The 57671-nt window shown below is 68.3% G+C and carries 45 protein-coding genes and 1 pseudogene (1 of these 46 cut by a window edge); 18 read left to right on the top strand and 28 right to left on the bottom strand.

Going from position 1 to position 57671, the window contains the following annotated elements:
• From dcp to ASD55_RS17020, 4 genes are all read right to left on the bottom strand, one after another.
• On the bottom strand, positions 1-836 hold the 5' end (the start) of the coding sequence (dcp, locus tag ASD55_RS17035; protein ID WP_056768105.1) for a peptidyl-dipeptidase Dcp. Its footprint begins 1360 nt before the window's first position; the window shows 836 of its 2196 coding nt (coding positions 1-836); its start codon is at positions 834-836; its stop codon lies beyond the left edge, outside the window.
• Between the two features lie 282 nt (positions 837-1118).
• Positions 1119-1466: a hypothetical protein gene (locus ASD55_RS17030; RefSeq protein WP_056715433.1), complete on the bottom strand. Its 348-nt coding sequence runs from the start codon at positions 1464-1466 to the stop codon at positions 1119-1121.
• 52 nt (positions 1467-1518) lie between these two features.
• Positions 1519-2199, bottom strand: coding sequence for a dethiobiotin synthase (bioD, locus tag ASD55_RS17025; RefSeq protein WP_056768102.1), 681 nt, complete (start codon positions 2197-2199; stop codon positions 1519-1521).
• The gene (locus ASD55_RS17020; protein ID WP_056768099.1) at positions 2196-2879 is read right to left on the bottom strand and encodes a TMEM175 family protein; all 684 of its coding nucleotides are present in this window, start codon (positions 2877-2879) and stop codon (positions 2196-2198) included. Before ASD55_RS17020 ends, bioD begins: the two co-directional genes overlap by 4 nt.
• A 61-nt stretch (positions 2880-2940) precedes the next feature.
• On the opposite strand from ASD55_RS17020, the gene ASD55_RS17015 reads away from it, so the two are divergent.
• Entirely contained in the window at positions 2941-3432 is a 492-nt protein-coding gene (locus tag ASD55_RS17015; protein ID WP_056715369.1) for a GAF domain-containing protein, read from the top strand.
• Positions 3433-3654: 222 nt separating this feature from the next.
• Here ASD55_RS17015 and yihA read toward each other — a convergent pair whose 3' ends face one another.
• On the bottom strand, positions 3655-4314 hold the full coding sequence (yihA, locus tag ASD55_RS17010) for a ribosome biogenesis GTP-binding protein YihA/YsxC (RefSeq protein ID WP_056768097.1): 660 nt from the start codon (positions 4312-4314) through the stop codon (positions 3655-3657).
• A gap of 164 nt (positions 4315-4478) precedes the next feature.
• On the opposite strand from yihA, the gene ASD55_RS17005 reads away from it, so the two are divergent.
• The 5 genes from ASD55_RS17005 (at position 4479) to ASD55_RS16985 (ending at position 8185) form a co-directional block, all read left to right on the top strand.
• Complete coding sequence (locus ASD55_RS17005; protein WP_056768095.1) at positions 4479-5198, top strand: c-type cytochrome; 720 nt, start codon at positions 4479-4481, stop codon at positions 5196-5198.
• A 65-nt stretch (positions 5199-5263) separates the two neighbouring features.
• Entirely contained in the window at positions 5264-6142 is an 879-nt protein-coding gene (locus ASD55_RS17000) for a thiol:disulfide interchange protein DsbA/DsbL (RefSeq protein WP_056768092.1), read from the top strand.
• Positions 6143-6198: 56 nt separating this feature from the next.
• Positions 6199-6849, top strand: coding sequence for a thiol:disulfide interchange protein DsbA/DsbL (locus tag ASD55_RS16995; RefSeq protein WP_056768090.1), 651 nt, complete (start codon positions 6199-6201; stop codon positions 6847-6849).
• Positions 6850-6962: 113 nt separating this feature from the next.
• Positions 6963-7772, top strand: a complete 810-nt coding sequence (locus tag ASD55_RS16990; protein WP_056768087.1) for an endonuclease/exonuclease/phosphatase family protein — start codon at positions 6963-6965, stop codon at positions 7770-7772.
• Complete coding sequence (locus ASD55_RS16985; protein ID WP_056714384.1) at positions 7769-8185, top strand: hypothetical protein; 417 nt, start codon at positions 7769-7771, stop codon at positions 8183-8185. Before ASD55_RS16990 ends, ASD55_RS16985 begins: the two co-directional genes overlap by 4 nt.
• Here ASD55_RS16985 and ASD55_RS16980 read toward each other — a convergent pair.
• A complete protein-coding gene (locus ASD55_RS16980; protein WP_235577866.1) occupies positions 8099-9784 on the bottom strand; it encodes a glycoside hydrolase family 17 in 1686 nt (561 codons plus the stop codon). The two genes, ASD55_RS16985 and ASD55_RS16980, sit on opposite strands and share 87 nt — an antisense overlap.
• Before the next feature lie 36 nt (positions 9785-9820).
• Here ASD55_RS16980 and ASD55_RS16975 point away from each other — a divergent pair, with 36 nt between their 5' ends.
• Entirely contained in the window at positions 9821-11866 is a 2046-nt protein-coding gene (locus tag ASD55_RS16975) for a transglycosylase SLT domain-containing protein (protein WP_056768085.1), read from the top strand.
• Between the two features lie 37 nt (positions 11867-11903).
• Positions 11904-12842, top strand: coding sequence for a complex I NDUFA9 subunit family protein (locus ASD55_RS16970; protein WP_056768082.1), 939 nt, complete (start codon positions 11904-11906; stop codon positions 12840-12842).
• 93 nt (positions 12843-12935) lie between these two features.
• Here the strand turns inward: ASD55_RS16970 and ASD55_RS16965 are convergent, their stop codons facing one another.
• Positions 12936-14531: a sulfotransferase gene (locus tag ASD55_RS16965; RefSeq protein ID WP_056768081.1), complete on the bottom strand. Its 1596-nt coding sequence runs from the start codon at positions 14529-14531 to the stop codon at positions 12936-12938.
• A gap of 168 nt (positions 14532-14699) precedes the next feature.
• Between ASD55_RS16965 and ASD55_RS16960 the strand changes: the two genes are divergently transcribed.
• The gene (locus ASD55_RS16960) at positions 14700-15947 is read left to right on the top strand and encodes a multifunctional CCA addition/repair protein (protein ID WP_056768078.1); all 1248 of its coding nucleotides are present in this window, start codon (positions 14700-14702) and stop codon (positions 15945-15947) included.
• 64 nt (positions 15948-16011) lie between these two features.
• The gene (locus tag ASD55_RS16955; protein WP_056768363.1) at positions 16012-18246 is read left to right on the top strand and encodes an LTA synthase family protein; all 2235 of its coding nucleotides are present in this window, start codon (positions 16012-16014) and stop codon (positions 18244-18246) included.
• On the opposite strand, the gene ASD55_RS16950 is transcribed toward ASD55_RS16955, so the two are convergent.
• From ASD55_RS16950 to ASD55_RS16940, 3 genes are all read right to left on the bottom strand, one after another.
• Positions 18223-18567 carry a VanZ family protein gene (locus ASD55_RS16950; RefSeq protein ID WP_235577865.1) on the bottom strand — a complete coding sequence of 115 codons (345 nt, stop codon included), beginning with the start codon at positions 18565-18567 and terminating at the stop codon, positions 18223-18225. The genes ASD55_RS16955 and ASD55_RS16950 overlap by 24 nt on opposite strands.
• A gap of 74 nt (positions 18568-18641) precedes the next feature.
• On the bottom strand, positions 18642-19835 hold the full coding sequence (locus tag ASD55_RS16945; protein WP_056768073.1) for an SAM-dependent methyltransferase: 1194 nt from the start codon (positions 19833-19835) through the stop codon (positions 18642-18644).
• 89 nt (positions 19836-19924) lie between these two features.
• Positions 19925-22096 carry a TonB-dependent receptor gene (locus ASD55_RS16940; protein ID WP_056768070.1) on the bottom strand — a complete coding sequence of 724 codons (2172 nt, stop codon included), beginning with the start codon at positions 22094-22096 and terminating at the stop codon, positions 19925-19927.
• 189 nt (positions 22097-22285) lie between these two features.
• Here ASD55_RS16940 and ASD55_RS16935 point away from each other — a divergent pair, with 189 nt between their 5' ends.
• Both ASD55_RS16935 and ASD55_RS16930 read left to right on the top strand, forming a co-directional pair.
• Positions 22286-23095 (top strand): hypothetical protein, encoded by an 810-nt coding sequence (locus ASD55_RS16935; protein ID WP_056714409.1) that lies wholly within the window; start codon positions 22286-22288, stop codon positions 23093-23095.
• Between the two features lie 54 nt (positions 23096-23149).
• The gene (locus tag ASD55_RS16930; protein ID WP_056714413.1) at positions 23150-23926 is read left to right on the top strand and encodes a pteridine reductase; all 777 of its coding nucleotides are present in this window, start codon (positions 23150-23152) and stop codon (positions 23924-23926) included.
• Positions 23927-24078: 152 nt separating this feature from the next.
• Here ASD55_RS16930 and ASD55_RS16925 read toward each other — a convergent pair whose 3' ends face one another.
• The 3 genes from ASD55_RS16925 to folB all read right to left on the bottom strand — a co-directional run bounded on the left by ASD55_RS16925 (position 24079) and on the right by folB (position 25890).
• Positions 24079-24939: a DUF6159 family protein gene (locus ASD55_RS16925; protein ID WP_056768067.1), complete on the bottom strand. Its 861-nt coding sequence runs from the start codon at positions 24937-24939 to the stop codon at positions 24079-24081.
• A 103-nt stretch (positions 24940-25042) separates the two neighbouring features.
• Positions 25043-25531, bottom strand: a complete 489-nt coding sequence (folK, locus tag ASD55_RS16920) for a 2-amino-4-hydroxy-6-hydroxymethyldihydropteridine diphosphokinase (protein WP_056768064.1) — start codon at positions 25529-25531, stop codon at positions 25043-25045.
• On the bottom strand, positions 25531-25890 hold the full coding sequence (gene folB, locus ASD55_RS16915; protein WP_056715066.1) for a dihydroneopterin aldolase: 360 nt from the start codon (positions 25888-25890) through the stop codon (positions 25531-25533). The genes folK and folB overlap by 1 nt, the downstream gene beginning before the upstream one ends.
• Positions 25891-26022: 132 nt before the next feature.
• Between folB and ASD55_RS16910 the strand changes: the two genes are divergently transcribed.
• The 4 genes from ASD55_RS16910 to ASD55_RS16895 all read left to right on the top strand — a co-directional run bounded on the left by ASD55_RS16910 (position 26023) and on the right by ASD55_RS16895 (position 30048).
• Entirely contained in the window at positions 26023-26343 is a 321-nt protein-coding gene (locus ASD55_RS16910; RefSeq protein ID WP_056715063.1) for a metalloregulator ArsR/SmtB family transcription factor, read from the top strand.
• A 21-nt stretch (positions 26344-26364) separates the two neighbouring features.
• Entirely contained in the window at positions 26365-27798 is a 1434-nt protein-coding gene (locus ASD55_RS16905) for a DUF2867 domain-containing protein (protein WP_056715060.1), read from the top strand.
• 64 nt (positions 27799-27862) lie between these two features.
• Positions 27863-29242, top strand: coding sequence for an ATP-dependent RNA helicase DbpA (dbpA, locus tag ASD55_RS16900; protein ID WP_056768061.1), 1380 nt, complete (start codon positions 27863-27865; stop codon positions 29240-29242).
• 29 nt (positions 29243-29271) lie between these two features.
• Entirely contained in the window at positions 29272-30048 is a 777-nt protein-coding gene (locus tag ASD55_RS16895; RefSeq protein ID WP_056768058.1) for a glutaminyl-peptide cyclotransferase, read from the top strand.
• Between the two features lie 18 nt (positions 30049-30066).
• Here the strand turns inward: ASD55_RS16895 and ASD55_RS16890 are convergent, their stop codons facing one another.
• Complete coding sequence (locus tag ASD55_RS16890; protein ID WP_056768357.1) at positions 30067-31245, bottom strand: TIGR03862 family flavoprotein; 1179 nt, start codon at positions 31243-31245, stop codon at positions 30067-30069.
• 840 nt (positions 31246-32085) lie between these two features.
• On the opposite strand from ASD55_RS16890, the gene ASD55_RS16885 reads away from it, so the two are divergent.
• The gene (locus ASD55_RS16885; protein ID WP_056768055.1) at positions 32086-34599 is read left to right on the top strand and encodes a pre-peptidase C-terminal domain-containing protein; all 2514 of its coding nucleotides are present in this window, start codon (positions 32086-32088) and stop codon (positions 34597-34599) included.
• 125 nt (positions 34600-34724) lie between these two features.
• On the opposite strand, the gene ASD55_RS16880 is transcribed toward ASD55_RS16885, so the two are convergent.
• From ASD55_RS16880 to gspE, 13 genes are all read right to left on the bottom strand, one after another.
• On the bottom strand, positions 34725-37409 hold the full coding sequence (locus tag ASD55_RS16880; protein ID WP_056768052.1) for an EAL domain-containing protein: 2685 nt from the start codon (positions 37407-37409) through the stop codon (positions 34725-34727).
• An 88-nt stretch (positions 37410-37497) separates the two neighbouring features.
• The gene (gene hrpB / locus ASD55_RS16875; RefSeq protein WP_056768049.1) at positions 37498-40017 is read right to left on the bottom strand and encodes an ATP-dependent helicase HrpB; all 2520 of its coding nucleotides are present in this window, start codon (positions 40015-40017) and stop codon (positions 37498-37500) included.
• A 61-nt stretch (positions 40018-40078) separates the two neighbouring features.
• Complete coding sequence (gspD, locus tag ASD55_RS16870; protein ID WP_056768046.1) at positions 40079-42712, bottom strand: type II secretion system secretin GspD; 2634 nt, start codon at positions 42710-42712, stop codon at positions 40079-40081.
• 3 nt (positions 42713-42715) lie between these two features.
• A complete protein-coding gene (locus ASD55_RS16865) occupies positions 42716-43381 on the bottom strand; it encodes a general secretion pathway protein GspN (RefSeq protein WP_056768043.1) in 666 nt (221 codons plus the stop codon).
• Positions 43378-44025, bottom strand: a complete 648-nt coding sequence (gene gspM / locus ASD55_RS16860) for a type II secretion system protein GspM (RefSeq protein ID WP_056768040.1) — start codon at positions 44023-44025, stop codon at positions 43378-43380. Before gspM ends, ASD55_RS16865 begins: the two co-directional genes overlap by 4 nt.
• Complete coding sequence (locus ASD55_RS16855) at positions 44022-45188, bottom strand: PilN domain-containing protein (RefSeq protein ID WP_056768037.1); 1167 nt, start codon at positions 45186-45188, stop codon at positions 44022-44024. Before ASD55_RS16855 ends, gspM begins: the two co-directional genes overlap by 4 nt.
• The gene (locus tag ASD55_RS16850) at positions 45185-46054 is read right to left on the bottom strand and encodes a type II secretion system protein GspK (protein ID WP_056768034.1); all 870 of its coding nucleotides are present in this window, start codon (positions 46052-46054) and stop codon (positions 45185-45187) included. The genes ASD55_RS16855 and ASD55_RS16850 overlap by 4 nt, the downstream gene beginning before the upstream one ends.
• Entirely contained in the window at positions 46051-46707 is a 657-nt protein-coding gene (locus ASD55_RS16845) for a prepilin-type N-terminal cleavage/methylation domain-containing protein (RefSeq protein WP_056715024.1), read from the bottom strand. Before ASD55_RS16845 ends, ASD55_RS16850 begins: the two co-directional genes overlap by 4 nt.
• Positions 46704-47126, bottom strand: coding sequence for a prepilin-type N-terminal cleavage/methylation domain-containing protein (locus tag ASD55_RS16840; RefSeq protein WP_157599052.1), 423 nt, complete (start codon positions 47124-47126; stop codon positions 46704-46706). Before ASD55_RS16840 ends, ASD55_RS16845 begins: the two co-directional genes overlap by 4 nt.
• An 83-nt stretch (positions 47127-47209) precedes the next feature.
• Complete coding sequence (locus ASD55_RS16835; protein WP_082542839.1) at positions 47210-47665, bottom strand: GspH/FimT family pseudopilin; 456 nt, start codon at positions 47663-47665, stop codon at positions 47210-47212.
• A gap of 170 nt (positions 47666-47835) precedes the next feature.
• A complete protein-coding gene (gspG, locus tag ASD55_RS16830; RefSeq protein WP_157599045.1) occupies positions 47836-48240 on the bottom strand; it encodes a type II secretion system major pseudopilin GspG in 405 nt (134 codons plus the stop codon).
• 210 nt (positions 48241-48450) lie between these two features.
• Positions 48451-49668 (bottom strand): type II secretion system inner membrane protein GspF, encoded by a 1218-nt coding sequence (gspF, locus tag ASD55_RS16825; protein WP_056768029.1) that lies wholly within the window; start codon positions 49666-49668, stop codon positions 48451-48453.
• Position 49669: 1 nt separating this feature from the next.
• The gene (gene gspE / locus ASD55_RS16820; RefSeq protein ID WP_056768026.1) at positions 49670-51403 is read right to left on the bottom strand and encodes a type II secretion system ATPase GspE; all 1734 of its coding nucleotides are present in this window, start codon (positions 51401-51403) and stop codon (positions 49670-49672) included.
• Between the two features lie 364 nt (positions 51404-51767).
• Between gspE and ASD55_RS16815 the strand changes: the two genes are divergently transcribed.
• Positions 51768-54524 (top strand): Calx-beta domain-containing protein, encoded by a 2757-nt coding sequence (locus tag ASD55_RS16815; RefSeq protein WP_235577863.1) that lies wholly within the window; start codon positions 51768-51770, stop codon positions 54522-54524.
• A gap of 2176 nt (positions 54525-56700) precedes the next feature.
• Here ASD55_RS16815 and ASD55_RS16805 read toward each other — a convergent pair.
• Positions 56701-57671: pseudogene (locus ASD55_RS16805) on the bottom strand (cell surface protein); the annotation flags it as partial.

Below are 57671 nucleotides of genomic sequence, written 5' to 3'. Positions count from 1 at the left end.
AGGTCCTGCAGCTCCGGCTGCTGGGTGGTGTTCTGCAGCGACAGCACGTACTTGCCGTCCTGCTTGCGGTCTTTGCCGGCCTGGCTGGCGGCGGCCAGTTCGGCATCGGACAGGCCGGCCAGCTTCGCCTTGTCGGCGATCACCGGCGCGGCGTCCTTCGTTGCGGCCAGCAGCTTGTTGGTGAACGCGGTGCTCAGCGTGGACTCTTCCTTGTTGAGGTCCTTCAGCTTCGCCTTGTCGGCGTCGGACAGCTTGGCGCCGGCGTGCACGAAGTTCCGGTAGACCACCTCGACCAGGCGCGCCGATTCGGGGTCGAGCTTGAGCGTGTCGCGCTGGTCGTAGACCGTCTGCACGCGCTGGAACAGCTTGCTGTCGAGATAGATCGCATCCTCGTGCGCGGCCAGCTTCGGCGCTTCGTCTTCCTGCACTTTCTGCAGCGCGTCGTCGGTGTTGGCACCGGTGACCGCGTTGAAGGCGGTCATCACCCGGTTGAGCATGGCGCCGGATTTCTCCATCGCCACGTAGGTGTTCTCGAAGGTGGGCGCTTCGGGGTTGTTCGCGATCTTCTCGATCTCGGCCATGTGCTGCTTCATGCCCTCTTCGATCGCGGGCTGGTAGTCGGCGTCGTGGATTTTGTCGAATGGCGGCGCCTGGAACGGCAGCGTGCTGGCGCTGTAGAACGGGTTGCTGGTCATGTCGGTGGCCGCCCGCGCGGCGCTGCTGGTGCTGGCGGCGGAAGCGGCCGGCGCGGGCGGGTTGGCGGCGCCTTCCGGCTGCTGCGAGCAGGCGGCCAGGGCCATCGTGGTGGCGATCACAATCGTGCGCAGTCGAAGCATCGGGTTCCCCAGGAGTGGTGCGCCCGGCATCGGGCACGGAAGTCTGACCGCCGACTGTAGGAGCGTGGGCGGTAGAAACACAAGCGGCTGCGGCTGCGTGGTTTTGGCCAGCTTTTCCGCTCCTTTTCGTTGAATAGCTACGGCTATTCGCCTCAAACGATCGAAAAACCTGACTCAAAACCACGTTGCCTCGCTCACCTGGTTTCTACCGCCCACGCACCTGGCGAGACGGCGGCCAGTTTCCAAACGGTGACGCCGTGAAGCGGCGCAGAATCCTGCGACTCAGGCGGCGCGCAGGTCGCGCAACTGCCAGGCGCCGCCGATCATCAGGTACAGCCGATGGCGCACCACGCTCATCGGCAGGTCGGTGATCAGGTCCACCTCGGTGTGCAGGTCGACCACCCGCGCGTCCACCTGCGCGGTCGGGTCGGTGGCGCCGAGACTGTCGTCGACCGCGTCCGGATCGGGCTGCGCCGCACGCCAGCGCTGGAACAGCTCGTCGCTGCGCAAGGCCTGCTGCAGGGTGCTGGCGAAACCGTCCGGGCCGGCGCCATCCCACGAGAAGCGCGGGTCGTCGCCGCGTGCGTGGACGATGTCGGCGATCGAAAGGTAGTAGTGGTTGCGGGCCATGGTCACTCCGGCGTGGGAAACGTGCGCCATCCGAACACATCGAATGTGAAGCTCAGTCCAAGGCTGCCACGGCCGCGTCCAGGCAGCCGGCGGCCTGCGCCGGTGCCACGCCATGCGGCAACACGCCCAGGCACGGCGCGGGCAGCAACGCGCGCAGCGTGTCCAGGTTTTCTTCCGGCGCGTCCATCGATGGGTCCACCCGGTTGCCGATCCAGCCCAGCAGGTGGCAGCCGTCGGCCGCGATCGCCCGGGCGCTGAGCAGGGCATGGCTGAGGCAGCCCAGGCGCAGGCCCACCACCAGGATCACCGGCAGCTGCCATTGCCTGGCGATGTCCGAGGCCAACAGGCCGGGCGCCAGCGGCACCAGCCAGCCGCCCACGCCTTCCACCACCACCGTCGAGTGCCGCGCGGCCAGTTGCTCGAACGCCGCACGCAGCGGCGCCAGGGTGATCGCCACGCCGTCGTGGGCCGCGGCAAGATGCGGCGACAGCGGGTCGCGCAGCGCCACCGGATTGACCAACGCGTACGGAAGTTCCGGATCAACGCCTGCCGCCCGCAGCGCCAGCGCATCGTCGTTGCGCAGGCCTTGCGGGGTTTCCACGCAACCGCTGGCGACCGGCTTCATGCCGCAGGCGTCGTGGCCGGCCGCGCGCAGGGCGTGCAGCAGGGTGCAGGCAGTGTGGGTCTTGCCGATGCCGGTGTCGGTGCCGGCGATGAACACCGCCGTCGTCATGCCGGTGCGTAGCGCCGGTTGAACTGGTTCACCACCGGGCCGATCAGGAACAGCAGCGAGTACATCAGGCCGGGGATCGACCACATCCAGCCGGACACCGACAACGGCATCAGCAGGGCGACCAGCGCCGAGGCCAGGCCGATCGCCGCCGGCACGATCCAGATCCGCATCTCGCGGCGCGCGTCCAGGTTGTCCAGGCCGTGCCGGGCGGCGACCCTGGCCGCATCGGAGAACAGCAGGGCCAGGGTGCCCGCCATGCAGGCGTAGGCCAGCCCGTAGCAGACGAACAGCGTGCGCATGTCGGCCGGCCCGCTCACCGTGAAATCGCCGGGCAGATAGCCGCCGCTGATCGAGGAGAACACCCCGGAGAACACCATGTGCAGCGGGTAGACGAAGATCATCGCGAAGAACACCAGCAGCAGCGACAGCCAGCGCCCGCTGGCGCCCGCGCCATGGCAACGCTTGCGCCAACGCACGTGGCCATGCCAGAAAAACGCGATCTGGAAGAAGCACACGGCGAACGCGGGGATGCCGCCCAGCGCGTGCAGCAACTTGCCGGTGCTGTCGGGAATCGACTCGCCGCCGATCAGCAGCAAGGTGAGGATGAACGCGAACGCGCCATCCACGAACATGTCCAGTCGCCCCGCCTCGATCCCTTCGCGCTGCTCGGTCAGACTCATCTGGCATCCCCCGTGATGATGGCTCGGCGCATAATACGGACTTTGCCGCGGGACGCATCGCATGTTCGACCTGAAAGCCCAGACCTACGCCAGCAAGCGCGAGCACTACGCCGACCTGGTGCAGCAGGCGCGCGGCATCCTGGCCGGCGAGCGCGACCTGATCGCCAACGCGGCCAATTTCGGCGCACTGGTCTATCACAGCCTGGCGCAGGTGAACTGGGCCGGCTTCTACCTGTACGACGGCCATGAACTCGTGGTGGGTCCGTTCCAGGGCAAGCCCGCGTGCATCCGCATCGCACTGGGCCGGGGTGTCTGCGGCACCGCCGCGCAGACCCGCGAAACCCAACTGGTGCGCGACGTCAACGCGTTCGCCGGGCACATCGCCTGCGACGCCGCCTCGCAATCGGAGATCGTGGTGCCGCTGGTCAGGGCCGACGGTTCGCTGCTCGGCGTGTGGGATGTCGACAGCCCGGTCACCGACCGCTTCGACGAGGACGACCGCGCCGGCATGGAAGCGCTGTGCGCGGTGTTCATGGACGCCGTGCAGGGCTGAAACCGGAGCTCAGCCGTGAGAGGTTGTGATTTTTCAACCTCGAAGCCCGGCCATGGCGAGGGCATGGATGCCCGAATTGAGGCAACGCAAGAGCAGTTGCCCGATGGCCGGACGTGGATCGGTCACGCAAGTGACTGATTCACGTGAGCACGTCCGGGCATGTACCGGACGTGCGATAGAAGAAAGCGACAGGAAGTGGCTTTCTTCACAGGCTCTGAGAGCTCAGCGCTCGCGGTCCTGATGCGCGCCTTCGCGCGGCTGCGCCAGCAAGTCCATCACCGCCTGCCGCGCCTCCTCCACCCCGGTGCCGGCGGACGAAGAAAACACCTGGGCGGTGGCGGACAGGCTTTCGGCGGCGAACTGCTTGCGCAACGCGGCCAGTGCCTGCGCCGCCTGGCCCCGCGAGATCTTGTCCGCCTTGGTCAGCAGCACGTGGCACGGCAGCTGGGTGTCGAAACAGAACTGCAGCATCAGCCGGTCGAATTCCTTCAGCGGATGGCGGATGTCCACGATCAGCACCAGCCCGCGCAGGCTGCGGCGCTGGTGCAGGTAAGCGTCGATCTCCTGCTTCCAGTGCTCGCGCATGTCCAGCGGCACCTTGGCGTAGCCGTAGCCGGGCAGGTCGATCAGGCGCAGGTCGGGGGTCGGTCGCTCCTGCACATCCCGGTGCGGCGGCAGGCTGAAGGCCACCATCTGCTGGGTGCGCCCCGGCGTCTTCGAGGTGCGTGCCAGTCCCTTGTGGTTGGTCAGTGCGTTCAGCGCACTGGACTTGCCCGCGTTGGAACGGCCGGCGAAGGCGACTTCCGCGCCCTGGTCGACGGGAAGCTGGCTGATGCGATGGGCGGCGAGCACGAATTGCGCGCCCTGGAGGGGATTCGACATGGGGATGGTTTGACCAAGCTGGGGTGGCGCAGGGATAATTCTTCGGTTTCTGCCTGTTGCGGACCGCATGGCCGCAATCGCTGGCAGTGTTTGCAAGTCTCTCGGGAGTCAAGTGTATGAGTTTTCGGTCCGCTGGTTTTCGGCCCGCTGTTCTCGGGTCCGCCATGGCCCTCGTGTTCGCGCTGTCCGCCAGCGCCGCGATGGCCCAAGATGCCAAGCCGGAGACCGCGGCCCCCGCTGCCGCCAGCACCGCCGCTGCAGCGCCTGCCGCACCGGCCGTCGCCGCTGCTGAAGCCCCGGCCAAGCCGGGCGACGCCACCGCGGGCCAGGCCAAGGCCGCCGTCTGCGGCGCCTGCCACGGCATGGACGGCAATTCCGCCGACGCGCAGTACCCGAAGCTGGCCGGCCAGAGCGAGCAGTACATCGTGCGCCAGCTGACCGACTTCAAGGCCGGCAAGCGCCAGAACCCGATCATGATGGGCATGGCCGCGCCGCTGTCGACCCAGGACATGCACGACGTGGGCGCCTACTTCGCCAGCAAGACGGCGCTGCCGGGCGTGGCCGACCAGGCCCTGGTCGAGCACGGCCAGACGCTGTTCCGCCAGGGCGATTCGACCCGTGGCATCCCGGCCTGCATGGCCTGCCACAGCATCGACGGCCGCGGCAATCCGGGTGCGATGTATCCGCAGCTGACCAGCCAGCACGCGCAGTACATCGAGGCGACGCTGAAGTCCTGGCACGACGGCGCCACCTGGGGTGACGACGCGCACGCGCAGATCATGCCGGCGATCGCCAAGCAGCTGACCCCCGACGACATCGCTGCCCTGGCCAGCTACATCGAAGGCCTGCACAGCGCCGACAGCCAGCCGGCCGCCACTCCCTGATCGAACCCGCGCCGACCTTCAAACGTCGGCGCGCTGGTTTTCGCGCCCCACTTTCGAGGTCTGCCATGTTGAAGCGTCTGCCGTTCCTGTGTGCCGCCCTGCTCGCGCTTGCCGCCTGCAGCCATGACAGCAACAACGGCAGTCCCGCCGCCGAGGCCAGCGCTCCGGCCGTCACCAGCACGGCGCCGGCCAGCGCCGTGAGCAGCCCCGCCACGGCCGCTGCCGCCAGCACCGCCGCGGCGCCCGCCAGCAGTGCGACCGTCGCGCCGGCCCAGGCTCCTGCCGAGGCAGCAACACCGGCGGTGGCCGCCGCGCCGTTCGTGGACACCGGCAAGTGGGTCGAGGGCAAGAACTACTTCCGCATCGATCCGGCGCAGCCGACCAGCCACCCCGGCAAGATCGAAGTGACCGAGGTGTTCTCCTACGGCTGCCCCGCCTGCAACGCCTTCCATTCCACCGTCGACCGCATCGCCAAGAGCCTGCCGTCGGACGCGGTGATGAACTACCTGGCCGCCTCGTTCCGTCCTGACGAAAACTGGCCGATGTACCAGCGCGCGTTCTACACCGCGCAGGCGCTGGGCGTGGTCGACAAGAGCCACGACGCGATGTACGACGCGGTGTGGAAGAGCAAGGAACTGTCGACCTACAACGCCACCTCCAGCGGACTGAAGCCGCACGAGGCGTGGCCCACGATCGAGGACGCGGCGAAGTTCTACGCCAAGTACGGCGTCGACCCGAAGGAATTCGTCGCCGTCGCCAACTCGTTCAGCGTCAACACCCAGATGAAGCGCGCCGACGACCTGATGAAGGCCTACGGCGTGGAAAGCACGCCGACCATGATCGTCAACGGCAAGTACCGCTTCACCGCCGGTGACGCGGGCGGCTATGCGCAGTCGATCGAGCTGACCCTGTGGCTGGTGTCGAAGGAAGCGGCCGGCAAGTAGGCGCTTCGGTTAAGCTGGTCAGCCGGCATCCCCACCGCATTCGAGCGAAGAAACCCATGTTCCAGCGATTCGCCTGTTCCCGCGTCCTGATCCTGCTTGCCGGCCTGCTGCTGGCCACCGCCTGCACCGCGAAATCCGGTGCGGTGGACCCGTACACCGACGGCGCCGAGTACGTCACCCTGCCCGCCCCGCACCAGCGCTACAGCAGCGAGGGCAAGGTGGAAGTGGTCGAGGTGTTCTCGTATGGCTGCATCCATTGCGCCCACTTCGCGCCGGTGGCCGATGCGCTGGCCAAGCAGTTCCCCAAGGGCGTGGAGTTCAAGCTGTTGCCGGCGGCGTTCAGTGCCGAATGGGTGCCGTTTGCCCGGGCGTTCTACGCGGCCAGGCAGCTGGGCGTGCTGGACCGCACGCACCTGGCCCTGTTCCAGGCGAAGTTCGAACAGCACTATCCGATCAACTCGATGAACGAACTGGCCGACTTCTACGCGCGCGCGGGTGTCGATCGCGCCGCGTTCATGCAGGCGGCCACGTCGACCCAGACCACCGACCAGATGAAGAGCGACCTCGCCCTGATCCAGAAGTGGCAGGTCGATGGCACGCCGACCATCGTGATCAACGGCAAGTACCGCGTCGCCGCGGTGCACTCCTATGACGAGATGGTCGCCGTCACGCAGTGGCTGGTGAAGCGCGAGCTGGCCGGCAAGTAATCGCCGGGTTCCCCGGCGGCTGGCGTGGCATTCACAACGGATGGATCATGCTTGCCGTCATCTCGGCGCATGAACCCATGCGCCGGCTTCCCCTTTTCGCGTAGTGGCCCGCCATGACTCGCGCCTCCGTTTCCACCGCCCCTGCCGAACGCCATCTGCGCCTGCTGAGCTGCAACATCCTGGCCGGCGCCAGCGTGCAGCGCTATCGCCAGTACGTGACCCGCAGCCTCAGTGCAGTACTGCCCGGGCGCAGCAAGATGGACAACCTCGACCGGCTCGCCGAAGTGCTGGCGCAGTTCGACGTGGTCGGCCTGCAGGAAGCCGACGCGGGCAGCCTGCGTTCGGGTTTCCTCAACCAGACCCGCTACCTCGCCGAAACCTCCGGCCTGCCGTTCTGGAGCCACCAGCCCAACCGGGCGATGGCGAGGCTGGCGCATTCGGCGAACGGGCTGATCAGCCGGCTCGAACCGCATTCGGTGACGGACTACCCGCTGCCCAGCCGCATCCCGGGCCGCGGCGCCCTGCTGGCCCAGTTCGGTGAAGGCGACAACGCGCTGGCGGTGATGATCGCGCACCTGTCGCTGAGTGCGCAGGCGCGCGCGCGCCAGCTGGGCTTCATCGCCGAGCTGCTGCAGGATTTCCCCCATGCGGTGCTGATGGGCGATCTCAACGCCGAGCCCGGCAGCGCCGAGATGAAGCATCTTTTCGCCAGGTCCACGCTGCAGCCACCAGCCCAGCCCACGCCCACCTTCCCCAGCTGGAAGCCGCGGCGGGCGCTGGATCACATCCTCACCTCGCCGGCGATCACGCTGGAGAAAACCTGGGCCTTGCCGCAGGCGTTCTCCGATCACCTGCCGCTGGCGGCGGAGATCCGCCTGCCGGCGCGCGTCGGCGGCAAGGCCTCGGAGAAGCGCAGTCGATGACGTCGAACCGATGGCGACTGGCCTGGCCATGGCTGGCCCTGCTGCTGGTGGCGCTGCTCGGCGCGTGGTTGCGCTACGGCGTGGTCGAGCCCGGCTCGATGGCGCAGCAGTGCGGCGCCGGCCACGCGCCGTGGTGGTGCCCGTGGCGGCAACGGCTGGTACTCGGTTTCCTGCACAACGTGTATGGCATCGCGGCGCTGGTCGCAACCGCGCTCGCATTGTTGTGGAAGCGTCCGTGGCTGGCCTGGCTGGCCGCCGCGCTGGGCATCGTGGCGCTGCAGCTGTACTGCTTCGAGAGCGGCGCGCTGGCCGCACTGATCGGCTGCCTACGCCTGATCAGGCTGCAGGCGGACGGCCTGCCGCCACGCCGACCACACCGGCAGGACCAGCAGCAGGTTCACACCCAGCCATAGCCACGCCACATGCGTGAGACCGGATTCCTGCCACAGCACCGTCGCCGCCAGCAGCGGCAGCAGGCAAGCCAGGAAGCGCTCCTCCAGCAACGGCATCAGCGGCGCGCGACGATCGGACAGCCAGCCGGACAGCGCGTAGCCGGCGCAGGGCAACAGGAACAGGCCCAGCGGAAAATCCCGGTAGCGCCCGTCGACCACCAGCAACAGCCCGTAGAAGGCCAGCGCGAACAGCCAGCCCAGTCGCCACCACGGCCGCGGCAGCGGCGGCGTCATCCCGCACAGGCGCGCGGCGATCCAGCGCGCCAGACGCAGCGCGGTAAGCAGCGCCAGCACGCAGGCGCCCAGCGACACCGTCCATTCCCACGCGTCGCGACAGGCGTACCACATCTGCCGGAACTGCCAGGCCAGCGCGCCGCCGCTGGCCGCGCCGGCCAGCATCAGGGCCAGCCAGCCACGCGCTCCGCGCCAGCGACGCCGCCACGCACCGACCAGCAGGAACACGCCGGCGCCGGCCACGCCGGCCAGCCAGCCCGCCCACCAGTGCGGCTCTTCCACCACCGGCCCCTGCATCGCGAACTTCGGCCGCGCCTGCGCATCGAAGATGCCCCAGTAGCCGCCCACGGTGCCTTCCTGGGCGCGTTTCCACGGCTGGTCGAACGCTTCGATCACGTTGTACGGCATGTGCACGGTGGCCGCGTAGCGCAGGAATTCGCGCAGGTAGCGGGCCTCGTTGACCACGCTGGCACTGGCCGCCTGGCGCGGGCGGCCGGCGCTGGGCCAGCCGGTCTCGCCGATCATCACGGCGCGGCCGGGAAACGCCTGCTGCACCTTCGCATAGACGTCGGCCACGTGCTGCACCGCCCGCTCGGGTGACACCGGCTGGTCTTCCCAGTACGGCAGGATGTGGATGGTCAGGTAGTCGACCGAGCCGGCCAGCTCGGGATGGCGCAACCAGAACTCCCACACGTCGGCGTAGGTCACCGGCACCGTGACCGCCTCGCGCACCTGTTTCAGATAGACGGCCAACTGGCTGGCCGGCAGATCGCCACGCAACAGCACCTCGTTGCCCACGATCACCCCGCGAAGCACCTGCGGATAACTGTTTGCGGTGGCGATGCCCAGTCGTACCTGCTCGGCGTTCGCCTTCGCGTCGCCCCCCAGCCAGATGCCCATCAGCACCTTCATGCCATGGCGTTCGGCGATCGCCGGCACCGCGCTCAGCCCCTGCCCTTGCGAATAGGTGCGCACGCAATCGAAGCGCTGCGACAACGCGGCAAGATCAGCATCGATGCGCTCGGCGCTGATGTGCGCCGTCGGGTCCAGTGGCGTCTCGCCGGCACGACGAAACGGCGCATACGACACGCAGGCGATGCGCGCCGACGGCGCATCCGGCAAGGCCACCGGTCGACCGATCGCCCACCACCACCACGCGGCGGCCAGCGCCATCACCACCAGCGCGAGCCACGCCGGCCAGACGCGACGGAAAACAGGCGAAGCAGCTGGCGACATGCCGATCCCGGTAAAGGCGTGGATGAAGCGCAACAGCTTAACAGGGCCCACCACGCACTCACCGAATGCCGACAAGTCGAAACGGGCCATCCACTACACTGGCCGCGATCCACCGCAGGAGTTGTCATGTTTTCTTTCGCTTCGTCGCGGCGCGTGCCGCTGGCCTGGCTGGTGCTGGCCGGCGCCTGGCTGCTCACCGGCTCGACCGCACTGGCCGCCACGCCCGACGCCGCGCAACGCGTCGCCTTCAAGCAGGCATACGCCGTCGCCCAGCAGGGCGGCGACGGCTGGCGCCAGTTTGCCGGCAACCTGCACGACTACCCCTTGTATCCGTACCTGGCTGCGGCGGCGTTGCAACACGACATCCAGCAGGTCGACCGCGCCAGCGTGGAAGCCTATCTGGCGCAGTATCCGGACTGGATACCCGCGGCCGACCTGCGCCGCGCGTTCCTGCTGGAACTGGCACGCCGGCAGGACTGGAGCGGCTTTCTTGCGCTGTACCAGCCCGGCCTCGGCGACACGCTGAGCTGCGACGCGCTGCAGGCGAAACTCGCCGGCGGCGGCAAGCTGGACTTCCAGCGCGACCTGGCCGAACTGTGGACCCGTGCCAACCTGCCCGGCGCCTGCGATCCGGTGCTTGACGCCGCGCACGACCAGGGCCTGCTCACCGACGCACGGCTGTGGACACGGATCGATCGCGCGGCCGACGCCGGCCAGGCCGGCACCATCACCAGCCTGGCCAGCTGGCTGCCTGCCAGCGAACAGCCCACCGCGCAGCAACTGGCCACCGCGCTGCGTGATCCGGCCGCCGCGGTCGCCGATGCGACGAACTGGCCCGACGGTACGCGCCAGCGCCACGCCGTCACGCTGGCGCTGACCCGGCTGGCCCGACGCCAGAGCGACAGCGCCGACGCCGCGTGGCAGCAGCTGCAATCGCGCTTCACGCTGAGCGAGGCCCAGCGCAACCGCATCGTGCAGACGCTGGCGCTGTTCCGCGCCACCGACTTCGACGACGATGCCCTGGCCCGGCTGATCGCACTGCCCGCCGCCGCGCAGACCGACAGCACCCGCGAATGGCGCGTGCGCGTGGCGCTGGCCCGGCAGGACTGGAGCGCGGTGCTGGCGGGCATCGAGGCGATGCCCGCCAGCCAGCAGCAGGATGGCGAATGGCAATACTTCCGCGGCCGCGCGCTGGCCGCGCTGGGCCGTGCCGACGAAGCCCGGCGACAGTTCGCCGACCAGGCCGACCAGCCGACCTTCTTCGGCTTCATGTCGGCGGACCGGCTCGACCAGCCGTACGCGATCTGCCCGCTGACCCTGGCCGACGACCCACAGCGCGAACAGCAGCTGCTGGCGATGCCGGGGCTGGTGCGTGCGTTCGAGCTGTACGCGGTGGACCTGCCGAAGCTGGCACGGCGCGAATGGACACGCGCCCTGCAGGGCAGCGATGTCGCCACGCAAAGGATCGCCGCCGACATGGCCAACCGCCGCGGCTGGTACGACCGCGCCGTGTTCACCCTGAGCAGCGGCGATGCCCTGCGCCTGTATGACCTGCGCTTCCCGCTGGCCAGCCAGGACGGCCTGGTGCCGCAGGCCGAGCAGGCCGGCATCGAACCGGCCTGGGCCTACGGCATCCTGCGCGCGGAAAGCGCGTGGATGAGCGACGCGCATTCCGGCGCCGATGCGCGCGGCCTGATGCAGTTGCTGCCGGAGACCGCGGCGCTGGTGGCCAGGCGCAACGGACTGGACTGGGCCGGCGGCGACAGCCTGTACGACCCGGCCACCAACATCGCGCTGGGCACCCGCTACCTGGCGCAGATGGCGGCGCGCTTCAACGGCTCGCCATGGCTGGCCAGCGCCGCCTACAACGCCGGCCCGAACAAGGTCGACCAGTGGCTGGCCGCCCGCGGCACCCTGCCCACCGACCTGTTCGTGGCCAGCATTCCCTACAAGGAAACCCGCGAATACGTGGCCCGCGTGATGGCCTTCAGCGTAATCTACGACTGGCGTCTGGACGGCCATACGGTGGTGCCGCTGGCCACCCGCATGGACGCGATCGGCCAGCCCTACAGCCTGCCCGGCAATGGCACGCCACGCCGCGAAGTAAGCTGCCCGGCGCCGACCACCGCGCCGACGACGGCGCCGGCCAACGCCGCCAGCGTTTCTCGCTGACCGATCTCCGCACCTGTTTCAGCAAGGAACGCCGCCCATGGCCGCACAGCAACTCGTCATCCTCGGCGGCACCGGTTTCCTCGGCCAGCAGCTGGTCCCGCGACTGGCCGCCGACGGCCATCGCATCGTGCTGCTCAGCCGCGATCGCGAGCGGCATCGCGCACTCGCCGTGCTGCCGGGCGTGAGCGTGCGCAACGCCGACATCTACGATGACGCCGTGCTGCGCCGCCAACTGGCAGGCGCCGATGCGGCAATCAACCTGGTCGGCATTCTCAACCAGGGGGGTCGACACAGCTTTCAGCGCACCCACGTCGAACTGACCCGGCGGCTGATCGCCGCCTGCCACGACAGCGGCGTCGGACGCCTGCACCAGATGAGTTCGCTGAAGGCCGGCCAGGGCCTGTCGCAATACCTGAAGACGCGCGGCGAAGCCGAAGCCCTGGTCAGGGTTTCGGCACTGGACTGGACGATCTACCAACCCAGCGTGATCTTCGGCCGCGGCGACGGCCTGGTCAGCCGCTTCGCCGCGCTGCTGCGGAACATGCCGGCGCTGCCGCTGGCACGCGCGCAGTCGCGCCTGGCGCCGACCTGGGTCGGTGACGTGGCGGAGGCGATCGCCCGCTGCGTGAACCACGAGCGCCTGGGCCGGCAGCGCAGCTTCGAGTTGTACGGCCCCGACGTGCTCAGCCTGGGCGAGATCGTGCGCCGCATCCGCGATGCCGCGGGCCCGCGCACGCCGATCGTCGCCCTGCCCGACAGCCTCGGCCAGTTGCAGGCACAGTTCGCCGAGCTGTTGCCGGGCAAGCCGTTTTCCCTGGACAACTTCCGTTCGCTGCGCACCGATTCGGTGGGCAAGGTGGATGGCTACGCCGCCCTCGGCATCACGCCCCAGCCGCTGGCGCCGTGGCTGCCGGTGCTGCTGGGCGAACCGGCGCGGCAACGCCGGCTGGCCGCGGCGCGATCGCTGCGGCGCTGAGAGGTTTTCAACCTCTCAGGTCGGACGCGCGATGGAAGCAAGCCGCAGGAAGTGGTTTTCTTCACGGACTCCGGGAAGTCGCTGCTCACCGATTCACAGCAGGCCCAGCAACACCCGCAACCGATCCAGCTTGCCGCGGTAGCGTGGCGCCCGCGGCTCCTGCCAGCGCAACGGCTCGCGCAGCCGCGCGGTGTTGCCGGCCGCGCCCTGGCGCCGGTTGGCATGGACGTCCAGGCAGGCCGGGTCCTCATCGAGCCCGAGGAAGTTCAGCAGGCGATGCAGTTGCAGCGGCGGATCGGCCAGCAGCGATTCGTGCTCATGCACGAACACGCGCCCGCGATGCAGCTGCTGCCAGTGCGCGCAGAGACCGTCGTAGTCGCGCCAGAAACTCGCCAGTTCGTCGAGGTCGTAGCTGAACTCGTTGTAGGAGGTAAACAACTGGCGATAACAGCTCAGGCAGTTCTCCAGCGGATCGCGACGGCAATCCACCAGTCGCGCGCCGGGCAACATGGCCATCGCCGCGCCCATCAGGTGCCAGTCCTGGTCGCTCTGGTCGATGAAGCAGCGCTTGTCGTCCTGCGCGCGCACGGCCCGCGCCAGATAGTCGCGGCCAAGCCGCGCCCAGTCCGCCGGCGTGGCCTCGATGGTCCACTGGGGGAATTCCCGCTGCCGGCGCCTCGATTCTTCCTCGATCACGGCGCGTAGATGCTGCGGCCGCTCGCTGGCGTCCACCTGGGCATGACCGGCAAGCACGCGCCGCAGCAGGCCGCCGCCCGAGCGCGGCAGCCCCGCGATGAAGACGACCTGCTCGCCCAGCCGCGAATCCTCGACCTCGCCCGGCGGCTGGGCGAAGGCCGCGCGGATGCGCGCGATCCGGGCGGACACCGCCGCCGCGTTCCAGCTCACCAGCTTGCGTTTCTGTCCATTGGCCTTGCGCAGCGTGCGAAATGCGGCATGGTAGTCGCCCTGGTCCTCCAGGCAGCGAGCCAGCGCGAAGCCCAGCATCACGCGCCCCTGTGGCGACGTGCCGGGACGTTGCATCGCCTGCTGCAGGCGGGTCAGGTCATCCTTCGAAAACGGCTCGACCTGCAACCTGGCCAGGCCGAGCCACGCCTCGGCGTGATCCGGTTCATGCCGCAAGGCCTCGCGATAATTCGTGCACGCGGCGCCCACCGCACCCAGGCTGGCCTGGGCCTCGGCCAGCAGGCTGTGCATCACCGGGTCGTCGGGGGCGAGGTCCACCGCCCGATGCAGCGCCGTGATCGCACCGGCCGTACGCCCCTGCTGCTGGAATGCACGGCCCAGGCTGAACCATGCCGGCGGAAAATCGGGAGCCAGTTCGCAGGCACGGCGCAAGGACGAAAACGCGGTGGCGAATTCGCCCCCGCTGTACAGCGACATGCCCAGGTTCATGTGCAGCAGCGCGTTGTCCGGCTCCGTGACCAGCGCCCGCCGCAGGATCGCCACCGCCCCGGCATGGTCGCCCCGGATATGCGCCACCAGCCCCTGCAGGCGCTGCGCCTCGACAAAATTCGGCGCCATCGCCAGCACGTCGGCCAGCGCCGCGCCGGCGGCTTCCAGCTCGCGACGCGCCATCGCCACCGTGGCCTCGTCGTAGCGCTGGCGCGCCGCCGCCGGCAGGCCGGCGGTGCGGCCGAGCAGCAGCGGATGAACCTGCATTGCCACCATCTTGCGTTTCCCGGATTACCCCATGCAGCCAGCTTAAGCGAGGGGGGCCGCATCTGGAAGCAATGATCCGGCCAGGTTACCGCGGCATGCCTTCGATTCTGCCCTCCGCGGGTGGTTTCGCCCCCGGCGGTTCACCGACGCGACAAGAGCCCGTGGCATCATCCCCCCATGCACATCTACCTGGTCGGCGGCGCGGTCCGCGACAAACTGCTGAAGCGCCCCGTGGTCGATCATGACCGCGTGGTGGTGGGCGCGACGCCGGAGGCCTTGCTGGCGCTGGGCTACAAGCCGGTGGGCAAGGATTTCCCGGTGTTCCTGCATCCGCAGACGGGCGAGGAATATGCGCTGGCGCGGACCGAGCGCAAGAGCGGGCGCGGCTATCACGGCTTCGTGTTCCAGGCCGATGCCACGATCACGCTGGAGCAGGACCTGGCGCGGCGCGACCTGACCATCAATGCGATCGCCGAGGACGAACACGGCACATTGACTGATCCGTTCGGCGGCGTGGCCGACATCGAGGCGCGCGTGCTGCGCCACGTGTCCGAAGCCTTCGTCGAGGACCCGGTGCGGGTGTTGCGGGTGGCGCGGTTTGCCGCGCGTTTCGCGCCGCTGGGCTTCAGCGTGGCCGCGGAAACGATGGCCCTGATGCAGCAGATGGTGCGCGACGGCGAGGTCGATCACCTGGTGCCCGAGCGCGTGTGGGCGGAGACGCGCAAGGCGCTGGGCGAGGCGCGGCCGTCGGCGTTCCTGCGGGTGCTGCGTGAATGCGGTGCGCTGGCGGTGCTGTTCCCCGAAGTGGACTCGCTGTATGGCGTGCCGCAGCGCGCCGAGTTCCATCCGGAGATCGACACCGGCGTGCATGTGGAGATGGTGCTGGATGTCGCGGCGACGCTGGCGCCCGGCAACGACGTGGTGGGCTTCTGCGCGCTGACCCACGACCTGGGCAAGGCGCTGAGCCCGGCCGCCGAGCTGCCACGCCACGTCGGCCACGAGCATCGCGGCGTGGCGCCGTTGCGCGCGCTGGCCGCGCGACTGAAGGTGCCCACCGAACACGCCGCGCTGGCCGAGCTGGTCTGCCGCGAGCACCTGAACGTGCATCGCGCGTTCGAGCTGAAGCCGGCAACCGTGCTGAAGCTGCTGACCGCGACGGATGCCTTGCGCCGACCAGCGCGGCTGGACCTTTTTCTTGCCGCCTGCACCGCCGACAAGCGCGGCCGCCTGGGCCACGGCGACGACGCCTACCCGCAGGCCGATTACCTGCGCGAGGCGCGGGCGGTCGCCGCCGCGGTCGAATCCGCCTCGTTCGTGGCGCAAGGCATGGCCGGGCCGGCGATCGGACAGGCGATGGAAAACGCGCGCGTCCAGGCGATCGCCGAGCTGAAGGCGAGCCCTTCGGGGAACCGATCCGCGGTATAAAGGCGCGATGATTTTGCCGCCCGCAACGGGCGGTGGCGTCCCCTTGCCTGTTTCGGAGTTGCCCGTGCCGCGTGCCTTTACCCGCCCCTCTCCCGTTCCCCAGCGCTTCCGCCCGCTATGGTGGCTGGCGATCAGCTACCTGGTGATCACCTTCGCCACCCGCGTGGTGCTGCTGGTGATGTCGGGTGCCGAGGTACCGCACACCGCGTTCAATCTCGCCTATGCGTTTGGCGTGGGACTGTTCTACGACGTGGTCACCTTCATCTACGTGGCGTGGCCGCTGGTGCTGTTCCTGTGGATCGTGCCGACCCGGTCGGGGCGGGTGGCGCCGCTGTTGCGCTGGCTGGCCTATGCCATGGCAATGGCCCTGGCGTGCACGCTCTGCCTGGTCGCGCTGCACCTGCACTATCACGCCGGGCTGAAGGAAACCTGGCCGGCGCTGCTGCCGTTCCTGTTCGTGCTGCCACTGGCGGCGTTCACTTACACCTCGCGCGCCGGCCAGTGGGTGTTGTACGTGTTCGCGCTGCTGCTGATCTACGGCCTGCTGTTCGTGGCCGCTTCGGAGCTGGTGTTCTGGAACGAGTTCAGCGTGCGCTTCAATTTCATCGCGGTGGACTATCTGGTCTACACCACCGAGGTGATCGGCAACATCCGCGAGTCGTACCCGATCGGCCTGTGGGTGAGCCTGCTGGCGGTACTGGCGCTGCTGGTGCTGGCGGTCGGCCACCGCGCCCTGCGCGTGCGCGACGATGGCAGCCGCTTCTGGCAACGAGGCAAGGTCGTGCTGCTGTGGCTGGTGCTGACGGTGATCTCGGTGGCCGCGGTGAACGGCAGCATGAAGGACCGCACCGGCAACAACTACGTCAACGAGCTGGCCGGCAACGGCATCTACCAGTTCTTCAACGCCTTCCGCAGCAGCCACCTCGACTACGCGAAGTTCTACCGCACCCTGCCCGACGACGACGCCTTCCGCCGCGTGCGCGAGATGCTGAAGACGCCGGACTCCAGCTATGTCAGCAGCGACCTGCGCGACCTCACCCGGGAAATCCGCCGCAGCGGCCCGGAGAAGCGCCTCAACGTGGTGCTGATCAGCGTGGAGAGCCTGTCCGGCGATTACCTGGGCACCTTCGGCAACCCGCAGAAGATCACTCCCTATCTCGACTCGCTGGTCGACCACAGCCTGTTCTTCGACAAGCTGTACGCCAATGGCACGCGCACTGTGCGCGGGCTGGAAGCGCTGTCGCTGTCGGTGCCGCCGACGCCCGGCGATTCGTTGCTGAAGGCGCATGACAACGAAAACCTGTTTTCGCTGGCGGACATCTTCAACGACCGCGGCTACCAGTCCGACTTCGTCTACGGTGGTTACGGCGAGTTCGACAACATGAACCAGTTCTTCGGCAGCAACGGCTACCGCACGGTGGACCGGCGCGACATTCCGAAGGGCGCCACGATCCACGGCGAGAACGTGTGGGGCGTGGCCGACGAGGATCTGTACACGCTGGCGCTGGGCCAGATGGACCAGATCCACGCCGCGGGCAAGCCGTTCTTCCTGCACATCATGACCACCTCGAACCATCGCCCGTTCACCTTCCCGGAAGGCCGGGTAAAGCAGGCCAACGGCACGCGCGAAGGCGCGGTGGCGTATACCGACTGGTCGATCGGCGACTTCATCCGCCGCGCCCGCGAGAAGTCCTACTTCGACGACACCATCTTCGTGATCACCGCCGACCACTGCGCCTCCAGCGCGGGCAAGACCAGCGTGCCGGTCAACCGCTACCACATCCCGCTGTGGATCTACTCGCCGAAACACATCCCGCCGCAACGGGTGGACCGGCTGATGGGCCAGGTCGACATCGCGCCGACCGTGCTGGGCCTGCTCAATTTCAGCTATCGCACGCGCTTCTTCGGCTACGACCTGTTCCAGCTGGAAGCCGGTCGCGAGCGGGCGTTCCCGGCCACCTACGAAAAGCTCGGCTACCTGCACGACGACGTGCTCACCGTGCTGGAACCACAGCGCAAGCTGGAGCAGATGAAGCCGGACTACGCCACCGGCGACGCCATCCCGATCAAGCCGCAGAACCAGCAGCAGATCACCGACGCGGTGGCCTATTACCAGGTCGCCAGCGACCTGTTCAAGCGCGGCCAGCTGGGGCGGCGCCCGGCGGATTCGACGCCGGTGGAGCCGCTGCCCGTGCCCGCCAGCGCGCTTCCCGCGTCCCCCGGCTCGGCGCCCGCACCCGCCAGTTCGGCTCCGGCAACCGCCAGTTCGGCGGGGTCAGTGCCGGCGGCGCTGCGCTGAGAACGCTTCCACGCTCGCCAGCACCCTGGCGAGCGGCGTGCGCAGCAAGCCCAGCGCGATGATCACGCCGATGCCGTCGGCCAGCACATCGAAGGCATCGGCATCGCGGGGCGGGTCCAGCCACTGGGCGAACTCGATGAGGATGCCGAAGGCCAGGCAACCCAGCGCCGCCCATGCGCGTGGCCGCTGGTCGCGATAGACATTGCCCCACCAGCCCATCAGGCAGGTGAAGGTGATCGCGTGCAGCAGCTTGTCGCCGTACGGGAAGACCAGCGTGATGCCCGGATCGGGCGTCAGCGCCATCCACAGCGTCCAGGCCATGATCAACCCGCCGAGCACGACCCAGGCTTTGTGCCAGCGCAGCCGTCCAGACGTCTGAACGCGGACCGCTTCGATCAAAGCCGGCCACCCTGGTCGGCGGCCAGCAACACGGCCGGCAGCGGCAACGCTTCCAGCCCCCGCGCCAGCAGCATCGCCTGGAAGCGCTCGCCCATCTGGTCGGGCAACATCAGGCGCTTCACCTGCTGGGACAGCCGGTAGCGGGCGTGTTCGTCGGGCGCCTTTTCGTGGGCGTCCTCGAACACCTGTTGCAGGCCCGCGCCGATCAGGAACTGCGCCTGGGGCAGATACGCCGCCACCCCGAAACCGGCGCTGTTGCCGGCCTCGGCCAGCGCGGTGAAATCGACCGAGGCGGTGAGGTCGTTGAGGCCCGGCAGGTACAGCGGGTCGTTGTGCGCATGGTGGCGGTAGTGCGCCATCAGGGTGCCGTCGTCGCGCTCGGGCAGGTAGAACTCGCGGCGCACATAGCCATAGTCGACGAAGAGCATCAGTCCGGCCACCAGCGACCCGGCCACCGCCTGCACCCAGTACGGCAGCTGCGGCAGGATTTCCGAGCGATAACCGTCGGCGAATTCGGCGCCCAGGTCGCGCTCGACGTGGCGCACGGCGCCGGACACCAGCGCATCGGCCGGTCGATCGGTGCGCTTCAGGCGACCTTCGCCGTCCAGCACCACATGTTCTTCGAACACTTCGCCATCGCGCATGCTGAAACGCGTGGCCGGCAAGGCATCGATCACCTCGTTGGCGAACAGCACGCCGCGCCAGTCCTGCTCCGGCGGCCGATCCAGCCATTGCACGCGCGCGTTGAGTTCGGCCGGAAGATTCGCCCGCAGGCGTTCGCGCTGGCGTTCGCGCAGGTCGGCGCTCGGCTCCAGGATCAGGTAATTCCGCGGCAAGCTGCCGGCGGCGGCGAGCGCCTTCAGCTCGGACTCGGCAAACGCGCCGCTGCCGCCACCGAGTTCGAGAAAGTCCGCCTGCTCGCCCAGCATCGCCAGCACCGGCTGCACCGCGTTCACCACGCAGCCGGCGAACAGCTCGCCCAGTTCCGGCGCGGTGACGAAGTCGCCGGCCTCGCCGAACTTGGTGCGACCGGCGCTGTAGTAGCCCAGCCCCGGCGCGTACAGGCAACGCTCCATGTATTGCGCGAACGGCATCGGCCCGTGCGAGGCGATCTGCTCGCGCAGCAGTTGCAACAGGTGATCGGAGTGGGCGCGTTCGTCGGCGCCGGGCTCGGGTAAACGGGTTTGCATGGATGCGGCCCTGAAATTCAGCGCCGCAAGGATAGCGGATGAAGCCGCCGAGCCCGCGTGACGGATGCCATCGCCACGCGGGCCGGGGCTCAGAAGTCCTTCTGCAGGCTCAGGTACACGCCGCGACGCGGGCCGAACTGCGGGGCGCCCACGCCGATGCCGCTGCCGTCGCGCAGTTCATACGTGCGATCGAGCGCATTGATCACCGCCAGTTGCGCGTGCAGCTTGCCGAAACCGTCGAAGGCGAAGTCGTGCGCGACGTTGAGGTTCAGCTGGAAGTACGCGGGCAGCGAGGCGCCATTCGGCACGTCGCCGTCCTTGCGCAGGCCGCTGCCGAAAAGATAGTCGGCGCCGACGCGGGTGCTGTCGTTCAGCGCGACGTTGATGCCACCGGACGAGGTGAGCTTCTGGTCGTGGTCCAGGAAGATCCAGTGGTTGTTGACGTAAGCCAAGTCGTCGGGATCAAAGTTGTACTGGCTGGTGATGATGCGCTGGCCGATCGCCTTGCCCAGCGAGGCGTTGAAGTACGCCGACAGCGGGCCCTGCTCGTAATTGGCGGTGAACTCCACGCCCTTCACCCGGCCCGCCGCGTAGTTGAAGGTGGAGTAGACCAGGGCGGAGCCGAACTGGCCTTCGTCCTGCAGGCGCTGCACCTTGCGGTAGTAGGCGTCCACGCCCACGGTCCAGGCCGAGCCGAGGTTCTGCGAGATGCCTGCGTCGAAATAATCCGAGCGTTCGGCCAACGGCGTGTTGTTGCCGGTGTCCGCCACGGCGTTGGTGGTGCCTTCGAATTTCGCGATGTTGCTGCTGGCGATCATCTCGGTCGCTGGCGGCGTGAAATAGCGCGAGTAGCCGGCGTGCACCACCGTGCTGCCGGTGGCCTGCCAGACCAGGCCAGCGCGGGGACTCAGCTGGCTCTCACTGCGCGCCAGCTGATAGCGGTCGCCACGCAGGCCGTAGTTCAGCGTCCAGTTGGCGCCGAGGCTCCATTCGTCCTGCACATAGGCCGACCAGGTCCTTGCGGTGAGGCGGCTGGCGTCGAGGATGTTGACCGGCGTGGTGCTGGCCTGGTTGCCGTCGGCATCGACCGGAAACACCCACGCGTCGTTGCCGCTGGCCGCACGCTCGAAGCTGCCGTAGACGCCGTAGCGCAAGGTGTGGTGATCGCCCATCGGCGTGGCAAAATCGGCCTGCAAGGTGCTGGCGCGATTGCTGCGGGTGATGCCGGAGGCGACGCCGTTGAACATCAGTTCACCGATCCGGTCCGGCGCATAGGCGAGGCCGCTGTAACGCTGGCCCACCGATACCTGATAGTCGGTGGCGCCCAGCTTGCCCTGCAACGCCAGCACGCCGAAGCGGGTGTTCTCGCGCTGACGCTGGGCGAGGTCGGCCGAGTTGAAATCCACCGTGTCCAGGTAACCGAACTGCGGCGTCTGGTCCGGGTTGTTCGGGATATCGAAGCGGTTGTTGGCGACGCCGAACAGGAAACTCAGGCGGGTGTCCTTGTCGATCAGGTAGCTGATGTCGCCGAAGCCCTTCGCTTGATTCGTGTGGTCGTGGATCGGCTTGCGGCTCGCCGTGGGGTTCTCGATGCCGGCGTCGTTCTCCATGTAGTTGCCGGTGAAGAACCAGCTCCAGCGATCGTGGCTGCCCCATACCGACGCGTTCGGGTTCAGCGTGGCGTTGCTGCCGCCGGTGATGCCTACGCTGCCGCCATTGCCCAGGTCGTGGCCACTCCTCGTGGTGATGTCGACCACCGCCGCCGTGCGCAGGCCGTATTGGGCCGGCAGAGCACCGTCGAGCAGCTTCACGGTGTGGATCGTGCGTGCGTCCAGACTCTGGCCGAAGCCGCCGATCGACTCGGGGATGATCACGCCGTTGATGCGGTACTGCAGGTTCGCGTGGTCGCCGCGCACGTGCAGGCCGCCATAGGAATCCTGCACCACGCCGGGCGCCTGCAGCAGCACCTGGTTGATCGGCGTCGACGCGCCCAGCGGCAATTGCGCGATCGCCTGATGATCGATCACGTACTGGCTGCTGCCGGTATCGGGCGACAGTGCGTTGCGGGCCTGGTCGAGCGCGCCCGACACCGAGATCGCATCCAGATCCTGCACCTGCGGTTGCCGGTTGCGACTGCCGCTGTCGGCCGGATCGTCGCCATGCGCCGCCGCAGTGGCAGCGGGGTCGGCAACGGTGGCATGGATGGCGAACGGCATGGCCAGCGCGACGGCAAGAGCCAGGGCGAGCGGGGAGTGTGTCATCGGGATTTCCGGCAGGGACGAGAAGTTGAATTGTTATGTTATAACATATCCAACACGGCGCACGACCGCCCGGGCCAGAAGTCACGCACCGTGTGACCGGCCATCGTGTTGAGCCCCGCTTCACGCGCACTCCCTAGACTGCGAAGAACGCAAGCCGCGCGCATTCGCCTCGTCTGCACGGAGTCGCCCATGAGCAAGTCACCCAGCCAACAGGTTCCCGCAGTCATCGCGCCGGGCGAGCCGGGCAGGATCACCGCGGCGATCCTCGATTTCGTCAGCGAAGTACCGGGCAGCCGGATCGACAGCAGCAAGGAACCGGCGAACGAGGCGCGCAAGCTGGCCAGCCGCGCCGCCCAGCGCGCCGCGCTGACTGCCGGCTCGCTGGCCTTGCCGCCAGGTCCGCTGGGCTGGCTGACCTTGTTGCCGGAGCTGATCGCGATCTGGAAAATCCAGGGGCAGATGGTCAGCGACATCGCCGCCGCCTACGGCCGCCACGCGAGTCTGGGGCGCGAACAGATGATGTGGTGCCTGTTCCGCCACACCGCGGCGCAGGCCTTCCGCGACCTGGTGGTGCGCATGGGCGACCGGCTGATCTTCCGCCGCATGTCGTGGGGCGTGGCCCAGCGCGTGGCGAAGCAGATCGGCGTGAAACTCACCCAGCGCACGCTGAGCAAGGGCCTGTCGCGCTGGCTGCCGGTGGTCGGCGCACTGGGCGTCGGTGCCTACGCGTACTACGACACCGGGCAAGTGGCCGCCACTGCGATCGAGATGTTCGAGAGCGAGATGACGATCGAGGAAACAGCCGACGCGGACGCCGCGACCACCGGCAAACCGAAACCGGTGCCGAAGCCGAAGCCGGCAGCGAAAGCGGCGCGGCGCGTGGCCGGCAAGCTGGTCGACAAGGCGGTCGCCACGGCCGCCCGCAAGGTCGCCGGCGCCGCGCAAAAAGCTGCCCGCAAGACGCACCCGAAGAAGCCCGACCCGCCCCAGCGCGGGTGACGCTGACGCGGCTTTGCGGCAAGCTGCAGGCTGCACAGTTGCCGGAGCCGCCGCATGTCACCTTCCGATGAACGACCCGGCGCAGATCGATCCGGCGCGGCTCGACCCGTCGCGCTGATCACCGGCGCCAGCCGTCGGGTCGGCGCGGTGATCGCGCGGACGCTGCATGCAGCCGGCTACGAGGTGGCGCTGCACTATCGTCATTCGGCCGCCGACGCACGTGCGCTGGCTGACGAGCTCGAAGCGCAACGCAGCGGCAGCACCCTGCTGCTGCAGGCCGAACTCGCCGAGCTATCGACGTTGCCCGGCATGATCGATCAGTTGCTCGAGCGCTATGGCCGTCTGGATGCGCTGGTCAACAACGCGTCGGCGTTTTTTCCCACGCCCGCGGACACGGCCACCGCCGAACAGTGGAACGCGCTGTTCGCCTCCAACGCGCAGGCGCCGTTCTTCCTCAGCCAGGCCGCCATCCCCGCGCTGCGCGCATCGGGCGGCGCCATCGTCAACATGATCGACATCTACGCCGAGCGTCCGCTGGCCGGGCATCCGCTGTACTGCATGGCCAAGGCTGCGCTGTCCGCGATGACCCGCTCGCTGGCGCTGGATCTGGGCCCCGACATCCGGGTCAACGGCGTCGCCCCCGGCGCCGTGCTGTGGCCGGGCGACGGCAAGGCCTACGACGACCAGCAGGCAATGCTGGCACGCACGCCGCTGCAACGCTCCGGCTCACCGGACGACGTGGCCAGCGCGGTGCTGTGGCTGCTGCGCGACGCACCGTTCGTGACCGGGCAGATCATCCGGGTGGATGGAGGAAGGACGTTGGCGGTGTGAGGTTCGGGCGTCGCTTCGATGGGCGATGCGGTAGCGTGGACCCCACCCCTGCCCTCCCCTGCTCGCAGGGGAGGGTATCCCGGCCGCTTCGAGCTTCTGCTTTGCTCCCTCCCCTGCGAGCAGGGGAGGGTCGGTGTGGGGTCGCTCTTGCGCTACTTCTTCTTCGGCGCGAAGGCCTGCTGCAGCAAGGCCTGGTCGAAGCCCACGCTGGCCTCGCCAGCTTCGGCGTAGCGATACAGCGCGGCCGAATAGATGCCTTGCAGCGAGGACTGGATCAGGGCCAGCAGGACGAACCCCACCACCACGATCACCGCCGCCAGCACGATCGCAACGACCGACTGCATCGCCACCGCGCCACCGATCAGCACGGCGCCGACCAGCACCGCCAGGAACATCAGCAGGCCGAACACGACGCCGATGCCGCCATTGCCAATGATGTTTTCGCCCCAGCTGCGCTTGAGCAGCTCGACGCTTTCCTTCACCGCGTCGACCGGGCCGACATCCTTGCTGGCCAGCACCGGCACCACCAGGAAGGTGGCCACGGTCCATGCCAGACCGATGAAGCCGATCACCAGCCGACCGATCAGGCCCAGCCGCTCCTGGATCATCCGCAGCAGCAGGCCCACCGTGGCGGCGATCAGCGCATAGCCGAAGATCTGCGGCAGCTTCGACCGCGCCAGCGCCAGGCCTGCGCCCACGCCGGTCGGTTCGCCGCGCAGATGCATCAGCGCCACGCCGGTCAGGGCAGTCTGGAAGAAGATGATCACGAAGTACTGCACCAGGTAGAACACGAACATCAGCAGGTAGCTGCCCACCGACATGCGTTCGTGGAAGTCCTCGCCGGCGTGCGCGCCACCGATCACCATCATGCCCACCGGCACCAGAAAGCTGGCCGCCACCAGCAGGGTGCACAGACCCGACAGCAGCGGAAACACCAGCAACGACTTGTCCGAGCGCAACACCGTGGCGCTCGCCTTCATCAACGCCCAGCTGCGGGCAAACTTTCCGGCCATGTTCCTGCTCCCCTCGATCGTGGACCCGCGTTCAGACAGACGGGCTCAGGCCCGTGATGCGCCTTTCTAGCATCCGCGCGACAGCTGCAACAGTGCGCCCGGTTCAATCCGCCAGCGATTCGGCCTGCAACGGTTCGCTCCCCGTGGGAAAGGCCGCCCACAGCTCGGCCATGCTCCGCCCGCCGAGCGGATGGCGAAAGCCCGGTGCGATATCGGCGATCGGCCGCAACACGAACGCATGCTGCAGCTCGTTGCGGGGAATCTGCAGATGGCCGGGACCGTCCAGCACCAGGTCGTCGTAGAACACGATATCGACATCCAGCGTGCGATCGGAGTAACGCGGCACGTCGCGGCGGCGGCCGTGGCGATCCTCCAGCGCGTGCAGCCAGTCGTTCAACGCCTCGGGTTCCAGCTCGGTGTCCAGCCCCACGGCCAGGTTCACGAAGGCGGCGCCGTCGAAGCCCACCGAGGCGCTGCGATAAGCCGGCGACACGACCAGCTCGCCGAAGCGCTCGCGCAATTCCGCCAGCGCCGCGCGCAGGTGGCGATGCGGTTCCAGGTTGGAACCCAGGCTCAGGTAGACACGCGCCATCAGTCCGGCCGCACGCCGCGTTCAATGCGCACGCCCACCGACTTCGCGCCGCGCACCGCGCCGGGCTTGGACAACTTCAGCCGCACCCAGCTCACCCCGAATTCCTCGCGGATGATCGCCGCGCAGCGCTCGGCCAGAGTCTCGACCAGTCCGAAGCTCGACGCGCCCACGTAGTCGATCAGGCGCTTGGACACGTCCTTGTAGTTCAGCGTCAGCGCGATGTCGTCGCTGGCCGCCGGCAGCGTGTTGTCGAACGCCATCTCGATGTCGAACGCCAGCGTCTGCCGCACGCGGCGCTCCCAGTCGTAGATGCCGATGACAGCATCGATGCGCAGGTCTTCGATGAAAACGATGTCCATGGAGATTTTCGGTGAGGCGAAGTGATACAGGGTCGGCGAGCGGGCGCGTGGATGCAAGTCGGCAAGCCGGCGGTTGACGCCGCGAATTCACAGATATACATTTAACTAATGTTTTAAATAGTGAAATACTTCATGGCCGTGGACCGCATCTTCGAGGCACTCGCCTCCCGTCCCAGGCGGGAGATCCTGGCCTATCTGTCAGCACAGGAACTGAGCGCCGGCGAAATTGCCAGCCGCTTCGCGATGAGCGCGCCGGCCATCTCGCGGCACCTCTCGGTGCTGGAGGCCGCCGGACTGGTCGCCAGCGAACGCCGCGGCCAGTTCGTCGTCTACACGCTCAACAAGGACAGCCTGGTGAACACCCTCACCGGTTTCGCCTTCGAGATCTGCCCCTCGGCCGGCCCGCTGAAGCGAGAGTCGCGCAAGCTGGCGACGAAGAAGCAGGGCGGCTGAACCCGGCAGCCCACGGAGCCCATGACCATGCAGATCGAACGCGTCGCGTCTTTTCCCGGCACGCGCATAGCTTCGCCCTCCGGCGGCCTGCCGGTGGAGGTTTCGCTGATCGCCCAGCTCGGCCACGGCACCGGCAACCAGCTGTTTGCCCAGGCGCTGGCGCGCCAGCGGGCGCATGCCGAGTTCATCGACGAACTGGATGAACCGTCGGCGCGCCTTGGCGCCTGCGATCTCTCGAAGGGCGACGCCACCGCGCTGTACTCGTTTACCGTAGGTGCGAAGGGCCACCCGTTCCATCGCCACGCTGGCCATCGCGTATTCACCGCGATTTCCGGCAGTGGCGGCGCGCAGCTGCGCTTTTCCACCGCCAGTCCGGCCGAGCTTGAGCGGGACCCGTACAGCTTCATCCACGCCCTGCAGCACATCAACATCCCGCCAGACTGCCTGTTCACCGTGCGCTTCGGCGGAGATACCTGGCACCAGTTCGCACCACTGGCCAGCAACACACTGCATCCCGCGTTTTTTGCGCTGTCATGCCACACCAACGAACTGGGCGGGAACCTGCCGCACGAACTGCGTGCCCAGGTGCTGGCCAATGCGGCAAATATTCCCGCCCTCACGGTGTTGCTGCCGACGGCGGTCAGCGACCTGCTGCGCGAGTTGCCCGCTGGTCGCTTGCATGTACCCACCACGCACCTGTCGCTGGATGCCGCGCCCGGTTCCCTGCACGGTCTTGTTTGTCGTTCCGCGCGATGCGCGGCCGGCCTGGTTCGCGGCGCATGGGCGGCGTGGCGGCATGCCGGCGGATTTCTCGGCCGGATCGGTGGCCGACTGACGTTGACCGAACTCGACCAGCTGCCGGCCGGCTCGATGCTGGCGCAACAACTGAGCGGCCAGACCTGCCATCACCAGGACATGTTCCAACTCTCGCTGAGCAGCACCGATCCAGCCGGCGCCACCGTTTTGCTGAGCCGTTTGCTGGAAGGCTTCCTGCGCAATCCGCCGCGCGGGGTTACGCGAATGATGGCGCTGCGCAACCTGCTGGTGAAACCGATCGGCCTGCGCACCTCGCCGCTGGGCTGCCCGGTGTCCTCGTTGCTGTCTGCGCAGCGCGACCAGTTGTTCGATCGCCGCTATCCGGTGCTCGACCAGTGCATCGACCGCGACGATCGCCGGGCACAGGTGATCCTCGGCGCGGACGACAAGCATCTGATCTTCCGCTCCTGCGTCGGCGTGCAACGGCTCGATGGCCAACGGGTGGTGCTCACCCTGGGCACCCGCGTGCACTGCAAGAACCTGTTTGGCCGTCTCTACATGGCGGCGATCCAGCGCGTTCATCGCGCCTATATCGCGCCAAACATGTTGCGCATGGCGGTGGAGCATGCGTTCCCGCTGCCCGAGCCCGCCGTCAATCCGCAACGGGATTTGTTCCCGCTGCACGGTGCGGCCGGCTGAACTCGGCGCGACGACCCATCAGCTGGGCGAGGCAGGCCTGTGCCATAGATGCGATCATGTGCGGATGACCGCCTTCAGCACGCTCCCGCTCAAACCCGCCCTGCTCGCCAGCGTGGAAACCCTTGGCTACACCGAGATGACCCCGGTGCAGGCACAAAGCCTGCCGCCGATGCTGGAGGGCCGCGACGTGATCGCGCAGGCGCAAACCGGCAGCGGCAAGACGGCGGCGTTCGGCTTGAGCCTGCTGCAGTCGATCGACGTCGACACGATCCGGCTGCAGGCGCTGGTGCTGTGCCCCACCCGCGAGCTGGCGGACCAGGTCAGCAAGGCGATCCGCAAGCTGGCCGCGAATATCCCCAACGTGAAGCTGCTGACCCTGTGCGGCGGCATGCCGCTGGGCCCGCAACTGGCTTCGCTCACGCACGACCCGCACATCGTGGTGGGCACGCCCGGCCGCGTGCAGGAACACCTGAAGCGGCAAAGCCTGCATGGCGGCGGGATCAAGGTGCTGGTGCTGGACGAGGCCGACCGCATGCTCGACATGGGCTTTTCCGAAGCCATCGACGACATCATCGGGCGCATCGCGAAACATCATCAGACCCTGCTGTTTTCGGCCACCTATCCGGACGAGATCCGCGCGGTCAGCGAACGCGTGCAGCATGATCCGGTGGTGGTGACGGTGGATGCACCGGCTGACAAGCAGCCGGCGATCGAGCAGCGTTTCCACGAAGTCGATCCGGCGCAGAAGCCTGATGCGCTGGCGCAGCTGCTTGGCGGTGCCAACGTCGAGCAGGCGCTGGTGTTCTGCAATATGCGCCGCGAAGTGGATGCGGTGGCGCAGGAACTGGACCGCCGCGGTTTCTCCGCGCTGGCTCTGCACGGCGACATGGAGCAGCGCGACCGCGACGAAGTGCTGGTGCGTTTCGCGAATCACAGCTGCGCGGTGCTGGTGGCCACCGACGTGGCGGCGCGCGGGCTGGACATCGTGGCGTTGCCGCTGGTGGTCAGTTACGACATTGCGCACGACCCTGAAACCCACACCCATCGCATCGGCCGCACCGGCCGCGCCGGCCAGGCCGGCCTGGCGATCACCTTGTGCGCGCCGCGCGAGCGACCGAAAGCCGCGAACATCGAGGAATTGAACGGTACGCCGCTGCCGTGGCGTCCGCTGAAAGTTGCGCCGTCCCGCGGCAAGACCCTGCACCTGGCGCCGATGAAGACCCTGGTGATCGACGCCGGCCGCCAGGACAAACTGCGCCCGGGCGACATCCTCGGCGCGCTCACCGGCGATGCCGGGCTGGCGGCGAAGGACATCGGCAAGATCGACGTGTTCGCCACCCGCGCCTACGTGGCGATCAGCCGCGAACTGGCAAACAAGGCGCTGGAACGTTTGCGCGCCGGCAAGATCAAAGGTCGGAACTTCCGCGTGCGGCCCTTGGGCTGAACACACCCACCAAGCTGGAAACTATTGCCATGTCGCGCTGGTTCCACCGCACGCTTGCCCTCGCCCTGTTCGCCTCGGCCGGCTCCGCATGGGCCGCGATTCCCGTGTACGGCTACAAGGTGGTGCACAGCTATCCGCACGATACCGCCGCGTACACCGAAGGCCTGTTCTACAAGGACGGCCATCTGTACGAGAGCACCGGCCAGGTCGGCGAGTCGACCGTGCGCAAGGTGGAGTTGGAAACCGGCGAGGTGCTGCAGCGTCATCGCCTGCCCAAGCAATACTTCGGCGAAGGCATCGTCGACTGGAAGGGCCGGATGGTGCAGCTCACCTGGCAAAGCCAGACCGGCTTCGTCTACGACCTGACCAGCTTCACGCCGCAGAAAACCTTCAGCTATCCCGGCGAAGGCTGGGCGCTGACCCGCGATGACCACCAGCTGTACATGAGCGACGGCACGGCGGAGCTGCGCGTGCTGGATCCGGAAACGCTGGCCGAGGTTCGCCGCATCCAGGTCACCGCCGATGGCGTGCCGGTCACCCATCTCAACGAGCTGGAATGGGTCGACGGCGAGATCTACGCCAACGTGTGGCTGACCGACCGCATCGCCCGCATCGATCCGGCCAGCGGCCACGTGGTCGGCTGGATCGACCTGAGCGGCCTGCTCGACATCAGCCAGTTGCCGAACCCGGTCGACGACGTGCTCAACGGAATTGCCTGGGATGCGGCGCGCAAGCGCCTGTTCGTCACCGGCAAGTGCTGGCCGCAGCTGTTCGAGATCCAGCTGGTGCGGCGCGCCGGCCAGTGAGCCGCCGAGCGCGAACGGCTAACGCCGCAGCCACGCCGCGGCGCCGCGCCCGGCCAGCAGGCCACTGGCGAAGCAGGCGGTGAGCAGATAGCCGCCGGTGGGCGCTTCCCAATCCAGCATCTCGCCGGCGCAGAACACGCCGGGGCGATCGCGCAACATCAGCGTGTCATCCAGTGCTTCCAGCCGCACGCCGCCGGCGGTGCTGATCGCCTCGGCCACCGGACGCGGTGCGCGCAAGTGCAACGGCACGGCCTTGAGCCGCGCCGCCAGCGCCGACGGATCGGCCAGCGTGGGCTTGTCCAGCAGTTCGAACGCCAGCGCGCTTTTGGCCGCGTCCAGTCCGGCGCGACGGCGCAGCCAGTCGCCAATGCTGTGCTTGCCGCGCGGCGCGGCGAGACGTTCGGCCAGCACCGCCGCGGTGTAGCCGGGCACCAGGTCCAGCGTCAGCAGGGCCTCGCCGTGTTCGCGGATCTGCTCGCGCAACTCGGCGCCGATCGCATACACCAGGCTGCCCTCGATGCCGTACTCGCTGAGCACGAACTCGCCCTGCCGCGAATGCGCGACGCCCTGTCGATCGACCCAGTGCGCCACCACCGGCTTCAACGGCGCGCCGGCGAAGCGGCTGGACAGGTGTTCGCTCCATGGAATCTCGAAACCGCAGTTCGCGGGTTGCAGGGGCGCGATGTCGATGCCCGCCTGCTGCAGCGGCGCCAGCCAGGCGCCGTCGGAACCCAGCTGCGGCCAACTTGCGCCGCCGAGTGCCAGGATCACGGCATCGGCCGGCACCACGCGCTGCCCCTGCGGCGTGGCAAAATGCAGGGCGTCGTGCGCCTGCCAGCCCAGCCAGCGATGGTGCATGTGGAAGTTCACCCCGGCTTCGCGCAGACGTCGCAACCAGCCGCGCAACAGCGGTGCGGCCTTCAGGTCATGCGGGAACACGCGACCCGAACTGCCCACGAAAGTCTCCACGCCCAACTCGCTGGCCCACGCACGCAGCGCGTCGGCGTCGAAGACGTCCAGCCAGCGCGCGACCTCGTCGCGACGCGCGCCGTAGCGTTCGACGAAACGGACGCGGGGTTCGGCGTGGGTCAGGTTGAGGCCGCCCTTGCCGGCCAGCAGGAATTTTCGCCCGACCGAGCCTTTCGCGTCGTACAGGTCGACCGTTGCGCCGGCGGCACACGCCGCCTCGGCCGCCATCAGGCCCGCCGGACCACCGCCGACGATGGCCAGTCGGGGAGGATTCGTCTGGTTCATTCCGGCATGGTCGCACGCCACCAGGGTGGCGTGAACCGACGCGCGACCGGCATCACCTCCCTGCCCCGCCAGTATGTGTACTTCCGACCGTGGTGCGTGACTCAAACCGACCTGCCAGAGCCCCGTTGCATGAATCGGAAATAACTGCATGCCGCTTCCTTCGCGCTCCCTGCCGGCGAGTTGGCGTCACCAATCCAACAAGCCTCGCGAACCCGACAATAATGATATTGCGCAAAACGCAATTAATTGCGCTGACAAGACCGCATAACCAGCAAATCAAAGCGATTCATGACTACCTCATGTTAATCAACGACAAACGCATATTGGCAGCCATCGTCACTCCGGCACTCTGGCCTTTCGGAAGCGTTGAACAAGCCCTGATGCGACCTTCAAGCCGGACACAGCAGCGGATCGACAGATCCAAAACCGCAAGCAATTACGCAAGTTAATCCAATTTTCCATTTACCAATAATGTGATGTCATTCACCCGACCCGTGAAAAAATCCTATTGACGATTTTCTGTGGAAAATCCTACCGTCACGCGGTTCGCCAACTTGAAGTCTGACGAATGATTCCGTGAAGGCGTCCTGCCATGGACGTTTACTTGCTCGGACATGCAACCGGCCAATCATCGGGGGATGCAGAAGAGCCGGCCGAAGCAGGCACGAAGTCGCTGGGCAGTCCAGAAAACCGATGGCGCCGTGAGCTTCACGGTGCTCACTTGATGAGGTCCACGCGGCCCCAGCGGCTTCGCTTGCCTCGAAAAACTTCCGGGAACCATACATGCCAAGTCATTTTCGCCTGACGCTGCTGACCGCAGCCATCAGCATGGCCGCCGTCACTTCGGTCCATGCCACGCCAACCGGCAACAACGCTTTTGTCGCACTGAACCAGCACGCCACCCAGCTCCGCCGAGGTGATGTGATCAGCGGGCCGCTGGCGACCTCGCAACCCATCCATATCGAAGTCGCACTGAAACTGCGCAACGCCAGTCAGTTGCACAGCTTCATTGCCACGGCCAGGTCCTCGAACCTGTCGATGGTGCGGCACTCGCTGTCAGCGCCGGAGTTCGTCTCCACTTATGCACCCACGGCGACCCAGGCGAGTCAGGTGGCCGCATGGCTCACCGCGGCCGGCTTCACCAACGTGCAGATCGCTCCCAACCGCATGCTGGTTTCGGCCGATGGCCGGGCGGACACGGCGCAGGCTGCGTTCAAGACCACGTTCGCCCGGGTGCGCACTCGGGAAGGCCGCATGGCCTTCATGCACAACGATGACGTGCAGATCCCCGCCGCACTGCAGGACAGTGTGCTGTCGGTGATCGGTTTGCAGAGCGTCCACCAGGCACACACCTTCGCCGTGCCGATGCAGGCCAGCTACACCACTCAGGCAGTGACCGGCCACAACCCGACCGAGTTCGCCTCGATCTACGGCGGCACCGGCGTCGCCACGGCCGCCGGCGTGCCGGTGGGCATCGTCACTCAGGGCAAGATCACCCAGACCATCACCGATCTCAACACCTTCACCGACAACGCCGGGCTCGCACGGGTGACCACGCAGACGGTCAACACCAACGGCACCAGCACTGACACCAGCGGCCTGGGCGAGTGGAGCCTGGACAGCCAGGACGTTGTCGGCATGGCCGGTGGCCAGGTCGGCAGCCTGATCTTCTACAACATCCCGACCCTGTCCAACGCCAACCTCACGGCCGACTTCAACACCATCGTCAGCGCCAACGCGACCAAGATCATCAACGTCTCGCTTGGCGAATGCGAAACCGGCGCGCAGAGCGATGGTTCGGCGGCGGCGCAGGACCAGATATTCCAGCAGGCGGTGGCGCAGGGCCAGACCTTCTCGATCTCCACCGGCGACTCCGGCGCCGACGAGTGTGGCGACGGCGGTGTCACGCCCAGCTGGCCGGCCGCGTCGCAGTACGTGGTGGCAGTGGGCGGCACAACGCTGAATGCGTCCACCACCACCTGGAGCAGTGCCACCGTGTGGACCAGCGGCGGCGGCAGTTCCAGCACGTTCGAGCCGCAGCCAAGCTGGCAGAACGGCGTGGCCCCGGGCAGCAAACGCGGCCTGCCGGACATCGCCTATGATGCCGACCCCAATTCGGGTTCGAAGATCATCGTCAGCGGTGCCACCCAGCAGTACGGTGGCACCAGCCTGTCCGCGCCACTGTTTGCCGGTGCCTGGGCGCGCGTCATCGCGATCAAGGGCTCCAGCGTGGGTTTTGCCGCGCCGCTGCTGTACCAGCTGCCGGCGTCTGCCTTCCACGACATCACTTCGGGCAACAACGGTGGTGAAACGGCCAGCTCCGGTTATGACCTGGCTACCGGCCGTGGCGAACTGATCATCAGCGCCGCTGCCAATGGGATCGGCGGCGGCGGCAGCAGCAACGTTCCGCCAGTGGCCAATTTCGGCGACGTGACCAACGGGCTGATCGTGAACTTCACCGACAGCTCCACCGACAGTGACGGCAGCATCGCGTCACGCGCGTGGAACTTCGGCGACGGCAGCACCTCGACCGCCACCAATCCGAGTCACACCTACGCCGCCGCCGGCACATATACGGTGTCGCTGCAGGTAACCGACAACAGCGGCGCCACCAACACCAGGACCGCATCGGTGACGGTCGTTGCTGCTGGCGGTGGTGGCAACGTGCTGCAGAACGGGGTGGCGCTCACCGGCCAGGCCGCCGCCACGGGCGCGCAGCTGGCCTACACCGTGGTGATTCCCGCCGGCGCGACCAACCTGGTCATCGCCGAATCCGGCGGCACCGGCGACGCGGATCTGTACACGAAGTTCGGTTCCGCGCCGACCCTGTCCAGCTATGACTGCCGTCCGTACGTCAGCGGCAACAGCGAAAGCTGCACGGTGGCCTCGCCCCAGGCAGGCACCTACTACGTGATGTTGAACGGCTATGCCGCGTTCTCCGGCGTCAGCATCAAGGCCACCTGGAGCACGGGCGGCGGTGGTGGCAACGTGCTGCAGAACGGCACGCCGGTGACCGGCCTGCAGGCCACGAAGAGCAACGCGGTGAACTACACGATGGTGATACCCGCTGGCGCCAGCAACCTCAAGTTCGCGATCTCCGGCGGCACCGGCGACGCCGACCTGTACGTGAAGCGCGGCTCGGCCCCCACCACCAGCAGCTACGACTGCCGCCCCTACGTGGCCGGCAACAGCGAGACCTGCAACATCTCGCCGGCTACTGCAGGCACCTACTACGTCATGGTGCGGGCCTACAGCAGCTACAGCGGCGTCACGCTGACCGGCAGCTACACGCCGTAAGCGAGTGCAGAACCGGGGAGCGCAGGGACGCGCCCCCGCCCTTCAGGAAGGAAGGCCCGGTCGGCGACGACCGGGCCTTCCTGCGTATGGACGTCCAGACGTCCATGAATCGCGCTGCCGAACACTCAGTCGCGCTGGAATACCGCCAGCTCGGGATGATGCAGGCTGAAGCCCTGCACCCGGTTCACGCCCAGTGCGGTCAGCGCCTGCACGGTCTCGGCGTCGGCCACCCATTCGGCGATCACTTCCAGTCCCAGCCGATGCCCGATGTCGGTCACCGCCTTGACCATCAGGTGACTGACCGGATCGGTGAGCATGTCGCGCACGAAGCTGCCGTCGATCTTGATGATGTCCAGCGGCAGGTTTTTCAGATAGGTGAACGAGGACATGCCCGCGCCGAAATCGTCCAGCGCGATGCGGCAACCGGCGCTGCGCAACAAGGCCATGCAGCGCACCACCTGGGACAGGTTGCGCACCGCCACGGTCTCGGTGATCTCGAAACACACCCGCGAAGGCTCCACCCGGTAGCGCTGCAGCAGTTCGATGATCCGGTCGACCAGGGCCGGGTCCTCGATGCTGGCGCCGGACAGGTTGATTGCCACCATGTCCAGCCGGTTGCCGGCCGGATGCAGCCGCTCGAAGTTGGCCAGCGTGGTCTCGATCACCCAGCGGTCGACCGACGGCATCAGGCCGTAACGCTCCGCCGCCGGCAGGAACACGCCGGGCACCACCAGCTGCCCGGACTCCTCGCGGAAGCGCAACAGCATCTCGATGCCGGGTTCGGCGCCGTCGCCCAGCGGCAGTGGCCACACTTCCTGGTAGGTGAGCTGCAGACGATGTTCGTCGACGGCCCAGCGCAGGCGGTTGGCCCACTCCATCTCGCTGCGCCGGCGCACTGTCTGGTCGTCGCGCTCGGAGTAGAAGTGCACGCGATTGCGGCCGGACTCCTTGGCCACGTAGCAGGCGGTGTCGGCCTGGGTCAGCAGATCCTTGGCCGAGATGCCGGCCGGCTCGGCGACCACGCCGCCGATGCTGGCACTGATCGTGTAGCTGCGCTGTTCCCAGATGAACACGTAGCCATCGATGCAGCGACGCACGCGTTCGGCGATCCGCTCCGCTTCCTGCTGGTCGGCCACCCGGGTCAACAGCACCCCGAACTCGTCGCCGCCGAGCCGGGCCAGCACGTCGGTGCCGCCCAGTTGCTTGCGCATCACGATCGAAAGCTGGGCCAGCAGCTGATCGCCGGCGAGATGACCCGAGGTGTCGTTGATCAGCTTGAACTGGTCGAGGTCGACGTAGAGCAGCACGATGATCGGCGGGCCCGCCACGCCGGCCGCCAGCGATTCATGCAGGCGGCGCTCGAATTCGCGCCGGTTGTACAGATCGGTCAGGGCGTCGTGGCTGGCCTGGTGACTGAGCAGCTCGGTCAGCTGACGCTGTTCGGTGATGTCGCTGGCCACCATCAGCAACTTGCCGACTCCGCCCAGCTCGATGCGCGAGATCGCCACGCTGGCCCAGAAATGCGCGCCAGCCGTGTTGTGCAGGCGCGCCTCGACCCGGCTGCAGCCGCGGGTTTCGGCATCGCTCAGCTGCCGGCGCAGGATCTCGTCGTCGAACAGGTCGGGCAGGCGCTGCTCGGTGACCTGGTCACCGAGGCGATCGCGCGAGGTGCGGTTCGCGTAGGTGATCCGGCCGCCATCGACTTCGGCCAGCAGCACCAGCGCGGGCAGCAATTCGTTCAGTGCGCGGAAGCGCTCCTCGCTCTCGCGATACCGCCGGCTCATCTGCCAGCCCAGCTCGAGCGCGCGCTGCCGCGTCCCGACGATGGAGTACACCAGCAGGGCCAGCAGCAAGCTCACCAGCAAGCCGCCAGGCAGGGTCGACTGGCGCCAGTCGATCGCGGGAGGGGTAGTGTCGCGTGGCTGCATCACCACGTCCCAGACCCTGCCGCCGTAGGCCAGCCGACGCTCGAAGCGATAGCTGCCGCGAACCTCCGGTTTGCCGGGCATCGAATCGAACAGCGGCAGCACGTGGCCGGCTTCCGTCACGTCGGCCAGTTGCAGCCGCAGGTCGCGTCGCACGTCATCCTGCAGCACGCTGTCGATCAGCGTGCTGACGCGAAAGGACACGGCGATCGAGCCACGCATGCGCTGGTGCCGTTGGGCGAGCGATTGCGGCGGGTCGCCCGGGCTGAACACGGGCAGGCGCAGGGTGATGCCGTCCTCGGTGCCGCTGGCGCCCCGCTGCTGCACCGGGCGAAACGGCGCGGACAGGGTGGCCTGGTCGCTGTCGCGCGAGGCCAGCAGGCCGGCCAGGTTGTTCGGCTGCGCTCCCACATCCAGGCCGATCACCGCCGCATTGCCGGTGCCGGGCTCGACCCATCGCGTCATGTAGCGCTCGCCCGCGCCATCCTGTTCGCGTTGCGCATAGGCCAGCGCCAGCAGGCTGGGAAACTGCTCGCGGGGGCGCAGGTTGGTGTAGAAATTCGCAAACTCGACCTGGGTCACCTGGTCCGACGCGAGGAACAGCGTCTGCACGGCGCGCAGCATCGCTTCGGCCGAATGCAGCTTGTCCTGCAGCGCCGCGAACGTCTTGTTGGCCAGTTCGCCACGAACGAAGGACTGCTCCGCCAGGCGGCGTTGCTGCTGCTGATGGTGCACGGACAGCGCCAGGGCCAGTCCGCCCAGCAGGACCAGCAGGCTCCACAGCCACGCGCTGAGCCGCCATGGCGATGGCTTGGCCAGCGACAGTCGGGCGTCATGGTCTTCCCGCTGATCCGCCCGGGCCGGGTCAAGCTCGTCGCGATCCATGTTTTCTGGCAGCTCCCCACGCGCAACGTCCGCAAGCGTCGATGGTACAAGAGCACCACGTGCTCTGACCGTTACGAGCCGCACACCCTCAGCGCTCGCGCGGTTTCGCGCGGTGCGTCGGCGTGGCGGTCCACGGATCATCGGGCCAGGGATGGCGCGGATAGCGGCCCTTCATTTCCTTCCTGACCTCGGGATAGGTGCGCTCCCAGAACCCCTTCAGGTCCTGGGTCACCTGGATCGGTCGTCCCGCCGGCGACAGCAGGTGCAGGGTGACCGGCACGCGACCGCCGCCCACGCGCGGGGTGTCGGCCAGGCCGAACAACTCCTGCAGCTTCACCGCCAGCACCGGCGGTCCGTCTTCGGTGTACTCCAGCCGGCGCTGCTGGCCGCTGGGCACCACCAGGCTTTCCGGCGCCTGCGCATCCAGCATGCGACGCTGCTGGTGATCCAGACGCGACGCCAGCGCCTGGGACAGATCCTCCGGCCCCAGCGCATCGAGTCGATGACGTCCTGCCAGGCACGGCGCCAGCCAGTCCTCCAGCGAAGCCAGCAAGGCGGCGGCGGAGACATCCGGCAAGCCAAGCTCCGGCATCCACTGGCGCAGGGCCTGCATCCGTGCGCGCAGGCGCCGCGCGTGATCACTCCACGGCAAACTGTCGACGCCCCGCGCGCGCACGGCGGCGAGCAGCGCGGGCAAGGCGTCGGACGGTTTCACCGGCACGCTGTGACGTTCCAGCACGATCGCGCCGAAACGCGATTCGTCGAAGGCCTCGGCGGCACCGCGCTGCTCGTTCCAGCGCAGGCTGCGTTCGCGGCTGAAGCGGGCCGGGAAATCGCGCTCCAGCACGCGCGGGTCCAGCGGCGCTGCCGCCAGGATCAGGCTGTCGCGACTGTCGCGGCGCAACTCGATGACGACCAGCCACGGCTCGCCCAGCAAGGCGGTGTTCTCGTGCAGGCGCGCGCCGCGGCCATTGGCCAGCGTGTAGCGCGTGGGGTTGCTGTCATCGCGGCGCGCCACCCGGTCGGGAAAGGCGTGCAGCAGCAGGTCGCCGACACTGTGGCTGTGCGGCACGCCACTGGCGGCGCTGCGCGCGTCGAGGCGACGACGCCAACCCTTGCTGGCCTGCTCGATCGCCGCCAGCGCGCCGGCGTCCGCGTCGCGCGCCTGGGCACCGCGACGGTCGCGCCAGGCATGCAGCGCAGCGAGGCGCACACGCAGGTCATCGTTGCGCGCCTGTTCGCCGCGCATCGGCGAACGGGCATCCAGCAAGGCCAGCAGGTCGGCCACCAGCGCGTGCAACGGCGGTGGCGCATGCAGGGCGGCCGCCGCCATGCGCGGACTGGCGCCGAGTTCGAGCATGCGCTTGCCCAACGCGGTGATGCGGCCATCGTCGCCGAGAGCGCCCAGTTGCTGCAGCAGTTCGCGCGCCTGCGCCAGCGCGCCGGCCGGCGGCGGATCGAGCCAGGGCAGGTCGGCGTCGCTGCTGGCGGTGATGCCCCAGGCCGCCAGTTCCAGCGCCAGCGAGGACAGCTCGGCCTGGGCGACCTCCGCGGTGCGCGCCGGTTCCAGCCGGCGGCTCTGCGGCCACAGCCGATACGCCGTGCCTTCGGCCACGCGACCGGCACGGCCGGCGCGCTGGTCGGCCGAGGCCTGCGAGATGGTCACCGTTTCCAGCCGGGTGAAGCCGGAGTTCGGATCGAAACGCGGCTCGCGCGCCAGGCCGCTGTCGACCACCGCGCGAATGCCCGGCAAGGTGATGCTGGACTCGGCCACGTTGGTGGCCAGCACCACGCGGCGCAGGCCCGGCTCCGCCGGCGCCAGCGCTGCCTGCTGATCGATCAGCGAGAGTTCGCCATGCAGGGCCAGCACGTCGACGTCGTCGCGCGTCAGGGTCTGCGCCAGCACCGCCTGCACGCGGGCGATCTCGCGGCGGCCGGGCAGGAAGGCCAGCACGTCGCCGTCGTTTTCCTCCAGCGCCTGGCGCACCACCCGCGCCAGTTGGTATTCGATCGCCTCCTGCGTGCGCGCCGGCGGATGTTCGATGCGCACCGCGAAGCTGCGTCCGGGGCTGGACAGCCGCGGCGCGTCCAGCCACTGGGCGATGCGCTCGCCATCCAGCGTGGCCGACATCAGCAGCAGGCGCAGCCCGGGCCGCAAGGTGGCCTGCAGGTCCAGCGCCAGCGCGGCGCCGAGATCACCGGCGAGATGGCGTTCGTGGAATTCGTCGAACACGATCGCGCCGATGCCCGCCAGCTCCGGGTCATGCTGGATCAGCCGGGTCAGGATGCCTTCGGTGACCACCTCGATGCGGGTGGCCGCGCTCACCTTCGACTCGAAGCGGATCCGGTAGCCGACGGTCTGCCCGACCTCCTCGCCCAGTTGCCGCGCCATGAACTGCGCTGCCGAGCGCGCCGCGATCCGGCGCGGCTCCAGCATCACGATCTTCTGCCCGGCCAGCCAGGCGGCGTCGAGCAGGGCCAGCGGCACCTGGGTGGTCTTGCCCGCGCCCGGCGGCGCTTCCAGCACCAGCCGCGGATGCGTCGCCAGCGCGGCGACGATCTGCGGCAGCAGCGGGGTGATCGGGAAATTCGGCGTGGATGCAGTCATCCACGCGAATGATAGTGGCTGCAGGCGGAGCAGGCCCGGCCTGCTCCGCGAGGGCGTGGCGTTATGGCGACTTCACCGGTGCACGGCAATCGGCCAGGCGCTTGCGCGCCAGCTCCAGGCCCTTCGCATCCTGCGCATGCTGGCGCGCCTCGATGACCACCTGCCAGTTGCGTTCGCACAGCTCGCCATGATGCGTACCCTGCTGCCACGACTGGATCGCCAGGTTCTGCGCGTTCAGATAGTCGCCCTTGCCCAGCGCCAGTTCCGCATGCTGCTGCATCTGTTCGGGCCAGCTCGGCGCCGGTGGCGGTGGGGGCACAGCCGGTAGTGGCACGGTGGTGGCCGCTGCCGTAGGAACGAGTTCGCCCGACTTTCGCAGCGGGGTCAGCGATTCGAACTTGTTCTGGTAGTCGTCGGTGATCTGCTTGGCATCGGCGCCGCCGCGAATCACCCGCGGCGTGATCAGCACGATCAGCTCGGTGCGGTTGCGGCTGCGATTGGTGCTGCCGAACAACCGGCCCAGCACGGGGATGCGGTTGAGGCCGGGAATGCCGGTGTCGGTGTTGCCTTCGGCCTGCTCGATCAGGCCGCCCAGCAGCACGGTCTGGCCGCTCTGCACGGCCACCTGGGTGGCCAGCTTGCGCTGCGAAATCGCCGGGTTGCCATTGACCAAGGGCACCGAACGGTCGGCCTGGCTCACCTCCTGGCTGATGTTCATGTAGACCAGGCCGCCGGGATTGATCCGCGGCTGCACGTTGAGGATCACGCCGGTGTTGAGGTAGCTGACCTGGCTGTAGGTGCTGGCGTTGCCGATGCCGGTGTTCACGCTGGTCTGGTTGATCGGGATCTGGTTGCCCACCGCAATGCTGGCAGTCTGGTTGTTCATCACCACCATCGACGGCGCCGACAGCGTCTTGGTGTTGCCGCTGGTCTCCATCGCGCGCACGGCAACCTGCAGGTTGCTGTTGAGGAAGGAGTAGAAGAACGGTTCGCCACGAAACGCGTTGCCGCCCTGGCCCAGGCCGATCTGGCGATGGCGGTAGGGCTGGCCCGGAACGAGTACGGAGTTGCCGCTGTCGTCGCTGGTGGTGGTGCTGCCGGTGAGGCCTTCCAGGTACCACTGCACGCCGAACTGGAATTCGCCGGTGAGGTTCACCTCCAGGATGCGCGTCTCGATCTGCACCTGCATCGGCACGTTGTCGAGCTTGCTGATGGCCGACTTGATCTCTTCCCACTGCGAAGGCCGCGCGCGCACCAGCAGCTGGTTGTTGCTGTCGACCGAACTGATCCGCACGCTGCCGTCGCTGGAGCTGTACTGCTGGTCGCCGGCGGCGCCGTTACCACCGGCGGCATTGCCGAAGCTGCTGCCCGAGGTGCTGCCGAAGCCGCCGGTGCCGCTGCCGCCGGCATCGCGAGCGCTGCCCATGTTCAGGCCGCCATTGCTGTCGGTGCCATTGATGCCGCCACCGATGCCGCCGTTGCGCGAGCCATCCGCCGCATTGCCGAAGCCGCCGGCGGTGCTGCCCATGCTGGTGCCGCTGGCGTTCTCGGCGCTGCCCAGGGTGGCGCCGGTGAGGCCCGGGCCGACCTGGCCGCCGCTGTCGCCGGTGCCGCCGCCACCGGCGCCGTTGGTGTAGATGTTGGCCAGGTAGCGGGCCAGGTCCGAGGCCTTGATGTTGCGCACGTCGTAGACGAACAGCTGGGGCTCGTTGCCACCGCCACGATCGATGCGGGCGATCCAGTCGCCCACTTCGCGCAGGTAGTCGGGCTGGGTGCTGATCACCACCAGCGCGTTGGTGCGCTCGATCGGGATGAAGCGCAGCATGCCGGCCAGCGGGGTGTCGCCGTGCACGCCGAACATGCCGTCCAGCTTGGGCATCAGGTCGCCGACCGTGGCGTACTGCAGGTTGAACACGCCCACCGACATGCCGCGCAGCCAGTCGACGTCGAAGGTGCGCACCATGCTCTGGTAGTTGGCCAGCTCCTGCGGCGTGCCCGACATCACCAGCAGGTTGCGCGCCGGGTCCGCCAGCAGGGTGGCGTCGGGCCGCGCGAACGGCTTGATCAGTTTCTGCATCTCGGTGGCCGAGATGTAGCGCAGCGGGAACAGCCGTGCCTGCAGCCCGCCCTGCGGCGCGGTGGCGCCCAGGCTGGGCACCAGGTTGCCGGCCACCGCGTCCTTCTGCGGCATCACCACGTAGCCGCCGTCGCGATGCACCAGCGCGTTGCCGGTCCAGCCCAGCAGGGTTTCGAGGATCGGCAGCGCCTGGCCGGCGTCGACCGGCTCGGAGGTGGAGAACGAGATGTTGCCCTGCACGCCGGGCACGATGGTGTAGTTCTGTTTCAGCAGGTCGCCGAGGATCGCCTTGACCACCGCCTGCACCGGCTGGTTCTCGAAGTTGAAGGTCACCGCGCCGCTGCCGCTGACCGCCGGCCTGGGCGTGGCCAGCGCGTTGGGATGGATGAACTGGCCGCTGCCGTGGCTGATCTCGGGGCTCGCCGTGGCCTCGCTGCCACTGGCCACGCTGGTGTTCAACGGCAGCGGCGCCGGCACCGGGTTCTGCGTGCCGGCCATCGCCTCGCGCTGCAGGGCGCCGTCGTCATGCGGCTGCGGCAGGCTGGCGCAACCGGCCACGCCGACCACGAAGGCGAGCGTGGCGGCGCGCAGGGTTTGCTGGGTGAGCGTGCGGAACATGGATCAACGTACTCCTTCGTTGGCCGCGGCGGCGCGGGCGGCCCGACGTTTCTGGATATTCTGGCGCAGGCGCTCGGCCGGCGATTCGCGCGACGGTTCGGGCGTGGCGCGGTTGGGCACCGGCGGCGCGGCGCGAGCCGGCGCGGTGCCTTCACTGTTGGCATTCCGGTCGGCGCCGCGCGGCGGGTCGATCGGCGCGCCGGCAGGCAGCTTCAGTTCGGTGCGACCGCCGGAGGCATCGAAGATGGCCGAACGGGCGCGCACCTCGACCAGCTTCACGCTGCCGTCGGGCAGCGATTCGCCTTCGCGCAGGCGCACTTCGCGATCGGCCTGGCGATCGTGCAGCAAGGCCATGCGCAATGCTGGCGTGAGGATCACGCCGGTGAGTTCGAGGTCGCCGAGCTGGCTGCCGCCATCGGCCGCGGAAGCCGTCGGCTTGCGGTCGGGTGCGAACAGCGGCTTCTGCCAGACCAGGGCGAACTGCTGCAGCGGCAACGGCTGCGGCAGGTTGGCGGGATTGCCGGCCGGCGGCAGCGGCGCGCGTGCGCGTGGCTCGTCCCAGTGCACGCCACGACCGACCCCCAGCAGCAGGGCCAGCAGCAGCGCCGCCAGCGCGATGGCGCCGAGCATCAGCCAGGGCGTGAAGCGACGCTGGGCGGCCGCGTTCATGGCGCGTCTCCCGGCGAAGTCGCCGGCGTGCCGGACGATGCGGGAGTAACCCGCGCCGGCCGCACATAGCCGGACAGGGTGAACTGCACTTCCAGCGGCACGGCACCACCCTGCTGCGCGGCCACCGGATTGCGATAGATGCTGAGGTCGTCGATGAACAGATACGGCGTGCCCTGCTCCAGCGCCTGCATCACCGCGGCCAGCGGCTCGATGTCGCAACTCAGGCTGATGCTCACCGCGGCCTTGCGATACGGTTCGCCGGCGGCCGGCGCGGGGCTGGGCAGCGGCATCTTCTGGCTCACCGTGCACGATCCGCTGCCGGCATGCGCCGCGACCACGTCGACCACGCGCTGCATCAGGTCCGCCGAAGCGGTGTTGGGATCGTCCGCCGAGAGGAACGCGCTGCTGGCCGCCTGGCCGGCACCGAGCGCGGCGATCCGCTGCAGCAGCGCGGGCTTCTCGGCGATCGCGGCGGCGTAGCGGCTCTGCGTGTCGCGCAGGTCGGCCATCTCGCCGCGGATCTGCTGCAGTGGCGCCACGAACCACCAGTGCAGCAACACGAAATAGGCGAGCAGCAGCGCGAGCAGCAGCAGAAGCACCGCCGCGATGCGGCTGTCACGCCGGTTCATCGCCGCCAGCTTCATGGCGTGCCCCCGGCGCTCGCGGCATTCGGCGCGGGCTTCGGCTGGTTGACCCGGGCGGTGAGGTAGAAGCGCTCCTTGCCGGTGGTGGGATCGGGCTGGATGCTGCCCTGGAAACTGGCGTCGGTGATCAGGCGCGAATCCTTCAAGGTGTCGAGCAGTTTCGCGGCCTGCTGGCTCTGCCCCTGGAAGCCGATCTGACCGGTGTTGTCCACGCTGAGGCGTTCCAGCCACGCGCTGTCGGGCAGGCGCGCGGTGGCGTCTTCGAGCACGCTGAGCATCGCCACGCTGTGCTTCTTGCGCTGGGCCAGGAAGCCGGCGGCGCCGGCGTTGTCCTGCAGTTGCTGGCGCAGCGCGGCCACCTGTTGCGCTTCGCCGCGCATGCCTTCGACGTCCGTGCGCATCTGCTCCAGCGCCAGCTGCCGGTTGTGCAGCCATTCGCCCAGCACGCAGCCCAGCAACACCACCACGGCCGCGGCCAGCAGCAGGTTGAGCCGGCGCCGCGGATGCGCGTGGCGCAGCACCTGCGCCGCCGGCAACAGGTTCACGCCGAGGCGGCCATGGCCATCGGCCACGTCCACCGCGTCGACACTGATCGACTGTGCCTGCAGGCGCGCCAGCACGGGATCGAGGACGTCGCGGGTGACCACCACCAGTTCCGCGTTGAAGCGCCCGGGCGGCGCCGCCGTTGCCAGCTCGCGCACGGCGTGGTGCACCTGGGCCAGGTTGAACGGGGTCTGCCGGTCCATCTCGAAACCGGCCACCTGCATCAGGTTGTCGCGTGCCGCCAGCGGCAGGCTCAGCGTGCGCCGCAGCACCACGGCGGACGGCAGCAACAGGGCCAAGCGCAGATCCTCGCGATCGACGCGTTGCAATGCATCGCGCAACGCCGCCGGCGGCTTGCCCGCGCCGTCGATGCCCGGCTCCGTTTCGTCCCAGCTCGACAGCAGTCCGGCGTGGCCGTTGCGGCGCAGATCCCAGCGGGCGCCGGCGCACTGCAGCAGGTACCAGTCAGCGCCGCTGCCGAAGGCGCCACGCCAGCGCGGTGGCAGCAGCGCGCGCAACTCGCCACCCCACCAGTGCAGGAAACCCGGCAACGGCGAGGCACGCCAGCTGCGGCGTACGACATCGACCAGCGGCCGCAGTGACTGCGTTGCCGAACTCATTCCGCCTCCCCTTCCTGCCAGCGCAAGACGGCGTACGGTTGCGCCTGCCCCGCCTGCAGGCGAATCGTGGCGCGCAGGACCGCGCGCGTGCCGTCGGCCAGCGTAGCCTCGGATCGGATACTATGCGTTGTTCCGCTGCCCAGAACCAGCTGCGGGTCCTTCGCGTTCTGCTGCCGTGCAGCCTCGAGCTGCTGGCGCTGTTCCGGCGTCATTCCCGGGATCGCCGCCAGCGCCAGCGGCGGCGCGGTATTCGGATCGGGGCTGGAATTGCCGGACCAGATCGTCAGCGCCGGCGCCAGCAGCCGGTACAGCGAGGGCGTGACGCCCAGCACCATCTGCAACTCCTCGACGCTGGCGAACGGGCCGTGGCGCGGACCGTAGTTTCTCCCGGCCGCCAGGTAGCCCGCCCGGGCGCTGGCGTCATCGCCCTCCACCGCCGGCAGGCTGCGCCAGTCGACCACCTGATCGACCAGCGCCTGTGCCGGCGCAGGCTTCAAACCGGCCGCCTGGAACAGCGCCAGCAGTACCTCGGGCGAGGCCGCGTTGAGATCGACCTTGCCGCCTTCGTCGATCGCGCGCACGGTGATCGTCGCGTTGTCGTAGTGGAAGGTGTAGATCCGGCCATCGGCCATCCAGCGCTGCTTCGCCTGCGGGTCCTGCAGGGCATAGGCCGCGCGCATCAGGCCGGCCTCGGCCGCGTAATGCGCCTGGGTCTGGGCAAACTGGTAGCGCGCCTGCAGACCCTCGGTGCGCGCCAACGCGGCATAACCGCCGAGCAGGATCGCCAGCAGGGTGCACGCCCACAACACCAGCAGCAGCGCGACGCCGCGCTGACGCCCGTGCAGGTGTGGCGCCGCCCGCCTCATCGCAGGCTCCCGCCGCGCAGGCCCATGCGCACCAGTCCGGCCGGCGAGGCGTTCACCCGCAGCGGCACCTCGAGCTGCGGCCACTCGACGGTGCCGTTCACCTGCAGCTCGACCCGCACCAGTTGCGGCAGCACGCGGCCGTCGGCCCAGGTCGGCGACCACGCCACCGCGGCACCTTTCGAATCGACGCCGCGATAGCTGAAGCTGCCGCTGCTGACGTGGTCGACCAGCACCTGCGGATCGCCCAGCGCCTGCGGCGGCTGGCCATCGGGCGGCAGCAAGGCCAGGCTGAGCTCCAGCCGCTGGCCGCCATGGTCGTCGTCGACCAGGCGCAGCTGCTGCAGTTGCGGACCGAGCTTGCCCAGGTAACCGGGCAACGGCGCCACGTAGCGCATCTCCCGGGCACTGCCGACGAAGTAGACCGGTTCGCCATGATCGGTGCGATCGATCGGCTGGGCCAGGCTCTGCGCCAGTTCGCGGCGCAGGAACTGCTGGGCCGAGCGCACCTGGTCCAGCCGCTCGATCGCCGCCGTGCCGGAGCGCACGCTGTGTGTGGCGGTGCGGATGCCCGAATACACGCCGACCAGCAACAAGGCCAGCAGCACCAGCGAGGCGAGCACTTCCAGCAGGGTGAAACCGGCCTGCCGTTTCATGGTCCGGCCTGCGCCTGGCCCGAGGCCAGTGGACCACCCAGCCGCAGGGTGCGGAAGTGGGCCGCCCGCGGATGGGCCTGCGGCCCCCACGAGACGGTGAGGTCGAGCTGGTACAGCTGCACCGGCGCGCCCGGCACCGCGGGGCCGCCCGTGCTCCACGGCCGTACGTCGAGCTGCCAGCGGTACTGCGTATCGAAGCGGCCGGAACGATTGCCCGGCTTCACCGCCTCGCCCACGAAGGCGCTGTCCAGCAGGCTGCGCGCACGCATCGCCGCCTGGCTGTATTCCGCCGCGTTGTGGGTCAGGCCGATCGACGCGCCAGCCACCTTCATCAGGGCGGTGAACGCGATCGCCAGCAGCATGATCGCGGCGATCACTTCCAGCAGGCTGAAGCCGCGTTGACGCCGGGAGTGGGGAATAGGAAATGAGGAATGGCAAAGGCGGGCAGCCGGCGCTGACGCGCCTTGCCGATTCCCGAATCCCGATACCCGATTCCTGAATTTCATCGGGAAGCCACCGCGTCGACCACCCGCACTTCGCCGGTCAGCCACGACACGTTGACGTGCCACTCGCGGTGGCCGCTGTGCAAGGTGATGCGGCCACCGGTGGAGCTGCCGTCGGGGAAGAAGCGGATGCGTCCGGTGTGGTCGTTCGGCTGATCTTCCTTCGCACTGGTGATGCTGATGTGCATGCCGACGGGCAGTTGCACGTCGTGCCGCTTCGCATCGTCGTAGCTGTTCGCCCGGGTATCGACGTCGAAGTGCTGCTCCTGCCCGCGCACGATCGCCTGCGCCCGGGTCGCGCGCAGCGCGCCGGCCAGTTCACCGCTGGCCGCGCGCACCCGCGCACTGGCCAGGCCCTGCGTCACCGACACCGACACCGCCGCCACCGCGATCCCGATCAGCAGGATCACCGCCAGCATTTCGAGCAGGGTGAAGCCCCCGCTTTTATGGAACAAGGCGTTTCGCGCCTTTGCCTCCTCCCCCGCTCCGCGGGGGAGGATTGAGGAGGGGGCAGCGCGCTGCGCGCGCGGGGAACGGGAAACAGGGAACAGGGAATGGGCAGAGCAGGCAAGCGTGTGAGCGCACGCTTTTCCGAATCCCAATTCCCTATTTCCCATTCCCGGCTTCATTGCCAGTTGCCCACGTCCTTGCTGTAGCCGTCGCCGCCGGGCTTGCCATCCTGGCCGTAGAAGGTCAGGTCGAAGCTGCCGTTCTGGCCCGGATACTGGTAGCCGAAGGCATGGCCCCACGGGTCTTTCAGTTCGGAGGCCTTGGCATAGGGACCCTGCCAGTTCGCCGCGTTCGGTGGCCGGGTCACCAGGCCGTCGAGCTGCGACGGCGGAGTGCCGTTGTCCAGCGCGTAGTTCTCGATCTTCTGGCTCAGCGTCATCAGCTGCGACTTGCCGGCGCCGTACTTGCCCTTGTCGACGTTCTTGCCGACCTGGGTCACCACCACCGCGCCGATGATGCCGATCAGCACGATCACCGCGAGCATTTCGAGCAGGGTGAAGCCCCCGCTCTTATGAAACAAGGCGCTTCTTGCCTTCGCCTCCTCCCCCGCTCCGCGGGGGAGGATTGAGGAGGGGGCAACGCCACGCGCGCGCCCGTGAATGGGGAATGGGGAATGGGGAATGGGGCAAGTAAATGCCGCGGCCTTGCGGGCTCTTACCATCCCCCATTCCCCATTCCCTATTCCCTGCCCCACGAATTCCAAAAACTTCACCATTGCCTTGCTCCTCGGTTACTGAATATTGCTGGTCAGACTCAACAGCGGCAGCAGGATCGCGGCCATGATGATCGCCACCAGCACGGTCATCACGATGGTCAGCGCCGGCACCAGTGCAGCCAGCAAACGATCGATCGCGCGTTTGGACTCAAGTTCAAACGTGTCGGCGACTTTCAGCAGCATGGTGTCGAGCTGGCCGGCTTCCTCGCCGACCTGCACCATCTGCATCGCCAGTCGGGGAAACAGTTTTGACTGGCCCAGCGCCAGACTCAGGCCCGAGCCGCCCTTGACCTGTTCCTGCGCCGCGGCCAGCGCCGCGTCGAGCGCGCGGTTGCCGGTGACCTGGCGCGCGATGCTCAGCGCATTCAGCAGCGGCACGCCGTTCTTCAGCAAGGTGCCCAGGGTGCGGGCGATCCGTGCCGTCTCCACCTTCAGCAGCAGCGGCCCGACCAGGCGCATGTGCAGCAGGCGGGCATGCCAGGCCTGCCGCGCAGCGGGATCGCGCAGGTGCGCGCGCCAGCCGAACAGGCCGCCGCCGAGCAGCAGCAGGATCAGCCACCACCAGGCCTGCAGCGTGTTGCCCACGGTCAGTACGGCCTGGGTGATCCACGGAATCGGCACCTGCATGTCCTCGAAGATAGGCACGAACTGCGGCACGACGTAGGCCAGCAGCAGCACCAGCGAACCGAGCACGCCGACCAGCAGGAAGGCCGGGTAGATCAGCGCATTGACGATGCTGCCGCGCATCGCCTGGGCGCGCTCGAGGTAGTCGGCCAGCCGGCGCAGGGTTTCCTCCAGCGAGCCGCCCGCTTCGCCGGCGCGCACCAGGCTCACGTAGAGCTTGGGAAACACGCCGTGTTCCTCGTCGAGCGCGGAGGACAGCGTGTTGCCGCCCCGCACGCGATCGCGCACGCGTTCGATCAGCTTCTTCGCGTGCTCGCCCTCGGGCAGGTCGAGCAGGATGCCCAGCGCGCGGTCCAGCGGCTGGCCGGCGCCCAGCAGGGTCGCCAGCTGATGTGTGAACTGGGCCAGCTGGTCGCCGTTGAACGGCCCGCGCTTGAACAGCGCGGCAAACCCGCTGCCACCGCCCGCACCATCGGCCGGCAGCGCTTCCAGCGGCGTGTGGCCCTGATCCTGCAGCCGGCCGATCACTTCGTCGACGCTGGCCGCTTCCATCTGCCCCTGCAGCGTCTCGCCGGCGTCGTTGACCGCCTTGTAACGGAACTGCGCCACCTCAGCCTTCCTGCGTCACGCGCAGGACCTCTTCCAGCGTGGTGATGCCGGCCACGGCCTTGGCGATGCCGTCCTCGTACATCGTGCGCATGCCTTCGGCACGGGCCTGCTTTTCGATGTCGCCTTCGTTGGCGCGCTGCATCACCAGCCGGCGCAGCGGGTCGCTCATGGTGAGGAACTCCATGATCGCGCGACGGCCGCGGTAGCCGCTGGGATTCGCCGCGCTGGTGCCGGGCTTCCACAGGCGGATCGGGCGTTCGTCGGTGTATTTCTCCAGCTCGAACTGTTCGATCACCTCGGGCAACGCCTCGTAGGCAATCGCGGTTTCCGGATCGAGCCGGCGCACCAGCCGCTGCGCCAGGATGCCGTTGATGGTGGAGCCGAGCAGGTAATCCTCCACGCCCATGTCGAGCAGGCGGGTGACTCCGCCGGCCGCGGAGTTGGTGTGCAGCGTGGACAGCACCAGGTGGCCGGTGAGCGCGGACTGGATCGCGATGCGGCAGGTCTCCAGGTCGCGCATCTCGCCGATCATGATCACGTCCGGGTCCTGGCGCATGATCGAGCGCAGGGCGCCGGAGAAATCCAGCCCGATCTGCGGCTTCACCTGGATCTGGTTGATGCCTTCGAGCTGGTATTCGACCGGGTCCTCGACGGTGATGATCTTCACGTCGTTGGTGTTGATCTGGCTCAGCGCGGTGTACAGCGTGGTGGTCTTGCCCGAACCGGTGGGGCCGGTGACCAGCAGGATGCCATGCGGCTTGTTCAGCACCTCGACGAAGCGCTGCTTGAAACTGTCGGTGAAGCCCAGCGATTCGAAATCAAATACCACCGATTCGCGGTCGAGGATGCGCATCACCACCGATTCGCCGAAGCTGGTCGGCACGGTGGACACGCGCAGGTCCAGTTCCTTGCCCTGCACGCGCAACTGGATGCGGCCGTCCTGCGGCAGGCGGCGCTCGGCGATGTTGAGCCGCGCCATGATCTTCACGCGCGAGATCACCGCGGCGGTCGACGACGACGGCGGCGCTTCCACTTCGTGCAATACGCCATCGATGCGGTAACGCACCTTCAGCCGGTTTTCGAACGGTTCGATATGGACGTCCGAAGCGCGCTGCTCCACCGCGCGCTGAAGAATGAGATTGACCAGCCGGATGACGGGAGCCTCGGAGGCGAGGTCGCGCAGGTGTTCGACGTCGTCCTCCTCGGCGACGCTGCCGTCGAGGTTCTCCACGATGGTGCCCATCGCCGAACGACCGGAACCGTAGTAGCGCTCGATCAGGCCGTCGATTTCCGAACGCAGGCCCACCCGCAATGCCACCGGGCGCCCGGCAGCCAGCTGCACCGCCTGCAATGGATACGGATCGGCCGGATCGGCGACGATCAACGCCAGCCCGTGTGCTTCGTCCTGCACCGGCACCACGTGCTGCTGCTTGAGGAAACGCAGCGACACGTCGAGATCGGCCGGCGGCAGTTCCGGCGCATCGCGCGCGGACAGCAGCGGCACCTGCAGCAGTTCGGCCCAGCCCTCGGCCAAGTCGCGCTCGGACACCAGGCCAAGACGCGCCATCAGCGTGGTCAGCGTGCCCTCTGTGGATTCCTCGTGCAGCCGGCGCGCGCGCACCAGATCGCCTTCCTTCAGACGACCACGCGCCACCAGCCACGCGCAGACTTCCGCCTCGCGATCCTCCACGGCCATGCCCGCCCCGCCGACCGCCGGCTCAATCACTGCCGACATCCTCCACCCCGCTTGAGTGCACGCGAAACCGTCGACGCCCCAGGGCGAAAACGGCAAACGTCATAGGTATCACATCCGGCCGGGCGCACGCGAATGGTCCGGGATTCGGCCCGCACGCCGTTCATCTCGGGCGCGGCCCTCCATTGTGCCGAGTTCACCGGCGCAATGGCGGCATCGCGCCTAGGAAAAATTCCTGTTCGGCACTGTTTCGGTTGCCAGGCCGACAAGTTCCTTCGAAACTGCCGAAGCCGTCGCAAAGTCATCGCCCCGCACCGGGGTATGACTGACCTGTCATTGCGCCGTCACGGACAGTGGTCAGGTTCCGGGAGGGGGAATCCGCCATCACATCGAGGGGAATCACGTCATGATGCCTATGCGTCGCGCCGCGGGAATGGCGCTGTGTCTGTTTGCCGCGGCGCTTCCCGCGCTGGCCGCGGATCTCACGATCAGCAATTTCCGCGTACGCGGACCGTCCGGCGGCAACGACGAATTCGTCGAGCTGCACAATGGTTCGCCCAGTGCGCTCGACGTGGGTGGCTACACCCTGCTCGGCTCGAACGACAGCGGCACCACCGGCACGCGTGCGACGCTGCCGTCGGGCACGTCGATCGCGCCGGGCTGCTACCTGTTGCTGACCAATGGCGCCAGCAGCGGCTATTCCGGCAGCGTGGGCGGCGACGTGATCTACAAGACTGGCATCACCGACACCGGCGGCCTGGCGATCGCCGATGCCGGCGGCACGGTGCTGGACCAGGTCGGCCTCAGCGGCGGCTCGGCCTATGGCGAAGGCACGCGGCTGGCCTCGCTGGGCTCGACCAATGCCGACCGCTCGTATGCCCGCATCAGCAACGCGGCCGGGCTGGTGCAAGACACCGGCGACAACGCGGCGGACTTCAGCCTGCAGTCGCCCTCGGTGTCGCACAACGCCGGCAGCAGCTGTTCGGACCTCGGCCTCGGCGTGTCGGTGGCCGATGCGGTGATCAATGAAGGCGACAGCGGCACCACCGCGCTCGACTTCAGCCTCACCCTGAGCAAGCCGGCATCGTCGCCGGTGCAGGTGCGCTTCCGCACGGCCGATGGCGCCGCCACCGTGGCCGATGGCGACTACGACGCGGTGGACCAGGTGGTGACCTTCGCCGCCGGTGACACGGTGCAGAAGGTCACCGTCACCGTGCACGGCGACACGAAGATCGAACCCGACGAGGATTTCGCGGTGCAGCTGAGCGAGCCGTCCAGCGGCCTCGCGATTGCCCGCGGCGAGGCGATCGGCGGCATCCTCAACGACGATGCGGCCCAGGTCGAGATCTTCCAGATCCAGGGCAACGGCGACAGCTCGCCGTTCACCGGCCAGCCGGTGATCACCCGCAACAACATCGTCACCAGTGTCGGCCCGGCCGGCTTCACCATGCAGACGCCGGATCGCCGCGACGACCACGTCCGGCTGACCTCGAACGGCGTGTACGTGTTCACCGGCAGCGCACCGACAGTGAAAGTCGGTGACGCGGTGGACGTGCGTGCCCGCGTGGCCGAGTACTACGGGCTGACCGAACTGACCGGCGCCAGCATCAGCGTGCTCAGCTCGGGCAACCGGCTGCCACAGCCGGTGCTGTTCGGTCGCAACCTGCCGTCGACCGATCCGGCGAACCTGTCCTGCGGCACGACCAATTTCGAATGCTTCGAGGGCATGCGCATCCTGATCGTCAACGGCATCGTCGATCGCGGCAACCAGCGCTACGGCAACGATCCCTTCGCCGAGGTCTTCGTCAGTGCCGGCGGCAGCCGTTCGCTGCGTTCGCAGGGCGTCACTTTCGGCCTGCCGGCCTCGGACATCCACTCCGGCGTGTGGGACGGCAACCCGGAAGTCTTCGAGATGGACGCCGATGCCCTCGGCGCGGTGCCGACCGGCACCGGGATCAACGGCGGCGCGCGGTTCATCGCCGAAGGCGTGATGAGCTACAGCTTCGGCGACTACGACTTCCAGCCGACCATGCTGCACATCCTCGATGCCAACACGATGCCGCGCCCCGTGCATGATCAGCGGGGCCCGGATGGCCTGCGCGTGGGCAACCTCAACATGCTGCGGCTATGCGACACCGATGGCGACAACAGTACCTACGAGTGCGGTGATGAAGGCACGCCGACGGCGGACGAACTGCAGCTCAAGCTGCAGCGCCTGTCCGCCTACATCGGCGGCGTGCTGAAACTGCCCGACGTGCTGGGCGCCGAGGAGGTGGAAAACCTGCCCGTGCTCGAACAGCTGGCCGCGCAACTGAACAGCGACTACGGCGTGCACTACTCCGCGCACCTGGTCGACGGCCACGATCCCAGCGGCATCGACGTGGGCTTCCTGGTGCAGGACGACCGGGTGCAGATCGCCAGCGTGAGCCAGCTTGGCTACGACGCGACCTGGGTGGACCCTGGCACCGGCCAGTCGGCCTATCTGCACGACCGTCCGCCGTTGCTGCTCGAAGGCACCAAACTGGGCAAGGGCAGCTTCTCGTTCCGCCTGATGGTGGTGCACCCGAAGTCGCTGATCGGCGTGGATGGCGGGGCGGATGCCACGCGCAACCGCCTCAAGCGCTTCAACGGCGCGGTGGACATCGCCCAGCGCGTGCAGGCGCTGCAGACCGACGCGAAGTCCGCTTTCGAACCGCTGGTGGTGCTGGGTGACTTCAACGCCTATCCGTTCACCGACGGCTGGACCGACGTGGTCGGCGCGATCGCCGGCACCTACGACGACAGCGCCAACCTGCTCGACCTCGGTGGCAACATCGTGAAGCCGGCCTTGTGGAATGCGGTGCAGTCGGTGGCCCCCAACGACCGTTACTCGTTCCTGTTCACCCAGCAGCTTGGCGAGATCCAGGGCTACCAGCGCACCGGCTCGTTCGACTCCGGCCGCGACGTTCCGGTGGCCCAGGTGCTCGACCAGGCGTTGCTTGATCGCCTCGCCCAGCGCTGCTTCCGCGGTTTCGAATACGGCCGCGGCAATCTCGATGCTCCCGACCAGACCCAGGACGACGCGGCCGGCGAAACCGGCCTGCGCAAGGCCATCGGGGTTTCCGACCACGACGGCTTCGTGCTCGATCTGGCCTGCCCCGGGCTGGCGCACGGGCACCACTGAGGTTTCATCGCGTCACGGCAGAAAGGCCCGCCACGGCGGGCCTTTCCTTTTTCGCCTCCGAAGCGACCTCCTTCATGGCGACGCACGCATGGCGGCACGGAAGCGTGACCGCTGCCTCGCGCGACAGCGGTGGGCCTCGGCCACAAAGGAAACCGGCGCCACGTGGGCGCCGGTTCCTGTCGTGCATGTCCGGGCCCGTATCGCCGGGCCCGGCGGCCTGATTTACCAGCCGATACCCACGCCCACGCCACCGGAGGTCTCATTGCCGGTTACCGCGGCACCGAAGGTCAGGTTGGCCTTCGGTGACAACTGCCGCGAGTAGCCCACCGCCAGCGCTGCGCGGTTGCCGTAGCCACCCATGCCCACGCCCACCCGGTTCGGCGTGTTGATGCCCTGGGTGCTGAACGCCATCTGCGCCATCGCCGCGCCCATCGCGCCAACCTGGTTCACGCGCTTGTCCATGGCGCGGAAGCGGTTGTTGGTGTCGTTGCGCAGCGAGTTCACGTCCGCCGTGCTGGCGATGTTGGCGAACTTCTGGTCGGTGTACGCATTGGCGCTCTGCAGGGTCTGCTGGGCGTTGGCGTCGCTGTAGTCCTTCGCGCTGACCAGGGCTTGCTGCACCTGACCGTAGTTCGCCGCGTCGGTGGCCTGGGTACCGGCCGCGACGTTGGTGATCTGGCGGTTGTTTGCCGCCGTGCCCACCGACACCGTGTTGGCGCGATCAGCCAGCGAGCCCTGGCCCAGGGCCACCGCACCGGCCGTCGTGGCCGAACTGCCCTGGCCGATCGCCGTGCCCGACGCCGCGCTCACCGATGCGCCTTCGCCGACCGCCACCGCATTGGTCGCCGTCGCCGCGATGGTGGTGTTGGCACCCACCGCGGTGCTGCCATCGGCATTCACCTTCGCATTGCCGCCGATGGCGGTGTCGTTCGGGCCCGCCGCGTAGCTGTCGCCGCCGATCGCCGTGCCATGGTCACCGCCCACTTCGGCATTCGAGCCGATCGCCACGCCCCGCGAGCCGGCCAGCACCGAGGCGTCGTCGCTGCCATCACCCACGGTGTCGATGCCGATCGCGCCCAGCTCCGCCGTGCTCTGCTGCAGGTCACCGAGCTGTCCCTCGATCGTGCCGACCCGGCCATCCAGTGAACTGATGGCGGCGGTGTTCGTGGCGATGTCGGCCGTATTGGTCGCGATGTCCGCAGTGTTGGTCGCGATGGCGGCGGTATTCGTGGCAATCGCCGCCGTGTTGGCGCTCACGTCCGAGCCCGTCTGCGTCACCTGCGTCTGCACCGCTTCCAGCTGACCCAGGTTCACCGCATCCGTGGCCTCGGTGCCGTCGGCCACGTTGGTGATCTGGCGCTCGGAACCGGCGCTGCCCACGGAGACCGTGTTGGCCCGGTCTGCCAGCGATTGCGCACCCAGCGCCACCGAGTTGTCCGCCGCCGCCTGCACCCAGGCGCCGGCACCCAGGGCCGTGCCGTTGATCGCATCGGCACCCGACNGCCAGCGATTGCGCACCCAGCGCCACCGAGTTGTCCGCCGCCGCCTGCACCCAGGCGCCGGCACCCAGGGCCGTGCCGTTGATCGCATCGGCACCCGACAACCAGCCGAACGCCGCCGCGTTGTCGGCCGTGGCGTAGGCGCCCGCGCCGATCGCCGTGGTGCCCGCACCCGAGGCCTCGGTGACGAAATTGCCACCAGCCGCGCTGCCACCCAGCGCCACGCTTTCGTCACCGCTGGCGCTGCTGCTTTCGCCGACGGCGACACTGCTGACACCGTCGGCCGCCGCGAACGCGCCACTGGCCAGCGAATAGTCGCCATTGGCGCTGGCACCGTAACCGGTCGCCGTGGCCGCCACGCCGGCGGCAATCTGCTGACACCGTCGGCCGCCGCGAACGCGCCACTGGCCAGCGAATAGTCGCCATTGGCGCTGGCACCGTAACCGGTCGCCGTGGCCGCCACGCCGGCGGCAATACTCTGCACGCCAATCGCCACGGTCGCTATCTGCGCCGCCGCCGATCCGAAGCCCACCGCGACGGATTGGTCACCGATGGCCTGCGACGTCGAGCCCACCGTGGTGGAGTACTCGCCGGTCGCCGCCGATTCGGCGCCTACCGCCGTGGCATAGGTGCCCGGGGTATACGCCAGCGCGCCCAGCGCGGTGGATTCGTCACCGTCAGCCTGCGCACCGATGCCCACCGATGACGCGGCCAGACCACTGGCGATCGCGCTGGCACCGATGGCGGTGCCGCCGTCGCCCGCCGTCGCCGCACCGGTGGTACCGGTCAGGATGTTGGTCGCCTCTCCGACCGATGGCGGTGCCGCCGTCGCCCGCCGTCGCCGCACCGGTGGTACCGGTCAGGATGTTGGTCGCCTCTCCGCCGATCGCCACGCTGTCCGCACCGGTCGCCGTCGCGCCCGCACCGTAGGCCGAGCTGTTGCCGCCGATGGCCTGGGCGCCGTTGCCGTACGCCGAGCTGTTGTCCGCCGCCGCATGACTGCTGCTGCCGGTCGCCACGCTGCCGATGCCGTCAGCCATCGCGTTCGCACCGCTGGCCACGCTGTTGTCGCCCGTCGCGACCGCGCCATAACCGGTGGCCACGGAGAACACGCCAAGCGCACTGCCGCCCCAACCGACCACGGTGGAACCTTCGCCCAGCGCCACGCTGCTCGCGCCTACCGCCGTGCTGTAGTCACCTTCGGCATCGGACTGGAAGCCGTAGGCCGAACTTTCCTGACCGATCGCCACGCTGCTGCTGCCCGTCGCCGAAGAGCCGGTGCCCAGCGCCAGGGCGCCGTTTCCGGTCGCCACGCTGTCGTCGCCCACTGCCGTGCTGAGGGCACCCGATGCGACCGCGCGGGCACCTGATGCCAGCGCGTCTTCCGTGCCGTCCGTGGCTCCGTCGGCACTGAAGAACTGGGTCGCGGAGGTGACCGCGGCCAACTGGTCCATGTTCACCGCATCCGTACCTGCCGTACCGGCGGCCACGTTGGTGATCTGGCGCTCGGAGCCGGCACTGCCCACGGAGACCGTGTTGGCCCGGTCAGCCAGCGATTGCGCACCCAGCGCCACCGAGTTGTCCGCCGCCGCCTGCACCCAGGCGCCGGCACCCAGGGCCGTGCCGTTGATCGCATCGGCACCCGACA

Source organism: Rhodanobacter sp. Root561, from assembly GCF_001427365.1.
Taxonomy (GTDB): Bacteria; Pseudomonadota; Gammaproteobacteria; order Xanthomonadales; family Rhodanobacteraceae; genus Rhodanobacter.
This window is presented reverse-complemented; position numbering and strand designations above follow the sequence as displayed.

Coding starts and splice junctions, on each gene's coding strand:
- ASD55_RS17030 (WP_056715433.1), bottom strand. CDS start 1,466: ATGGCCCGCAACCACTACTACCTTTCGATCGCCGACATCGTCCACGCA.
- bioD (WP_056768102.1), bottom strand. CDS start 2,199: ATGACGACGGCGGTGTTCATCGCCGGCACCGACACCGGCATCGGCAAG.
- ASD55_RS17020 (WP_056768099.1), bottom strand. CDS start 2,879: ATGAGTCTGACCGAGCAGCGCGAAGGGATCGAGGCGGGGCGACTGGAC.
- ASD55_RS17015 (WP_056715369.1), top strand. CDS start 2,941: ATGTTCGACCTGAAAGCCCAGACCTACGCCAGCAAGCGCGAGCACTAC.
- yihA (WP_056768097.1), bottom strand. CDS start 4,314: ATGTCGAATCCCCTCCAGGGCGCGCAATTCGTGCTCGCCGCCCATCGC.
- ASD55_RS17005 (WP_056768095.1), top strand. CDS start 4,479: ATGGCCCTCGTGTTCGCGCTGTCCGCCAGCGCCGCGATGGCCCAAGAT.
- ASD55_RS17000 (WP_056768092.1), top strand. CDS start 5,264: ATGTTGAAGCGTCTGCCGTTCCTGTGTGCCGCCCTGCTCGCGCTTGCC.
- ASD55_RS16995 (WP_056768090.1), top strand. CDS start 6,199: ATGTTCCAGCGATTCGCCTGTTCCCGCGTCCTGATCCTGCTTGCCGGC.
- ASD55_RS16990 (WP_056768087.1), top strand. CDS start 6,963: ATGACTCGCGCCTCCGTTTCCACCGCCCCTGCCGAACGCCATCTGCGC.
- ASD55_RS16985 (WP_056714384.1), top strand. CDS start 7,769: ATGACGTCGAACCGATGGCGACTGGCCTGGCCATGGCTGGCCCTGCTG.
- ASD55_RS16980 (WP_235577866.1), bottom strand. CDS start 9,784: ATGGCCCGTTTCGACTTGTCGGCATTCGGTGAGTGCGTGGTGGGCCCT.
- ASD55_RS16975 (WP_056768085.1), top strand. CDS start 9,821: ATGTTTTCTTTCGCTTCGTCGCGGCGCGTGCCGCTGGCCTGGCTGGTG.
- ASD55_RS16970 (WP_056768082.1), top strand. CDS start 11,904: ATGGCCGCACAGCAACTCGTCATCCTCGGCGGCACCGGTTTCCTCGGC.
- ASD55_RS16965 (WP_056768081.1), bottom strand. CDS start 14,531: ATGGTGGCAATGCAGGTTCATCCGCTGCTGCTCGGCCGCACCGCCGGC.
- ASD55_RS16960 (WP_056768078.1), top strand. CDS start 14,700: ATGCACATCTACCTGGTCGGCGGCGCGGTCCGCGACAAACTGCTGAAG.
- ASD55_RS16950 (WP_235577865.1), bottom strand. CDS start 18,567: ATGGCCTGGACGCTGTGGATGGCGCTGACGCCCGATCCGGGCATCACG.
- ASD55_RS16945 (WP_056768073.1), bottom strand. CDS start 19,835: ATGCAAACCCGTTTACCCGAGCCCGGCGCCGACGAACGCGCCCACTCC.
- ASD55_RS16940 (WP_056768070.1), bottom strand. CDS start 22,096: ATGACACACTCCCCGCTCGCCCTGGCTCTTGCCGTCGCGCTGGCCATG.
- ASD55_RS16935 (WP_056714409.1), top strand. CDS start 22,286: ATGAGCAAGTCACCCAGCCAACAGGTTCCCGCAGTCATCGCGCCGGGC.
- ASD55_RS16930 (WP_056714413.1), top strand. CDS start 23,150: ATGTCACCTTCCGATGAACGACCCGGCGCAGATCGATCCGGCGCGGCT.
- ASD55_RS16925 (WP_056768067.1), bottom strand. CDS start 24,939: ATGGCCGGAAAGTTTGCCCGCAGCTGGGCGTTGATGAAGGCGAGCGCC.
- folK (WP_056768064.1), bottom strand. CDS start 25,531: ATGGCGCGTGTCTACCTGAGCCTGGGTTCCAACCTGGAACCGCATCGC.
- folB (WP_056715066.1), bottom strand. CDS start 25,890: ATGGACATCGTTTTCATCGAAGACCTGCGCATCGATGCTGTCATCGGC.
- ASD55_RS16910 (WP_056715063.1), top strand. CDS start 26,023: ATGGCCGTGGACCGCATCTTCGAGGCACTCGCCTCCCGTCCCAGGCGG.
- ASD55_RS16905 (WP_056715060.1), top strand. CDS start 26,365: ATGACCATGCAGATCGAACGCGTCGCGTCTTTTCCCGGCACGCGCATA.
- dbpA (WP_056768061.1), top strand. CDS start 27,863: ATGACCGCCTTCAGCACGCTCCCGCTCAAACCCGCCCTGCTCGCCAGC.
- ASD55_RS16895 (WP_056768058.1), top strand. CDS start 29,272: ATGTCGCGCTGGTTCCACCGCACGCTTGCCCTCGCCCTGTTCGCCTCG.
- ASD55_RS16890 (WP_056768357.1), bottom strand. CDS start 31,245: ATGGCGGCCGAGGCGGCGTGTGCCGCCGGCGCAACGGTCGACCTGTAC.
- ASD55_RS16885 (WP_056768055.1), top strand. CDS start 32,086: ATGCCAAGTCATTTTCGCCTGACGCTGCTGACCGCAGCCATCAGCATG.
- ASD55_RS16880 (WP_056768052.1), bottom strand. CDS start 37,409: ATGGATCGCGACGAGCTTGACCCGGCCCGGGCGGATCAGCGGGAAGAC.
- hrpB (WP_056768049.1), bottom strand. CDS start 40,017: ATGACTGCATCCACGCCGAATTTCCCGATCACCCCGCTGCTGCCGCAG.
- gspD (WP_056768046.1), bottom strand. CDS start 42,712: ATGTTCCGCACGCTCACCCAGCAAACCCTGCGCGCCGCCACGCTCGCC.
- ASD55_RS16865 (WP_056768043.1), bottom strand. CDS start 43,381: ATGAACGCGGCCGCCCAGCGTCGCTTCACGCCCTGGCTGATGCTCGGC.
- gspM (WP_056768040.1), bottom strand. CDS start 44,025: ATGAAGCTGGCGGCGATGAACCGGCGTGACAGCCGCATCGCGGCGGTG.
- ASD55_RS16855 (WP_056768037.1), bottom strand. CDS start 45,188: ATGAGTTCGGCAACGCAGTCACTGCGGCCGCTGGTCGATGTCGTACGC.
- ASD55_RS16850 (WP_056768034.1), bottom strand. CDS start 46,054: ATGAGGCGGGCGGCGCCACACCTGCACGGGCGTCAGCGCGGCGTCGCG.
- ASD55_RS16845 (WP_056715024.1), bottom strand. CDS start 46,707: ATGAAACGGCAGGCCGGTTTCACCCTGCTGGAAGTGCTCGCCTCGCTG.
- gspE (WP_056768026.1), bottom strand. CDS start 51,403: ATGTCGGCAGTGATTGAGCCGGCGGTCGGCGGGGCGGGCATGGCCGTG.
- ASD55_RS16815 (WP_235577863.1), top strand. CDS start 51,768: ATGATGCCTATGCGTCGCGCCGCGGGAATGGCGCTGTGTCTGTTTGCC.